The sequence below is a fragment of the Streptosporangium sp. NPDC023963 genome, assembly GCF_040639135.1.
Lineage (GTDB): Bacteria > Actinomycetota > Actinomycetes > Streptosporangiales > Streptosporangiaceae > Streptosporangium.
The window spans coordinates 171,992-229,382 of sequence record NZ_JBEZZK010000006.1 but is presented as its reverse complement, the minus strand read 5'-3'; the positions used below and the strand labels follow the sequence as shown (position 1 = coordinate 229,382).

Sequence of the window (57,391 nt, the reverse complement as noted above, 5' to 3'; positions counted from 1 at the left end):
CTCGTCGAAGACCGAACCGTCGAAGGTCAGCCGGTAGATGTGGTCCTCGTCGGAGGAGTCGCCGACCTCGGCGACCACGATCTCCACCTCGAACGGCTTCAGCGACTCGGTGAAGATCTGGCCGAGGTTCTGCGCGTAGAGGTTGGCCAGACCTCGGGCGGTGACGTCGTCGCGGGCGTAGGTGTAGCCGTTGATGTCGGCGTATCGGATGCCGCCGAGGCGCAGGGCCTCGAACTCGTTGTAGCGGCCGACCGCGGCGAACCCGATCTTGTCGTAGATCTCGCTGATCTTGTGCAGGGCACGGGACGGGTTGGGCGCGACGAACAGGATGCCGTCCTCGTACTGCAGGACGACGACGCTACGGCCCCGCGCGATCCCCTTGCGCGCGTAGTCCGCCTTGTCCCGCATCTGCTGCTCGGGCGAGACATATCCAAAAGGCATGGACACCTGGGGTGATCCTCTCGTGTTAGCGCAGCGGGGCGGCGGGGCCGTCGGGGCGGTCGGCCCGGGATTCGACCACGACCCGGACGAGCTCTCCGACCTCCTCGTCGGGAAGCCTGTGGTATCCGTCGGCGGTGATCACCGCGACGACGGGCCAGATCCTGCGGATCACGTCCGGGCCGCCGGTCGCCGAGTCGTCGTCGGCCGCGTCGTAGAGGGCCTGGATCAGCGTCAGCACGGTGTCCTCGGGTGAGGCGCCCTCGCGGTAGAGCTTCTTCAGAGAGCCCCGCGCGAAGATCGAGCCGGATCCGATCGCGTGGTGGTGACGCTGCTCGTAGGGGCCGCCGCCCACGTCGTAGCTGAAGATGCGGCCACCGTCGACGTCGGGGTCGTAGGCGGCGAAGATCGGGACGACCACGAGCCCCTGCATCGCCATGGGCAGGTTGCCGCGGATCATCGTGGCGAGCCTGTTGGCCTTGCCCGCCACCGAGAGCGTGCGGCCCTCGCGCTTCTCGTAGTGTTCGAGCTCCACCCGGTAGAGGCGGGCCATCTCGATGCCGGTGCTCGCCGCCCCGGCGATGCCCATGCCCGAGTGGTCGTCGGTGCGGAACACCTTTTCCATGTCACGCTGGGAGATGATGTTGCCGGAGGTCGCCCGGCGGTCTCCCGCGATCACCACGCCACCGGCGCACATGGCCGCCACGATCGTGGTGGCGTGCGGGATCTGATCGCCCACCGGGGTTGCCAAGGTCTCGTTACGGCCAGGCAGCAAGTCCGGCGAATGGGACCTGACGAACTCGGTGAACGAGGAGCTCCCGGTGTCGGTAAAGATGTGATTCACCATGCCGGCGGGCAGGTCCCTGTGAGATCCCACGCGACTCCCTCCAAAGGTGCAGTCCTTTAAGGCCCGACCTTACTCATCTTGCCGTGCTGCTTGCACTTCCCTGTATCAGCTCAGCGCGAACCCCCCTCGGCGGGCTTTTGAATCTTTGGGGTGATCGGTCCCGGTCGCCGGAACCGCCGTGGATCCCGCCGGACGCGACGAGGACGAGGGTGGCGAAGGCGGCGGCCCGCCCGGGTCGCGGAAGGCACGGGGCCGGGTCCTGCCGGAGGTCAGGGGGCGGCGGGCCCGGGGGAAGGGCGGGCGGGCGCCCGAGGGGGCCTGAGCGGCCGCCGAGAGGCGCGGGGGCGTCCTTGCGGAAGGCGCGGGGGGTGCTCACTGAGGACACGGGACGGTGCCCGAGAAAGGCGCGGGGCGGTGCCCGCGGAAGGCACGGGACGGTGCTCGTGGAAGGACTTCGCGGGGAGCCGGTGCTCGCGGTCCTTCCTCGCGGGCTCTCGCCGCGGAGGTGGCGGGGTCGGCGGGAAAGGACCGGCCCGCCGGGCCGGGCGCGATCGCGACCGGATTCGGCCTGCGCCTTCCCGCTTCGTACTCCGGACGGTTCTCGTTCCCTCCGGGAACCGTTCCCGGAGGGTCCCCCTGTCGGCTCAGCGTGTTCGTGGCGTTCGCGGGCGGAGCACCGGGAAAGGCGCTCCCGGCGGGAGACGGCCGCGCGTCACCCGCCCGCCTGGCCCGGCGGGCGCCGGGCCGGGCCCGCGGTCAGGAGGGGTCTGCCGGCTCCTCGCCGGATCCGCCCTCACCCCTGACCTGGGTTCGGCCGGGCGGACCTACTGTCCGCCCTTCTGCACGTAACTCCTCACAAACTCCTCGGCGTTCTCCTCAAGGACCTCGTCGATCTCGTCGAGGATCGCGTCGACGTCATCGGAGAGCTTCTCCTGACGCTCCTGGACGTCGGAGGTTTCCGCCGCGGCGGTCTCCTCGACCTCCTTGTCGGTACGGCCGGTCTGCTTCTGGCCGCCGGTGTCCTTGCTTGCCATGTGTGGCACCTCCACCTGGGGGACGGATCTGATTCATATCTTCCCCGAACCGGGCGACATTGCGCGCGGATCGTCCCGCGATCTTTACGGGAGCCCGAACGGGCCGTGCCGAGGTCCTGTCCGACAGGGAACCTTCCCCGAGGTCCCGAGGCGAATCCGGGCGCCTTTCATCCGGTGGCGGCTCCATCCTCATCGGGTGGCGGCTCCATCCGGGAGGGGCGCTCCCATCTCACCGTCGTCGACGGCGGCGATGACGGTGTCGATCAGGCCGGGGAAGCGGGCGTCGAGGTCCTCGCGCCGCAGGGTGTGGGTGATGATGCGCCCTTCGCGCCGCGCCCACAGGATGCCGCCCTCCCTGAGCACCCGCCAGTGACGGCTGGCCGTCGAGGCGTTGACGTCGGGCAGGGTGGTGGAACAGGTCAGCTCCTCCCCCTCGGCGAGGCGCCCGACGATCCGCAGGCGCAGGGGGTGGGCGAGAGCCTCCAGGACGGCGTCCAGGCGCAGGTCTTCGCGGGCGGGGTGAACGAACACCTTCATGTCTCAATCGTACGCGTCCATGCAAAGTGACGAAGCGTTGTGAGCAGCCTCACAACCGATCGGTTTGCCTTCCCTCCCGCCGAACTGTTTTATAGTTCACGTACTAGCAAACAGTTCGAAGAGGAGAACGACATGAGCACCTACATGGTCATAACCGTCACGCCGGACGACGAGGAGAAGATGGCCCGGTACGAGAAGGAGACCCTGTCCGTCGTGGCACGCTTCGGCGGCCGGCCGATCAGGCGCGACACCGCCCCGATCGCCCTGGAGAGCGACCACGAGCCCGCGATCGCGGTCATCCTGGAGTTCCCCGACAAGCAGAGCGTGCTGAACTTCTACAACTCCGCCGAGTACAGGCCGCTCAAGGAGTTCCGGCACACCTTCGCCCGCGCCAGCGCCGTCCTCATCGACGCCACCTGACCCCCGCTCGGCGCGCCCCGCCCGGCACGGCCCGCCGAACCCGCCGAGCAGGAAGCCCTCCCGCGGACGTCGAAGTGAATCCATCCGCCCTTGACTGGATAGCTCCCCTATCCAATAATTGGCTAGCTTCACTATCCAACGAGAGGTCCCCCCATGTCGCCGTCGTCGCTGAACACAGCGGGAATACTCCTCATCACCGTGCCCGCCGTGGCCTTCGGCGGGGTCTCCCTGCTCGCGCAGATCATGCGCGGCATCCCCGGATACCTGGACAATCCGGTGCGGCGCGGCCTGTGGCGGGCCGGGCACGCGCACGCGGGCGTCCTGGTGCTCTTCGCGCTCGTCGCGCTGCTCTACATCGATCAGGCCGACCTGTCCGGCGGCCTGAAGGACCTGTCCCGGGTCCTGATCGTGGCGGCGCCGATCCTGATGCCGCTGGGCTTCTTCCTGTCCGTGGTGCGCCCCTCCGACACGAAGCCGAACAGGCTGATCTGGCTGGTCCCGGCGGGCGGGGTATCACTGGGCGCCGGCACGCTGCTGCTCGGCATCGGCCTCGTGTGAGCCTTCGCGTGACCCGCGCGGTCTCGCACGAGCCCCGTGACCCCGTACGCCCCCGTGTGAGCATCGTCACCCAGGAATCCGGGCGCATCCGACACTCCTGGAGAGATAAGGAACGTTCCAGGTAGGCCTTCGGGGCTGGAAACTGCGATCATTGGGGGGTGAGCACCATCATCGCGCGCAGGTACAAGCTCGTCTCACGCGTCGGCCAGGGGGCGACCGGCGTCGTCTGGCGAGCTTATGACCTGCTTCTGGAGCGAGAGGTGGCCCTCAAGGAGATACTCCTGCCACCGGGGGCCGCCGCGGCCGAGCAGCGGCGGCGGGTGGTCAGGGAGGCGCGCATGGCGGCGCGGCTGAGCCACCGGGGCATCGTGACGGTGCACAACCTCACCGAGGAGGCCGAGCGCCTCTGGATCGTCATGGAGTTCCTGGAGGCGCTGACGCTGCACGACACGCTCGTGCAGGCGGGCCCGCTCCCGGTGGACCTGGTGGCGGCGATGGGATGCCGCCTGCTGGAGGCGTTGCGGCACGCGCACGACGGCGGGGTGATCCACCGCGACATCAAGCCCGCCAACATCATGCTGACCGGCGACCGGGTGGTGCTGGCCGACTTCGGCTTCGCCGCGCCGGAGGGCGCGGCGACGACCTCGACGCGGGGCACTCCGGCGTTCATCGCGCCGGAGGCGCTGCAGGGCAGGGGCGGCACCCGCGAGGCGGACATGTGGTCCTTCGGCGCGACGCTGTACATGGCGGTGGAGGGCAGGACCCCGTTCCGTACGGTGAACTCGATGGCGGCGCTGGTGGCGGCGCTGCGCGAGCCGCCACGCGCGCCGAAGCGGGCGGGTGCCCTGGAGCCGGTGCTGCGGGGATTGCTGCGCAAGGATCCGCGGGCGCGGCTGAGCGCCGAGCGGACGTCGAAGATGCTGGAGGACGTGCGCTGCTTCAGCGCGGCCTGAGAACGTCCGTGAGCGTTTCCGAAACACCTTCGCCGACCTCCGGGCCATTTTCCTGATTCCCCAATCAGGATTTACGGGCATGGAACAAAATCCCATAACGCCCATGCGTCTGAATCGTTACCGAGAATCACCATAGGTAATCACATAGTGCACTCTTCCAAGTGAAAACATGAATCAGCTGAGGGGCCCGGCTTCTATGTGCAGCAGGTGATTCATGGGAACAGATGCGGGAAAGGCACGCTTACTAGGTGATCGTTATCACTTGGCCTCGCCGATCGGGCAGGACGGCGTGGGCACGGTGTGGCGAGCCCACGATTCCCTGCTGAGGCGGAACGTGGCGATCAAGGAGATCCAGCCCCGGTTCGGCGAGGACGGGGCGGACATGCGCGAGGCGCGACGACGGGCGCTGCGCGAGGCGCGTTCGGCCGGGAGGCTGAACCACCCGGCGGTGATCTCCGTGCACGACCTGATCGAGGAGGACGGGCGGCTCTGGATCGTCATGGAGCTGCTGGAGGCCCTCACGCTCAAGGAGACCGTACGGCACCTGGGCCACCTGCCGATCCACTGGGTGGCGTGGATCGGCTTCCAGCTGCTGGGCGGGCTGCGCCACGCGCACGGGGCGGGCGTCCTGCACCGGGACATCAACCCGCGCAACATCCTGCTGACCGGCGACCGGGTGGTGCTGGCCGACTTCGGCATCGCGGCGCTGCACGGCGACCCGGACACTTCCACGACCGTGCCGGTCGTCCACGTTCCCACCTTCGTCGCGCCGGAGCGGCTGCGGGGCGGGCCACCGACCCCGGCGGGCGATCTGTGGTCGCTCGGGGCGAGCCTGTACTTCGCGGTGGAGGGCCGGCCGCCGCGTCCCCTGTCCCGTACGCCGGCGCCGCGCGAACCGGGGGGCGGCGGGCATCCGGGGCCGGTGGCGCGGGCGGGAATGCTGTGGCCCGTCCTGGAGGGGCTGCTCCGGCGCGACCCGGCGGCCCGCATCAGCATGGGGCAGGCGGGCCGCATGCTGTCGGCGATCCTCCATGCGGAGAGGGTGACCCTGGCCCCGCCGCGCCTGCCCGCGGCCCGGCTGCCGCCGGACGCCTTCACCTGAGATCTCGCGGGACCTCGCGGGATCTCGGCCGGACATTCGGGATGGGAAACGTCCGTCTTCCTCCTTTCTCCCGTCACGCGGGCCCGCCTCCCGCGCGGCCGGGATGCCCCGCGACGGCCGGGCCGGACGCGTTTTCCGACCGGGCACAAATGATCAGAACGGATGGAGCGCGAGAAACCGCGAAAAGGCCAGCCGTCGGCATCCCCGGCTTTCAACACATCCCAAGTCTTCGCCAATCATCACAAATTAGCTCGATCTAACCTCGGGTCGTTTCCGACCGCTTCGGACCGGCCCGGACCGGCCTCGATCAGCCCGGGGCGATCCGGGGCGGGGAGAGGTCAGACGACCGGGACGCGACGGCAGGCCTCGACGAACCTGGAAGCCAGCCGGGGACTGCCGGCCCAGTGCAGGTGCAGGTAGGAGGCGGTGATCCGGCCGTCGGCGAACCCGTCGGCGCCGCCACGCCAGCGGAACAGCGGCCGGTCGGGGGCGGGCTCGACCGCGGTGCGATGGAACTCGTGGCCCCGGTAGCGCTCCCCGTCCCTGGTGAGCGGCGAGTCGCGGACGGCCACCGCGTCCCGGTAGCCGAGGGTGAGGGTGCCGGTCATCCTGGCCTCGATGTCGAGGACCCCGCACATCGGCCTGCCGTCCAGCTTCCTGGCGAGGTACAGCAGGCCCGCGCACTCGGCCGAGATCGGCCCGTCGAACGCGGCGACCTGGTCGCGCAACGGCTCGTTGGCCGACAGCTCGGCCGCGTAGACCTCGGGGAACCCACCCCCGATGACGATCCCGCGAGCCCCCTCGGGGAGGGTCTCGTCGACGAGCGGGTCGAAGGGGACGACCTCGGCGCCCGCCGCCGCCAGCAGCTCCACCTGCTCGGTGTAGCCGAAGGTGAAGGCCTGCCCCCCGGCGACCGCGATCCTCGTGACGGGAGCGGCGGGCGGCCCCGGGCTCCACGGGACGGCCGGCAGCGGCGGCGCGGTACGGGCCAGCCGCAGGAGTTCCTCCAGGTCACAGGAGGCGGCGACCAGGTCCGCGACGGCGTCCATCGCCCTGACGGCCTGGGTGCGGCGCTCGGCCGCGGGAACCAGGCCCAGGTGCCTGGAGGGGGTGGCGACGGCGTCGCTGCGGCGGATCGCGCCGAGCACCGGGACACCGCTCTCGGCGAGCGCCTCGCGGCAGATGGCCTCGTGCCGTTCGGAGCCGATCCGGTTGAGGATCACCCCGCCGAGCCTGATCCGGGTGTCGTAGGAGGCGAACCCGTGCACCAGCGCCGCCACGGAACGGCTCTGCTTGGCGGCGTCCACGACCAGGACCACCGGGGCGCCGAGCAGCCTGGCGACGTGCGCGGTGGAGGCGAACTCGGTGGAGCCCGCACCGTCGTACAGGCCCATCACCCCCTCCACGACCGCGATGTCCGCCCCGGCGGCCCCATGCAGGAACAGCGGGGCGACGAGTTCCTCCCCCACCAGCCAGGGGTCGAGGTTGCGGCCGGGGCGGCCGGTGGCCATGGCGTGGTAGCTGGGGTCGATGTAGTCGGGCCCCACCTTGTGCGGGGAGACCGCCATGCCCCGGCGGGCGAGGGCGGCCATCAGACCGGTCGCCACGGTCGTCTTGCCCGCCCCGGAGGCGGGGGCCGCGATGACCAGCCGGGCTACCATTCGATGCCCTTCTGGCCCTTCTGCCCGGCGTCCATGGGGTGCTTGATCTTGCCCATCTCGGTGACCAGGTCGGCGGCGTCGAGCAGCCGGGGATCGGCGTCGCGGCCGGTGACGACGACGTGCTGGCCGCCCGGGCGCCCGCGCAGGGTCTCGACCACCTCGTCGACGTCGATCCAGCCCCACTTCATCGGGTACGTGAACTCGTCGAGCACGTACAGGCGGAACGTCTCGGCGGCGAGGTCGCGTTTGATCTGCTCCCAGCCCTCGCGGGCGTCGGCGGCGTGGTCCTCCTCGCTGCCGGGGCGCTGGATCCAGGACCAGCCCTCGCCCATCTTGTGCCAGGAGACCGGCCCGCCCTCACCGGAGTCGCCGAGCACCCGCAGCGCCCGCTCCTCGCCGATGCGCCACTTGGCGGACTTCACGAACTGGAAGACCCCGATCGGCCAGCCCTGGTTCCAGGCGCGCAGGGCCAGGCCGAAGGCGGCGGTGGACTTGCCCTTGCCCGGTCCCGTGTGGACGATCAGCAGCGGCCGGGTGCGGCGCTGCCTGGTGGTCAGGCCGTCCTCGGGCACGCTGGCGGGTTTGCCCTGCGGCATCGTCGCCCTCCTTTCACTGTCATACAGCTCACTGCCATACGGCTCACCGCCATACGGCTCACCGCCATGCGGTACGACGTCTTCACCGGCCGTTCACCCTCACACGGTGCGGCGCCCTCACCGTTCCGCCGTCCTCGCCGGTTCTTCGCGGTCACGCGGCGCCGCGCCGCTCACGGACCATCCCGGCCAGGTCGGTGAGGTCGTCGAGGCGTACGGTCTCCGCGCCCATCCGCGCCGCCAGCGAGGCGGCGAGGCCGAGGCGCACGTGGCCGCCCTCGCAGTCGACCACCACCCCCGCCACCCCGGCCAGCAGTCCCGCCGCGCGGTGGGACTCCTCGACGGTGCCCGAGGTGGCCCGCCCGTCGGTGACCAGGACCACCAGCGGGCGCCTGGACGGGTCGCGCAGCCGCTCGACCCGCAGCACCTCGGCGGCCCGCAGCAGACCGGCGGCCAGCGGGGTCCGCCCCCCGGTGGGGAGCTCGCGCAGCCGGGCAGCGCCGGCCTCGACGGAGGAGGTCGGCGGCAGGACCAGGTCGGCGCGGGCGCCTCGGAAGGTGACGAGCCCGACCTTGTCGCGGCGCTGGTAGGCGTCGAGGAGCAGGCCGAGCACCGCTGTCTTGACCGCCCGCATGCGCTGCCTGGCGGCCATCGAACCGCTCGCGTCCACCACGAACAGCACCAGGTTGCCCTCGCGGCCCTCGCGGACCGCCTCCCTGAGGTCGCCGCGCCGCAGCAGCAGTCCCGGCCCGCTCCTGCCCCGCGCGACCTGGTGCGGGGCCGCGGCGCCGACGGTGGCCCGCAGGTGGAGGGAGCCGGTGTGGCCCTCGGGGATCCGGGCCCCCGTGGTACGGCCCAGGGGCGTCCTGGCGCGTGACCGGCGCCCCGGGGCTCCGGCGCCGACACCGGGGACGGTGAACAACCTGGTCCTGCCCCCGGGCTCGGCGTCGAAGGTCTGCTCTCGGGCCGGTGCTCCTCCGGCCGTCTCCGGCGGTTCGCCGGGATCCGCGGTGGAGGCGGCGGGCTCCCGCTTCCCGTGGCCGGGACCGTCCGGGACGTCCGGAGCCGCGGGCCGGGAGGCCTCCCTGCCGTCGCGGCCGCCGGGAGCGCCCGGGTCGCCCGCCTCCTCCGGGATGGCGTCCCCGGCCTCGGGGCCGCCGTCGGGCGCGGGCCCGTCCGGATCGGTGCCCCCGGGGCCGCCGCCGGGGCCGCCGGAGTCGTCCGGGTCCTCGGGGTCGCCGGGGTCGTCGGGGATCTGGTCCAGGAGCTCCTGGAGCTTGGACTCGTCCAGGCCCGGCGCGTCGAAGGGGTCGCGGCGGCGGCGGTGCGGGAGCGCGAGCCTGGCCGCCTCCCGTACGTCGTCGGCGGTGACGGAGGTGCGGCCCTGCCAGGCCGCGTGCGCGATCGCCGCACCGGCGGTGACCAGGTCGGCCCGGAGCCCGTCCACCTCGAACCCCGCGCAGACGGTGGCGATCCTGAGCAGTGCCGCGTCCGGCAGGACGACCTGGGGAACCCTGGCACGGGCCTCGGCGATGCGCGCGGCCAGTGCCCGCTCCTCGCCCGCCCAGGCGGCGGCGAAGGCGTCGGGGTCGGCCTCGAAGGCCAGGCGGCGCCGGACCACGTCCACCCGCTGGGACGGTTCCCGCGAGGCCCGGACCTCCACGGTCAGCCCGAAGCGGTCGAGCAGCTGCGGGCGCAGCTCCCCCTCCTCGGGGTTCATCGTCCCGACCAGCAGGAACCGGGCGGCGTGCCGTACCGACACCCCCTCGCGCTCGACGTAGCAGGTGCCGAGGGCTGCGGCGTCGAGCAGCAGGTCCACCAGGTGGTCGTGCAGGAGGTTGACCTCGTCGACGTACAGGACGCCCCGGTGGGCGCTCGCCAGGAGGCCGGGTTCGAAGGATTTCACGCCCTCGGTGAGGGCTCGCTCGATGTCGAGGGAGCCGACGAGGCGGTCCTCGGAGGCGCCGACGGGCAGCTCGACCAGGCGGGCGGGCCGCACGGCGCCGTCCCGCGCTCCGCCGGACCGCGCGACGCCGGACTGAACGGTGGCGGGCTGAACGGTGGCGGGCCGAAGGGTGGCGGGCGGGGTGGGCCGGTCGCCCGGTTCGGTACGGCCCTCGTGCGGCCCGTCCGGGCAGCCGGGGTCGGGGGCGTCGGGGTCGCAGGAGAAGCGGCAGCCGGTCACCACCTCGACGGGCGGCAGGAGCGCGGCCAGCGCCCGTACGACCGTGGACTTGGCGGTGCCCTTCTCCCCCCTGACCAGCACTCCCCCGACGCGGGGGGAGACCGCGTTGAGGATCAGCGCGAGTTTCAGGTCCTCCAGCCCCACGATCGCGGTGAAGGGATAGCGGGAGTCACGCACCTTCGGGATCTCCTGTCCGTCTCGTCGAATCAAAGGGTCGCCGGGCGCTCGAACCGTCACGGGAAGTAGCTGAGCCGCCAGCGCCCGCCGCGCCCGGTGAGCGTCACGCGGGCCAGCGGCGCGACGTCGACGCGCCAGAAGGCCTGGGCGGGGGCGCCGAGGGCGTGGACGACCGCGGCGCGGATGACCGCCGGGTGGGTGACCGCGACGGCCCTGCCGGGGGCGCGGACGGCGAGCCAGCCGGACACCCTGGCCAGGAGCGCGGTGACCGGCTCCCCGCCGTGCGGCGCCGCGCCGGGGTCGCCGAGCCAGGAGGCGAGCGCCTCGGGTTCCGCGGCCTCGACCTCGCCGAGCGTCATCCCGCTCCAGCGGCCGTAGTCGCAGTCGGCCAGCAGCGGGTCGTGCTCGGCCCGCAGGCCGAGCGCCGCCGCCGTCTGGACGCAGCGCAGCTCGGCGGGGCAGGCCGCGGGACCCGGGCCGAGGTCCCGCGCCATCCCCTCGGCCCGGCGCAGGCCGGGTTCGTCGAGTGGTTCGTCACCCGGGAACGCGGCCCGTACCGTCGCCGAGGTGGAGGCGTGGCAGACCAGGAGCAGGCGGGTGACCCCCGAGGGGGTCGTCACACCGGGCCGCGCCCGCGGGCGGCGAAGGCGAACAGCGCGCCGACGCCGGCCCAGAAGACCACCTGGGTCCCCATGGAGGCGACCCGGAAGTCCCACAGGAGGTCGGCGGGGAAGCCCCGGGGCACCTCCGAGATCTCCGGCAGGAGGATCCAGGCCGCGACGACGGGGACCAGGAAGGTGGCGCCCGCCGACAGCCAGCGCACCCACGGTTCGCTCCGCGAGGCGTAGCGGTAGGCGGCGACGGCGGCGGCGACCGCGAGGATCCCGATGACCACCGCGACCAGGTAGAGCACGGTGCGCTGGTTGATGGTCTCCGGATCACCGACGGCCGGTGGGTTGGCGGGATATTTCACGAAAGGGATGAGGACGACGGCGGTGAACGCCGCGGCGGCGAGGGTGACCGCGAGCACCGGCTCCGAACGGGGGCCCGCCCGGCCGCGTACGGCCGCGTAGACGAGGGAGAACAGGCCCCCGACCGCCAGGCCGTACAGGCCGAGGGCGAGGAAGAGCCCGAAGCGCTGCCCGTCCCTGCTGACCAGCGCCTCCTCCTCGTCGTGGGAGTGGGCGGCGGTCCCGGTGTCGTCGTGTGACCCGGCCGGGGCGGCGGCCGCGGCCGCCTCCTCCAGCGCGATGGCCTGGTCGATGCGAGGTTCGCCGACGGTGTAGGCGAAGACGGCCGCGAGCAGCCCTGCGAGCAGTCCGACGACGAGGCCCCGGACGATGAGTTTGGTGATCACCTGTGGCTCAGTGGCACGGCACGCCGAGCAGGTGACGCCCGTCGTGCATGAGTTCGTGCAGGTAGTTCCCCGCCTGTGAGATCGCTCCCTGGTCGAAGGTGACCAGGTAGGCGAGGAGCAGCAGCACCGGTACGGCGAGCAGCCAGCGGGTGAGCGAGGGCCATGGGATGGGCTGGGTGTGCGGTGCCGAGATCTGGCTCACGGCTACCTCCTCCGGGATTGACGCGTCCCTTTTCGTAGGTCGGTGGCGGCCGAGTGTGACCTGGCTTCCGGCTCCTGGGAGCCGGTTACAGTGGCGCGACCGCACCGGAGTTTCACCGGATTTCCCTCGCACCGCCACAAAACACCCGGAACGTATCCCGGTTCTCTGTCCCCCGTCAATCCGGGTGTCCGGTTTGACGGGCTCCGGCCCTCACGGGGTCCGGGCATGACGAGGGGGGAGGTGGCCCGGCCGGACCGCCTCCCCCCTCGCGGGAGTCACTGCTCGCCGGTCAGCGCCGTCACCAGCTCCGCGGCGGTACGGCAGCGGTCGAACAGCTCGCCCACGTGTGCCTTGGTGCCGCGCAGCGGCTCAAGGGTGGGGACGCGCTGCAGCGACTCGCGGCCGGGGATGTCGAAGATGACCGAGTCCCAGGAGGCCGCGGCCACCGACTCGCTGTACTGGCTCAGGCAGCGGCCGCGGAAGTAGGCTCGGGTGTCGTTGGGCGGCACCTCGATGGCCCGCTGGACCTCTTCCTCGGTGACCAGCCGCTGCATGCGGCCCCGGGCGACCAGCCGGTTGTAGAGCCCCCGGTCGGGACGGATGTCGGAGTACTGGAGGTCGACGAGCTGCAGGCGCGGGTGCGACCAGGGCAGGCCGTCACGGGTGCGGTAGCCCTCCAGGAGCTCCAGCTTGGCCACCCAGTCGAGCTCCCCGGACAGCTGCATCGGGTCCTCCGCCAGGCGGGTGAGGACCGACTCCCAGCGCTCGAGGATGTCCTTGGTGGGCTCGTCCAGGCCGTTGGCGCTGCGCTCCTCGGCGTACTTGCGGGCGAGCTCCAGATACTCCATCTGCAGCTGCACCGCCGTCAGCTTGCGACCGTCGCGCATGGAGATCTCGTACTTGAGCGTGGGGTCGTGCGAGACCGCGCGCAGGGCCTGGACGGGGTTGTCCACGGCCAGGTCGCGGGTGAAGTAGTTGTCCTCGATCATGGCCAGGACGAGCGCGGTCGACCCCAGCTTCAGGTAGGTCGAGATCTCCGACATGTTGGCGTCGCCGATGATGACGTGCAGGCGGCGGTATTTCTCCGGGTCGGCGTGCGGCTCGTCCCGGGTGTTGATGATCGGCCGCTTGAGCGTCGTCTCCAGGCCCACCTCGACCTCGAAGAAGTCGGCCCGCTGGCTGATCTGGAAACCCTCGCCCCGGGAGTCCTGGCCGATGCCGACCTTGCCCGCGCCGGTGACGACCTGCCGGGAAACGAAGAACGGCGTCAGGTGCCTGACGATGTCGGCGAACGAGGTGGCCCGGCGCATGAGGTAGTTCTCGTGACAGCCGTAGGAGGCGCCCTTGTTGTCGGTGTTGTTCTTGTAGAGCTGGATCGGGGCGTTGGCCGGCATCGCCGAGGCGCGGACCGCCGCGTCGTGCATCACCCGCTCGCCAGCCTTGTCCCAGATCACCGCCGCCCGGGGATTGGTGCACTCGGGCGTGGAGTATTCGGGGTGGGCGTGGTCGACGTACAGCCGGGCCCCGTTCGTGAGGATCACATTCGCCAGGCCGAGGTCCTCGTCGGTCAGCTGGCTCTGGTCGGCCACTTCCCGCGCGAGGTCGAACCCCCGTGCGTCCCGCAGCGGGTTCTCCTCCTCGAAGTCCCATCGCGCGCGCCGAGCCCTCGCGGCCGAGGCCGCCAGATAGGCGTTCACGACCTGAGAGGAGGTCACCATCGCGTTGGCCCCCGGCTGTCCGGGCACGGAGATGCCGTACTCGGTCTCGATGCCCATCACCCGCCGTACCGTCATGCGCACCCTCTGTTCGTCAGGGACTGATTCTCTCCGTGGTATCTATTCCCGACCCTAGACCCTTCACTATGCCCGGTGGTCGGACAGTTATGGCACCGAAGCCTTTTCGCCCGTTGCGAGGGGGATCGAGGAGAGCGCGGGGAGCTGTGACGGGGACGGGGATGCGGCCCTTCTCCGCCTCCTGGACTTGACGAACTCCTGAAGCGGACGCTCGGCCAACCGGTACACCAGGTAGGAGAACGCCATCGCGGCCAGCACGGTGACCAGCGCGGTCAGCGGGGGCGGCAGCGTGTCCCGCAGGGCGGGAACGATCAGGACCGCGGCCGGGGTGTGGAACAGGTAGAGCGGGTAGGTGAGCGCGCCCAGGACGACCAGGCCGCGCCAGCGCAGCCACCCCAGCCAGCCGAGCGCCACCATCGCCATGAGCACGTAGAAGCCGATCACGGTGGCGGCCACGGCCCACTCGGGCACGGGCATCGCGGCGTAGCCGACGTTCTCGATCCGCCCGGCCACCCGGTCGATCGCCGCGTTCACGGCCAGGCCGCCGCTGATCCCGGCGAAACACCACAGGACGAGCCTGGGGCCGAACTTCGTCATCAGGAAGAACGCCATGCCGCCGACGAAGTACGCCGCGTACTTGGGCATGACCACCAGGTCGACCCAGGCCTCGTCGCTCCCGGTGAAGAACCCGGCCGCCAGCAGCCAGACGCCCATGAAGGCCAGGCAGCGGTTGAGCGTCACCCCGGCGATCACCAGGATCGAGATCAGCACGTAGAAGCGGAGCTCCACCCACAGCGACCAGTAGACGCCGTTGGCGTCGTAGACGCCGAAGGCCCGCTGGAGCATCGTGAGGTTGATCCCGTACTCGCCGAGGCCGAGCTTGGGGTCCAGGGCCGTGGCGGCGGTCAGCCCGTAGACGGCGGCGGTGACGGCCACGCTGACCCAGTAGGCGGGAAACAGCCGCACCAGCCGGGAGAGGGCGAACGCCCCCAGGCCCCGCCCCCAGATGCTCATCAGGATCACGAAGCCGCTGATCATGAAGAACAGCTCGACGCCGAGGATGCCGAGCCCGGAGACGGTGGAGATCGCCGGGAACAGCTCGGCCGGGCGGTCGCCCCACACCGAGGCGAAGGCGATGAAGTAGTGGAAGGCGAGCACCGCGATGGCGGCGAGGAAGCGCAGGAGGTCGAGCTCGGCGAGGCGGCCGCCTCCCCGAGGCGCCTCGCGGGACCCCGCGCCGTTCACCGGGCGGCCGGGCCGGAATGTTCACGCACGCCACTTGGACGGCGTCTCGATCATTCGGGTTCCCTGTGACGGCCGTTATTTCCGTTCACTCCCGGGACGGGCGTGAACGGAAATACGGACCTTTAACTACAAAAATGGATAAAACCGGACAAGATTTATCACCTGCCGAACGCTCGCACCGTCGACGAGGGTTTCGGGAAGACGCCGGCGGCGCGGTCCCCGGGAGGGGAGCCGCGCCGCCGGTCACACGTGGTTACAGGTACTGACCGGTGTTGGCCACCGTGTCGATGGAGCGCCCGGCCTCGGTGCCCTGCTTGCCCGTCACGAGGGTACGGATGTAGACGATCCGCTCGCCCTTCTTGCCGGAGATGCGGGCCCAGTCGTCGGGGTTGGTGGTGTTGGGCAGGTCCTCGTTCTCGGAGAACTCGTCCACGCAGGCCGCCAGCAGGTGCTGGATCCGCAGGCCCTTCTGCCCGGTCTCCAGGAACTGCTTGATCGCCATCTTCTTGCCGCGGTCGACGATGTTCTGGATCATCGCGCCGGAGTTGAAGTCCTTGAAGTACAGGACCTCCTTGTCGCCGTTGGCGTAGGTCACCTCGAGGAAGCGGTTCTCCTCGCTCTCGGTGTACATCCGCTCGACGACCCGCTGGATCATGCCGGAGATGGTCTCCTGCCGGTTGGCGCCGTGCTCGGAGAGGTCCTCGGCGTGCAGCGGGAGCTCGGGGATGAGGTACTTGGAGAAGATGTCCTTGGCCGCCTCGGCGTCCGGCCGCTCGATCTTGATCTTGACGTCCAGGCGGCCGGGCCGCAGGATCGCCGGGTCGATCATGTCCTCGCGGTTGGAGGCGCCGATCACGATGACGTTCTCCAGGCCCTCGACGCCGTCGATCTCCGACAGGAGCTGGGGAACGATGGTGTTCTCGACGTCGGAGGAGACGCCCGAGCCTCGGGTCCGGAAGATCGAGTCCATCTCGTCGAAGAACACGATCACCGGGGTGCCCTCGGAGGCCTTCTCGCGAGCCCGCTGGAAGACCAGGCGGATGTGCCGCTCGGTCTCGCCGACGTACTTGTTGAGAAGCTCGGGACCCTTGATGTTGAGGAAGAAGCTCTTGCCGGACTGGCCGGTCTTCTCCGCGACCTGCTTGGCCAGGGAGTTGGCGACGGCCTTGGCGATGAGCGTCTTGCCGCAGCCGGGCGGCCCGTAGAGCAGGACGCCCTTGGGCGGGCGGAGCTTGTGCTCGCGGAAGAGGTCGGCGTGCAGGTACGGGAGCTCGATGGCGTCCCGGATCTGCTCGATCTGCCGCATGAGCCCGCCGATCTCCTCGTAGGAGATGTCGGGCACCTCCTCCAGGACGAGCTCCTCGACCTCGGACTTGGGGATGCGCTCGTAGACGTAGCCCGAGCGGGGTTCGAGCAGCAGGGAGTCGCCCGCCCGGATCGGCTGGTCCATCAGCGACTCGGCGAGCTTCACCACCCGCTCCTCGTCGGCGTGCGAGATCACCAGCGCGCGCTGGCCGTCCTCGAGGAGCTCCTTGAGCATCACGATCTCGCCCAGGTCCTCGAAGCCGAGGGCCTCGACCACGTTGAGCGCCTCGTTGAGCATGACCTCCTGGCCACGCTTCAGCGACTCGACGTCCACCGCGGGACTCACGTTCACCCTGAGTTTGCGGCCACCGGTGAAGACCTCCACCGTGCCGTCTTCCCTGGTTTCGAGGAACACACCGAACCCGGACGGCGGTTGCGCCAGCCGGTCTACCTCCTCCTTCAAGGCGACGATCTGGTCCCTGGCCTCCTTGAGGGTGGCCACCAGACGCTCGTTCTGGCCGGTTACGGCCGCGAGGTTCGCCTGCACGTCATGGAGACGCTCTTCGAGAATCCTGGCCTGCCGGGGAGACTCCGTCAGCTTCCGACGCAACGCGGTGATCTCCTCCTGCAGGAAGGAGACCTGTGTTGTGAGGTCGGCGACCTCCCGTTCGCGCTGCGCGGCACGAGCCTCAGCGTCGTCGCGAGCTGCCACGGCGTCACCTCCTTCCCAGTCGAGACCGACTACTCAAAACCCTACCCATCTAAGGGCTGTCCCTTACCTGGCTGAGCAGTGTTCATATGACTACATTAAGTGCGTGATGATTAATCCTTTTTGGCGCTTTTAGTCCTAGAAGTATAAGAACACGAAGGTCTGCTTCCGTGTCACGCTCTCACGGACCGTCGTGGCCGAATCGTCATCATGTGGCGGAAGACGTGGAAGTCGTGGACTCCTCGCCATTGGCCCCCTTCGCCGGACGTCTACGTCGAGGTGGTGGCGTCACCCCGTCGGCCATGCGACGGGCCGTGACCAGGAACCCGGTGTGGCCGACCATCCTGTGGTCGGGCCGCACGGCGAGCCCCTCGACATGCCAGTCACGAACCAGGGTCTCCCACGCATGGGGCTCGGTGAAACTCCCGTGCTCCCGCAGAGTTTCGACCGTACGCGAGAGCTGGGTTGTGGTCGCGACATAACAGCAGATCACCCCGCCTGGGGTGAGAGCCCGGGCCGCGGCGTCCACGCATTCCCAGGGGGCGAGCATGTCCAGGATGATCCTGTCGACGTCGCTCTCGTCGAGATCCTCGACGAAGTCGCCGACCACCAGGCGCCACTGCTTCATCGGGCCGCCGTAGAACTTCTCCACGTTCTTGGTGGCGATCTCGGCGAAGTCCTGGCGCCGCTCGTACGAGGTGAGGGTGCCCTCGGAGCCGATGGCGCGCAGCAGGAAGCACGTGAGCGCGCCGGAGCCGACGCCCGCCTCCACCACCTTGGCGCCGGGGAAGATGTCGGCCATGGCCACGATCTGGGCCGAGTCCTTGGGGTAGATCACCGCCGCGCCGCGCGGCATGGACAGCGTGTAGTCCTGGAGGAGGTGCCTGAACGCCAGGTACTGGGTGCCGCCGGACGAACGGACCACCGACCCCTCGGGCTGGCCGATCAGCTCACTGTGCGGGATTCCGCCCTTGTGCGTGTGGAACACGCCGTCTTCCTTCAGCGTCACCGTGTGGCGCTTGTTCTTGGGGTCGGTGAGCTGCACCTGATCCCCGGCCTGAAACGGCCCATGCCTGCGAAAACCCATGCCCGCAAGGTTATCGGCGCGCGGCGGTGCCCTCGGACGGCCGGGGACGCCCCCGCCCCGGTCGCCCGGAGGAGGCGGGGAAAGCGAGGGAAGGCCGGGGGAGGCCGGGGGAGGCGGAGCGGAGTCCCGCGGTACGAGGACGGGGACGGGGACGGCGGAGGGGATGCGGAGGGAGGGCGGGGAGCGGACGGGCGGAGGTGGTTCACAAAGCGCCACAAATGCCGTAAAACGATTCGCCCCCCAGGACGGCACCTGGTAGCTGTTGTGGTGTGTTTCCCCATGATCTGATTCCGGCGGGCCCCGTCGTCCTGAGGTCGCTCGCCCCCTCCGACGCCGAGGCGATCGTCCGCGCCTGCGCCGACCCGGAGATCGTCCGGTTCATCCCCCCCATCCCCGTGCCGTACACCCGGGACGACGCGCTCCGGTACCTGGAGCAGAGCCGGCAGGAGTGGCAGGCCGGAGGGGCCCCGTTCGCGATCGCGGACGCGGGGACGGACGAGTGGCTGGGCAACATCGGCCTCATGGCCCGCCCCCGTGGCACCACCGAGATCGGCTATCTGGTCGCGCCGTGGGCGCGGGGCCGCGGGGTGGCCACGGCCGCCACCGCCGCGCTGACCCGCTGGGGGCTCGAGCACGGCGCGAAGCGCGTCGAACTGCTCGCCAACGTGGAGAACCTGGCCAGCCAGCGGGTCGCCCTGGCCGCCGGTTTCCACCGCGAGGGCGTGCGGCGCGGGGCCGAGGAGCAGCGGGACGGCACCCGCCACGACCTGGTGGCCTTCGCGCGCCTGCCCGGCGACTCCGGCGAGCGCGTGACGCCCCTCCTGCCGGAGTTCCCCGGCGGCTCGCTGACCGACGGGGTCGTCCGGCTCAGGCGGCTCACCCTCGCCGACACCGCCGACTACCTGGCGATGCGGAACCTGCCCGACATCATGAGGTACAGCGTCCCGCCCGAGCCCTGCACCTTCGAGGAGGCCGAGGAGCGGTGCCGCACCGCGGGCGCGAACTGGCTGGCCGGTACGGGGGCCGAGATCGCGATCCTGGACGCCGCGACCGGCGCGTTCGCCGGGGACATCCAGCTCAGCGGGGTGATCCCCCCGCTGGGGCAGGCCATGACGGGCTACAGCGTGCTGCCGGGGTTCCGCGGCAGGGGCTTCGCCGCCAGGGCGGTGGACCTGCTGGTCGGCTGGGCCTTCGAGCACACCCCCCTGGCCCGGATCATCGCGGGCACCTCGCCCGGCAACATCGCCTCGCAGCGCGTGCTGGAGCGGGCAGGCTTCACCCGGGAGGCCCTGCTGCGCGGGCTGCTGCCCGGCCCCGGCGGCACGCGCCTGGACGACCTGCAGTGGTGCCGCCTGCGGAGCGAGGCCCGGCGCTAGCCGTACACCGCCGTCCCGGCCCGGCGTCCCCCGACGCCGGGCCGGGTCTCAGTCGGCGCCGAAGCGGGCCCTGAGCTTGGCGTAGGCGGCGTCGGTGCCCTGCAGTGCCCGGTCGATGTCGGCGTCGGTGTGGGCGGCCGACAGGAACCAGTTATGCCAGGGGTGGAGGTAGACCCCCTCCTCCAGGCAGGCCGCGGCCCAGAACATGCCCTTGTCCAGCGTCGCGTCGCCCTCGAAGGAGAGCCACGGGATCTGGACCGGCCCCGTCTGGTTGACCGTGAAGCCGTGGGAGGCGGCCTGGGCGGCCAGCCCCTCGCGCAGGCGGGTGCCCGCGCGCTCCATCAGCGCGATGCCGTCGACGGCGCGCAGCGTCTCGATCGTGGCCTTGGCCGCGGCCATCGGGGCGGCGTTGAACCAGAAGGAGCCGGTGGAGTAGAGCGTCTGGGCGGGCCCGCGCAGGGAGTCCACCCCGGTGACGGCGGCGATCGGGTGGCCGTTGGCCATGGCCTTGCTGAAGGCGTACAGGTCGGGGCGCACGCCCAGGGGCTCCCAGGAGCCGCCCAGGTCGATCCGCCAGCCCCCGCGCACGTCGTCGATCACCAGCGCGGCGCCGATCCGGTCGGCCAGGGCCCGCACCCCCCGGGCGAACTCCGCGGCGACGAGCTCCTGGTCCTCGAACGAGTCGTGCTTGAACGGCGTCACGATGATCGCGGCGACGTCGCCCTCCGCCTGAGCCGCGGCGGCCTCGGCGCTGGCGAGGTCGTTGTAGGTGAACTCGACCAGGTCCGCGCGCTCGTTGGGGGTGGTTCCCGCCGTGCTGGGCGTGCACCACGGGTCGGCCCCGTGGTAGGCGCCGTGCGCCATGAGGACCTTGGTCCTGCCGGTGGCGGCGCGGGCGACCATCAGCGCCTGGGTGGTGGCGTCGGTGCCGTTCTTGGAGAACATCACCCAGTCGGCCTGCGGGACGGTCTCCACCAGCAGCTCGGCGAGCTCCACGTAGACGGGACCGGGGCCGTTGAGGCAGTCGCCCGCGGCGAGCTGGGCCGCGACGGCGCTCTCGACGGCGGGGTGGCGGTGGCCGAGCACCATGGGCCCCCAGGAGCACATGAGATCGACGTACTCGCGGCCGTCGGCGTCACGCTGGCGGCATCCCTCGCCCCCGACGAAGAACTGCGGGTAGGCGGGACCGTGCAGGGCCGCGTTGAGATGGCCGTACATGCCGCCGGGGACGACCTTGGCGGCCCGCTCCCTGAGTTCGGCGTCGATGGACATGCGTCGTCCTTTCACGTCTGAAGCCACGTCTGAAGTCACGTCTGGGTTCACGTCTGGATGCGTTCGGGCGGTTCGCTACCGCTCCCGCCGCCCTTTCGCGACCCGGAGGTCGCGGGCGGCGGGGTCGCGGCGGGGTCACTTCTCGTCCCGGAGCTCCCGCGCCCCGTCCAGGCCCGCGTCCGAGCCGAGGCCCCCGGCGACGCGGGCGGCCAGCGCGGTGCCGAGCCTGGCGGCGCCGGCCACGTCGCGGCCGTCGACCAGACCGGCGATGAAACCGGCGCAGTAGGCGTCGCCGCACCCGGTGGTGTCGACCACCGGCACGTCGAGGGCGGGCACGCGGGTGAGGCCCTCCGCGCCGGCGATCAGGCTCCCGTCCGCGCCGAGCGTGACCAGGACGGCCGAGGGGCCCTCCGGCAGCAGGGCCAGCAGGGCCATCGCGGCCTCCTCCACGTCGCCCCCCTCGCCCGCGCCGCTCATCAGCAGCGCCTGCTCCTCGTTGGGCAGGAGGTAGTCGACGTGCGGCAGGAAGGTGCGCACCCCCTGCATGAGGTCGGGCATGTTGGACAGCAGGTCCATGGTCACGGTCGTGCCCGCCGCCCGGGCCTCGTCCAGCAGCGCGTAGAACGCGGGGTCGTACAGGCCCCAGGTGACGTCCATGCCGCCCAGGTGCACGACCCGCGCGCCGAGGACGGCCTCGCGGGCCACGTCGGCGGTGGACAGGCCCAGGTTGGCTCCGGGGACGTGGAAGGACGGGCGGCCGCCGTCGGGACGGATCGGCAGGATCGAGGCCGCGGTCTGCTCCCCCGGTTTGCGGACGATCCCGGTCACCTCGACCCCGCGCCGCTTCATCATCATGAGGAGCAGGTCTCCGAGCTCGTCGTCGCCGATCGCCCCCACCGAGGACACCGGGACACCGAGCGCGGCCAGGTCGACGGCGGTCGCGGCGGCGGCGCCGGCGGCGGTGACCCGGATCTGTTCCAGCAGGTGGGTGTCCTGCCCGGCGGGGATCGACTCCACCGGTCTGGCGAGCACGTCCACGATGTGCACGCCGAGGGAGACGACGGTCATGGTGAGTCCTCCTCGTGTCTTCAGCGGATAATAGACGGGCGCCCGACTAAAATGTCAACGAATCCATGCGAAAGGGGCGAGGTGCCGAAGATCGTCAATCACCGTGAGCGCCGCGAGGAGGTCGTCGAGGCCGCGCGGCGCATCATCCTGCGCGAAGGGATCGAGGCCGCCACGACCAGGGCCATCGCCAGGGAGGCCGGTTACTCCAACGGCGTGCTGACCCACTACTTCGCCGACAAGGACGACATCATGCTGTCGGCGCTGCGGTCCTCACACCGGCGCATCGTGGAACGCCTGCGCGGCAAGCTGGCCGGTCTCACCGGGCTGGTCGCGCTGCGCGAGCTCCTCCTCGACAACCTCCCGCTGGACGACGAGCGCGCCGGGGAGAGCGGGCTGGAGATCGGCTTCTGGAGCCGCAGCATGACCAGCCCGGCGATGCTGGAGGCGCAGCGCGCCGAGGCCGAGGAACTGCGCTATCTGGTACGCAGCCTGCTCGGCGCGGCGGCCGGCGGCGGGGAGATCGCCACCGCCGACGATCTCGACGACGTCACCGAGCGGCTGCTCGCCCTCGTCGACGGGCTGAGCGCGCACCACCTGCTCTATCCGGACAGGCTCGGCGCCGCGCGCCTGGAACGGATGCTCGACGCCGAGCTGGACCGCCTGCGCCCGGACGGCGGGCGGGCCGGGCCCGGCTCTCAGGCCGGCGGCGCGTAGGGACCGCCTGCGCCCCGCCGCAGGGCAGGCCCGGCCGCGCCCTCAGGCCAGCAGCGCGTGGAGCCGGTCGGCCACCCCCCTGGCGGTGGGCCGCTTGGCCACGTCGCCGAGGCAGTCCTGGACCAGGTCCGACAGCTCGGGCTCCAGGCCCGGGTCGATCGACGGCGGCGTGCTGTTCAGCCTGCGCAGGGTCAGCAGCGGGTCGTGGGTGGGCAGCTCCCCGTAGAGCCCGTTGCCGCTCACCGCCCAGTGCAGCGTCGCGCCCAGCGACCACACGTCCCCCGCGGGGCTGGGAGTCTCTCCCTGCAGCAGCGTGGGATCGGTGAACTGCGCCGATCCGATGTCCCCCATCCCGGTCACCGTCGCACCCGGCGTCAGCACCTGCGACAGGCCCAGGTCCGAGAGCTTGCCGCCGTCGTCGGTGAGCAGCACGTTGCCGGGACGGATGTCGCGGTGGACGATCCCCTCCTCGTGCAGCGCCTGCGCCGCGTGGGAGACGCAGGCGATCGAGCGCAGCACCCGCTCGCGCGAGGGGCGCTCCGCGGGACGCGCCAGCGAGCCCCCCGGCAGGTACTCCATCGAGTAGTAGAACACCCCGCCCTGCTGTCCGGCGTCGTAGAGCCGCACCAGATAGGGCGAGCGCACCGCGGCGAACGCCTTCAGCTCCCTCGTGGCGCGCCGGAACGCGTCGTTCCCGGTGCCGCCCACCACCTTCACCGCGACCAGGTCCGCCTCGACGGGCAACCGTTCCGGCCGCTTCGCCACGTAGAACTCGCCGTGGTTGCCCGCCCCCAGTGACCGGACGAACTCGTAGTCGGCGATGCCTTCCACCAACGGTCTCCCTCCATGCCCGCGCAACGTTCGCGACGACATTCCCCACACGGTAACGTCGCCCTCGACATTCTCGGGGCTTTTCTTTGCTTACGGAAAGCGTGCCGTCACGTGCTCCATATGGACCTGCTCCTGCTCGACCTCGTCATCGTCCTCGCGGCGGCCCGGCTGTTCGGAGCGCTGGCCAGGCGACTCGGCCAGCCGCCGGTCATCGGCGAGATCGTGGCGGGCATCCTGCTCGGCCCCACCCTGCTGGGCCCTCTGATCGGCGACGAGCTGTTCGGCCCCGAGATGCGGCCCCCGCTGCAGGCTCTGGCCAACGTCGGCCTCGTGCTGTTCATGTTCGTCGTCGGCCTGGAGCTGGACCAGAAGCTGGTCAGGGGCAAGGGCCGGATCGCGGTGACCGTGGCGCTCGGCTCGACGGTGGTGCCGTTCGTCCTGGGGTGCGTGCTCGCGCTGGCCATCGCGGGCGAGCACGTGGGCGGCGACAGGACCCTGCCGTTCGTGCTGTTCATGGGCGCGGCGATGGCCGCCACCGCGTTCCCGGTGCTGGCCAGGATCCTCACCGACCGGGGCATGCAGCGCATCACGCTCGGCGGCCTCGCCCTGGCCTCGGCCGCCGTCATCGACGTGCTCGCCTGGACCGTCCTGGCCGTGGTGGTGGGCATCGCCGGGGCGGGAGAGGCCGAGGGGCAGTGGAAGGTCCTGCTCGCCCTGCCGTACGCGCTGGTGATGTTCCTGGTGGTCAAGCCGCTGCTGGCCCGCCTGGTGCCCGCGTACGAGAGGGCGGGGCGGCTCACGCCCGGACTGCTCTCGCTGGTGCTCATCGGCCTGATCGGGTCGGCCTGGGCCACCGAGTGGATGCACGTCCACTTCATCTTCGGGGCGTTCGTGTTCGGCACGGTGATGCCCCGCGAGGGGGCCGAGCGGCTCAACCACGAGATCCTGGAGCGGCTGGAGCAGCTCGCCGTGCTGCTGCTGTTGCCGATGTTCTTCGTGGTGGCGGGCCTCAACGTCAACCTTCGCGAGCTCGACCTGTCCAGCCTCGGCACCCTCGCCGCCATCCTCGCCGTCGCGATCGGCGGCAAGGTGCTCGGCTCCTACGCCGCCGCCCGGACGCAGCGGCTGCCCGCCCGGCAGTCCTGGACGCTGGCCGCCCTGCTCAACACGCGAGGGCTCACCGAGATCGTCATCCTCACCGTCGGCCTGCAGAAGGGCGTGCTCGACGACGAGCTGTACTCGCTGATGGTGGTCATGGCCCTGGTCACGACCGCGATGACCGGCCCGCTGGTGCGCAGGCTCTATCCCGACCGGCGGGTGGCCCGCGACGTCGCCGACGCCGAGCGCGCCGCCCTCGGGGTGACCGCCGCCCACCGGGTGCTGGTGATCGTGCCGGAGCCTCCCGCCGAGCAGGCCCCGCTGGTCGGCCTGGCCACCACCCTGGCCCTGTCGAGATCTCCCTCCGAGGTGGTCCTGGGGCACCTGCGCCCCTACCCGGCGGGGCGCCTGGAGGTCGGCAGCGGCCTCTCCTCGGAGCTGGCCGAGCTGGCCGAGACCCTCCAGGAGCTGGAGACCCTGGCCGCCACGGCCCGCGAGCGCGGCCCGGACAGCAGGGTGGTGAGCCGGTTCAGCGCGGACGTGGCGGGCGAGCTGCCGGGACTGGCCTCCGGCGCCCGCCCCGACCTGCTGGTGCTGCCCGCCGGTGTCCCCGGCCACGCCGGGGTGCGCGACGGCGCCACCTGCCGCGTGGTGACCGTGGCCGGGCCCGGACCCGGCTCGCCGTCCGAGTCCTCGTCGTCCCCGTCGTCCCTGTCGTCCCCGTCGTCCCCGTCGTCCCCGTTCGGGCAGGCCGGGCCCGGCTCCGTGCCCGGCTCCGTGTCCGGCTCCGTGCCGGGGCCGGTGGCGGTGCACCACGGCCCGGGAGGCGACGCGGCCGCCCACGTGGCGCTCACCCTCGCGACGCTGCAGGGGCGTCCCCTGGTCCTCACCGGGGGAAACCGGGCCTCGGCACTGGCCCAGCGGCTGGTCAGGCTCGGGGTGGAGGCCACCTCCGGCCCGGTCCCGGAAGGCGCGCTGGTCGTGGCCGCCGACACCGCGAACGCCCCCGAGGGCGCCCACCTGCTGGTCCGCGCCGAGCAGGACGCCGACCCGGTCGACTGGGCCGAGGCCGTCTCCGCCCTGCGCGCCCCGGCCGCCCCGACCGCCCCGGCCGCACCGGTCACACGGCCCTGACCGCCCGACCGTCCCGCCCCCCTGCCCCGGGAAACCTGCCCCGGGAACACCGGGAACTGCCCTGGGAAACCTGCCCCGGGAACACCGGGAACTGCCCTGGGAAACCTGCCCCGGGAACACCGGGAAAGCCCGGAAGCCCGAGAACACCGGAAGCCCGGGAGCACCGGGAAACAGCACCTCGGGAACGGCGGCTCCCTCGAAACCCGGAGAACACGTCGGGCGGCACGGCCGTGGCCGTGCCGCCCGGAAGGCGAGAGTCGTTCTCAGAGAGGTGTTCTCAAGAGAGGTGTTCTCAGGGGCAGATGTTCCCAGCGTCCTCAGCGGTTGCGGTGCGACTCGTAGCGCATGGTGCGTGAGACGCCGATCCGCACGGTGGTGCCGGGCAGGATCGCGACCGGCTCGTTCGGCGGGATGTCGTAGAAGTTGGGGTCGCCGGGCGGCTGGATCTGGGTGCCGTTGACCGACCCCAGGTCGACCAGGTTGACGTCCCAGCCGTCCAGCGCCACCCGCAGGTGACGCCGGGAGACCGAGCCGTCGGGGCTGGTGACCTTGGCCGGGCGTACCGAGCCGTCGGCCACCTCGGGAGCCCGCTCGGGGTCGCGGCCCACCAGGTAGTCGGTGTCGAGCCGCAGCGTCATGCCGTCGTCCAGGAGCAGCACCCCCAGCGGCGGGCGCGGCCCCTTGTACGGGACCAGGGTGCGCTGGACCAGCGCGATGCCGCAGACCGCGCAGTAGGGCACGCGAGGGTCGTTGAAGTGGTCGTTCTTGCAGTCGACCCCGTAGACCAGCGGCCGCGCCTCGGGCTCGGCCGCGGGGCCGGAAGGCTCGTTCCCCGGCTGCGACCCCCCGGGCGTCAGCAGCTCGTACTCGAACGGCTGGTCGCGCACGTCGATGGGGTCCCCGCCCATCCCGCTCGCCATCGCCGTGTCGATGTCCTCGTGGTGGACGACCGACGGAGCGGGCCCGGTCGAGGGACCGCCGGAATGGCCACCCGGGTGGCCGGGAGAGGAGAGCGGGCCCTGCGGGGACGCCGCGGGCATCGGCTCGGAGTGCCACCCCTGCGGCTGCGGCTCGCGCCGCGGCTCCACCGGCGGGGCGACCGGGGGGTAGGGCTCGGCCGGGCCCATCGGGTAGGGCGCGGGCGGGGCGGCCTCCGGGGGCGCCGACCACTCGGGGGGCGTCGACCGCTCGGGCGGCGCGGGCATCGGGGTGGGCGCGGGGACCGCGGGCTCCATCCGGGGCGCGGCCTGCTGGACGTTCTGCTGGGCGTGCTGCCCCTGGGGCGCGGCGGACTCCGTCCGCGGCACGGCCCGCGGGGCGGCGCCCGCCTCGGTCGGGTCACACCGGACCCCGCCCGCGACGATCACCCCGGCGTCCAGCCGGGACAGCGGGTGCGCGTCCCCGGCGTCGGGCAGGCGTAGCTCCACCTGGGTCACCGGGCCGGGGACCAACCGGTCGGACCAGGTGAGCGCGTCACGGCCGGCGAGCTGGATCTCACCGTTCGCGCCGGTCACCGACGCGAACGCCGGGCCGCTGACCAGGACGGCCACTCCCCCGCTGACGGGACCGGCGACGGCGCACGCCACCGGCTCGCCCATCATGACGGCGAGGATCTGGGCGACCCGGCGGGCCAGCGCCCGGCCGTCGCCGCCGGAGGCCGCGGTCTCCCGCAGCGCTCCCAGCAGATCCTCGACGACGGCCTCGGCCGCGTCGCACACCAGCAGCAGGCCACCCTCGTGGGCCACCAGCCCGTTGCCCGGAAGCGGACGCACCACCCCGAAGCCCTGGTCGGTCACAGAACTCTCCCTCCCCGGAAACGCCACCGGATGAACGGCACCCTCATGGGGCCGTTCGTCACCAACCAGATGCATACCCAGACGACGGTGAAGTGCGTCCAGAAGGCGGCAGGCGGGACCGGATCGATGAAATCGACTGCACCGGACCGTAGCAAAAAGTACAGCACAAGACCTTCGGGCACGAGTGTCAGCAGGCCGAAGAGGGTCGGCCAGTCCTTCTCCCATCTGAACTGCATCAGGAAGTGGTATATCAGCTCCCAGACGACCCCCAGCACGGCCACCGCCGCGATGACGAGGAGGCCGTTGACGTAGCGGCCGGAGAGCGACCCGGAAACGGGAAGCAGCGGAACGATCAGCAGGGTGATGACCACGCCGACGGTGGCGAGCATGAACAGGCGCGTCTGAATACGGCCCAGCAGGGTCGGAACCACGGGAGATACTCCTTACACCGACGAGTTGCGGGCCCATTTGAACCACTGCGAGGTCGATCGCAGAGGTCCCATCTTCTTGACGAATCCTCGCCGTGCCAGGTCGTCGGCTATCTCCTGGGCCGCGATCTGCAGGCCGAGGAAGGTGTCGACGCCGGGGAAGTAGCCGCCGAGCGTGGCCGACCCCGAGGCGTAGAGGGCGCCGTCGCCGCTGGCGGTCCCCTTCACCTCGAAGTGGCGCTCCACGTCCAGCCTGCCCACCGGATTGCGGCCCGCCCCGCCGTACTGGAGCAGGTCCGCGAAGATCCGGTGCTCGGCGATGTCGGCCTCGAGGCCCGTGCAGTCGATGATGTAGTCGGACACCGGCTCCCTGACGATGCCGTCGCCGCTGCGCACGTAGCTGACGAGCCGCCCGTCGCGGCTCTGCTCCACGCGGTCGACGGTGCCCTGCACGGCGTGGTAGTAGCCCCCGCTGCGGCCCGCCCGCATCTGCTCCTGCCAGCGCCGCCTGAAGGGGGTGTTGGTGCCGCCCATCTCCTTGTACTTCTTCGCCCGCTCGGGCCCCTCCAGCTTGCGCATCTCCGCCTTGAGCTGGCCGCCCCACACCGACTTGGGGTAGTTGAAGCCCTGGTAGGCCCAGCCGTCCCCGCCCTTGCGGCGCGACCAGACGTGGGGGCCGTGCGAGCCGCTGACGAACGTGCGGAAGATGTGGATGATCTGCGTCTGCAGGTTGTACTTCTCCCGGTCGTCGAACAGCCGCTGGAGCACCCGGGAGGCGACGATGCCGCCGCCGCGGATGACCACGGTGCCCGGCCGGGTCTTCAGGAACTCGTACACCTGCTCGTGCGGCTCGTAGGCGTTGACGACGTGCTGGTAGTCACCGTGCTTGGTGCGGAACTCCTGCAGGTCGGGCAGGAACTTCAGGCCCGGGTAGCCGACCGCGACGTGCACGAAGCGCGAGCGGAAGATGATGCGCTTGGTCGGCGCCGCGCCGTCGGGCGGGGTGACCACGGTGAAGTAGCCGCCGCCCGCCCTGCGGCGGATCATCCGCACCTGGCCCTTGACCAGCATGTCCCAGTAGTCGATGCGCTTGGCCTCGCGCTCGAGGTTCTCGAAGACGGTGCCGGCGCGCGGGGTCCAGTAGTCGTTCAGGAGCGGCTCGGTGAGGATCTGCCACAGGTACGACGGTTTCCTCTCCTTCCACGCCTCTTCCAGGGCGTAGGAGGGGAATCCCCACAGGTTGTCCGGGCGGGAGGAGGAGTCGGAGCGGATCCGCTCCCCCCGGGGGATCTGCGAGCACCTGGTGAGGAACTCGTAGGTCTGCCACGGGTGGTCGATGTTGGACACCACCCGCATCTGCGAGGTGGGAACGCCGTAGATCCTCAGGTAGTCGAGCGTCACGAAGGACCCCATGCCGCCGCCGACCGTGAGGAAGGGGATGTCGTACATGGGGATGCCCGCGGCCGCGACCATCTGGTCGGTCCATTCGGGGGCGCCGAGAAGATCCGGCGTCAGATCGCCGGCCGGAGCCGGTGTTCGGGGGGGTGCCAATTGACGTCCCTTAAGCTACTTGGCCGGCCGGTTCGCCGGCCAAAACCCTGGTCCTGGTATGTGCCGAAAACGAGGGGACGAACACACCTGATCCTCTCCTGCCGTCCCCGTCATCGGCGAGTATCCAGTGAGACGCATGTGAACCACCTGCGGTTCGCTTAAACCCCGCTGAACACGCGGTTCACGTCCGAGGTCGCGAGCACGCCGAAGATCTCGCCGCCGCGCTCCACCAGGAGATACTCCCCCGCCGGGGACTCGCGCATGGCGTCGATCAGCGGCTCCCCCTCCAGGTCGGCGGCGAGCACCAGCGACGGCTCCAGGCTGCGCGCCAGCGAACCCGCCGTCACCCAGGGGCGGCGGCTCTCGGGGGTGGCCTCCACCGCGACCTCGTTGACGATGCCCGTGGGGTGGCCCTCGTGGTCGACCACCACCATCGCCCCCGCCCGCGCCTCCGCGGCCCGGCGCAGGGCCTCGGCCAGCGGCACGTCGCCGGTCACCGCGATGGCCCGCCTGGCCAGGGCGCGGGCGTTGACCTCGGGGATGCGGGCCCGCACGCGGGCGCCGCGCAGCGCCTGGGTGGCGCCGAACCAGATGAAGGCGGCCAGCAGCATCAACCAGATGAGCATGGTCGTCTCCGGCTCCTGCCCGGCCACCAGCGTCAGCCCGACGGGCAGCACGATCAGGGCGACGGCCAGCACCCGGCCCGCCCAGGCCGCCGCGATCGTGCCGGAGACCGGCTTGCGGGTGATCTTCCAGACGCCCGCCCGCAGCATGCGCCCGCCGTCGAGCGGCAGTCCCGGCAGCAGGTTGAAGACCCCGACCATCAGGTTGGCGAGCCAGAGCTGGAAGACCAGGACGCCGACGATCGTGCCGGGGTCGATGACGTAGGAGGCGGCGAAGCCGAGCGCAGCCAGCCCGAGCGAGAGCAGCGGCCCGGCGAAGGCGACCATGAACTCCCTGCCGGGGGTCTCCGGCTCGCGTTCGATCTCCGAGACGCCGCCGAGCAGGTAGAGCGTGATGCGCCGTACCGGCAGGCCGTACATCCTGGCCACCACGCAGTGCGCCAGCTCGTGCAAAAGCACCGAGACGTACAGCAGCACCGCGAAGACGAACGCGACGACGTACGTGAGCGGGGTGTTCAGGTCGGGCAGCCGGTAGGCCACCACGCTCTGGAACGAGTAGGTGATGAAGGCCGCCACGATGAACCAGGTCGGCGAGACGTAGATCGGAATGCCGAACGGGCGGCCCATCCGCAGCCCCGGACTGTCCTGGCGTGGGCTGTCGCTGCTCACCGCTGGCTCACCATTCCTCGTTCCCTCTACCCTCAGGCCTCGATGGTACGCGCCATCGGGCCTCCGGCAGACGCCGCGAGGCCGCCCCGGGTCCAAACTGTCGTCACCGTGACCTACAGTGCGGTCATGTCACTGACCGAGCCCACGATCGTCGGAGCCCTGTCGCCGTCGCGCGCGGGTGACTTCATGACGTGCCCGCTGCTCTACCGCTTCCGGGTGATCGACCGGCTTCCCGAGCCGCCATCGCCCGCCGCGGTGCGCGGCACCATGGTCCACTCGGTGCTGGAGCGCCTGTACGACCTGCCCGCCCCGGAGCGCACGGTCTCCGCGGCCCAGGACCTGCTGGAGCCGCAGTGGCGCAGGCTCCAGGAGGAGGATCCGTCGTACGCGGGGATGTTCACCGGCGACGACGACCGCGCCGAGTGGCTGGCCCAGGCCCGCGCCATGCTGGAGCGTTACTTCACCCTTGAGGACCCCACCTGCCTGGAGCCCGCCGAGCGGGAGCTCTACGTGGAGGCGGTGCTCGGCAGCGGCCTGATGCTGCGGGGCTACATCGACCGGCTGGACGTGGCGCCCACCGGCGAGGTCCGCGTGGTCGACTACAAGACCGGCAGCGCCCCGGGGCCCGCCTTCGAGGCCAAGGCGCTGTTCCAGATGAAGTTCTACGCGCTGGTCCTGTGGCGGTTGCGCGGCTCGGTGCCCCGCATGCTCCAGCTGATGTACCTCGGGGGCGGCGGCGAGGTCCTGCGCTACATCCCCGACGAGGCCGACCTGCTGGCCACCGAGCGCAAGGTCCAGGCCCTGTGGCAGGCCATCGAGCGGGCCCTGGAGACGGGCGAGTGGCGCTCCAGGCCCAGCAGGCTGTGCGGCTGGTGCAGCTACAAGGACCTGTGCCCGGAGTTCGGCGGCACTCCCCCGCCCGTTCCCGAGCGGCAGCCCGGCGACACCGTCCGCAGCAACCGGCGCCCCGCCAGGACCTCGAGGGCGGCCACGGACGAGCTCTGACACGCCCTCCGGGACGGATGCTCTTCGGGAAGGATGCTCTTCGAAACGGATGCCGGAGCGACGCGGACGCGTCCGGTGGCGGCCGCGGCGCCGGCGCGGCCTCGCGGCGCGCTCCCCGGCCCGTCTCCGGCGTGGCCCTCACGGAAAGCCCCCGGCCCCGTCCAGGGCGTGTCCCCGCGCGCTTCCCGCGCGTTCCCCGGGGCGGATCCTTCGCGGGGATGAGGGCGATATCCACCTCTGGCAGGGTGGCGCCGCAGGGAGGGCGCCTAAATTGATTGTGTGCGCAACACCATCGGCAGCCTTCGGACGTGGTTCCACGGGCATCCGCTGATTCCCGACGCGATCTTCGGTGGAGCGCTGGCCGCCGCCTCGGTTCCCTTCGCCCACGCGGCTCACGTCTTCGGCGACCCAGACCGCCTCAGGACGCCCGACGCGATGGGCCTCGGCCTGATCGTGGCGGGCTGCCTGTCGGTGGCGCTGCGCCGCCACCGGCCGTTCCTGGTGCTCTTCCTGGTCTGTGTGGCCGAGGTCGCGCTGGCCGCCACGGGACGCAACCCCTCCCTGCTCTGGCTCGTCACCCTGGTGCTGGTCTACACGATCGCCGCCGGGCGCGGCCTGGCGCTCAGCGTGTGCGCCCCGGCGCTGGCCCTCACCGGTCACGTCCTGTCGTCGGCGGCGGGCGGCGGGCTCGGCGGGTGGAGCGGTCACCTGCTGATGGCCGTGTTCACCGCCTCCCTGTGGATCGCCGGCCGGAGCGTGCGGTTGCGCCGGGCCTACCAGGCGGAACTGCGCGACCGGGCACGGCGCATGGAACGCGCCCGGGAGGCCGACACCCGGGCGGCCAGGGCCGAGGAGCGTTCCCGCATCGCCCGTGAGCTGCACGACGTGGTCGCCCACCACGTGAGCGTGATGACCGTGCAGGCCGCCGCGGCGCGGCGGGTGCTGGCCAGCAACCCCGACGGGGCGAGAGAGGCCCTGTCGGCGATCGAGAAGCTCGGCCGGACCGCGATGTCGGAGATGCGCAGCATGGTGGGCGTGCTCAGGACCGACGGGACACCCGCCGAGCGCAACCCGCAGCCGGGGGTGCGTGAGATCCCGGCCCTGGTCGACCAGATGCGCGAGGCGGGGTTGCGGACGCAGCTGTGGATCGAGGACGGGCGGGGCACTCCGGGCGCGACAGGAGCGTCAGGAACGGGGGAAACCGAGGAAACGGGGAGAAAACTGCCCCCCGGTGTCGACCTGGCCGCGTACAGGCTGGTCCAGGAGGCCCTGACCAACAGCCTGCGGCACGCGGGGCCGCAGGCGCGGGCCTGGGTGACGGTACGGCACGAGCCGGGCGAGCTGGCCGTCCAGGTCGAGGACGACGGCCTCGGCCCTGCGGCGCGCGACGCGGACGAGGAGGTGACCGGGCACGGATTGGCGGGCATCCGGGAACGCGTCGCCCTCTATGGTGGACTTCTGAGGATCGGCCCGCGCGACGGGGGCGGATTCGAGGTCAATGCCCGGTTCCCCCTCAAGGACACGTGATGACGATCAGAGTGCTGCTGGTGGACGACCAGCCGCTGCTGCGCACGGGCTTCCGCCTGATCCTGGAGGCCGAGCCCGATCTCACGGTGGTCGGCGAGGCGGGGGACGGCAAGGCCGCGCAGGACCAGTCGCGGGCGCTGCTGCCCGACGTGGTGCTGATGGACATCCGGATGCCGGGGGTGGACGGCATCGAGGCGACCCGCAGGATCGTGCGTGAGGCCACCGCGGGCGCGCACGTGCCGCGGGTGCTGGTGCTGACGACCTTCGACCTCGACGAGTACATCGTGGAGGCGCTGCGCGCCGGGGCGAGCGGGTTCCTGCTGAAGGACGTGCCGCCCGAGGAGCTGGTGCAGGCGATCCGGGTGGTGGCGGCGGGCGACGCCATCGTCGCGCCGAGCGTCACCAGGCGGCTGCTGGACAAGTTCGGCGCGCACCTGCCCTCGGCGCACCAGCAGTCGACCCCCGCGCGCCTGGACCGGCTGACCGAGCGCGAGCTGGAGGTGCTCCGGCTGATCGCCAAGGGCATGTCCAACGCGGAGATCGCCGCCCAGCTGGTGGTGAGCGAGACGACGGTCAAGACCCACGTCGGCAACGTGCTCACCAAGCTGGGCCTGCGCGACCGCGTCCAGGCCGTCGTCCTCGCGTACGAGACCGGCCTGATCACGCCGGGCGCGCTTCCCTGACCTCCTGGATTTGACCCCCTGGACGTGACCCCCGCGCGCGCCCGCCCGCACGGGCGCTCCGTACGGGCGGGGTGCGGCGAGTGGTCAGCCGGAGACGGGCTGCGGGGAGGCCTGCCCGGCAGGGGCGTTCTCCGGGAAGTGGCAGGCGACCTGGTGACCCGGGGCCAGCGTCGCCAGCGGCGGCTCCACCGTCTTGCAGATCTCCTGGGCCTTCCAGCACCGGGTGTGGAACCGGCAGGCGGGCGGCGGGTTGAGCGGGCTGGGCACGTCGCCCTGGAGGCGGATGCGCTCGCGGTCCCTGCGCCGGGCCGGGTCGGGGACGGGCACCGCGGACATCAGCGCGGTGGTGTACGGGTGCATGGGCGACTCGTACAGGTCCTTGCGGTCGGCCAGCTCGACGATCTTGCCGAGATACATGACCGCGACCCGGTCGCTGATGTGCCGGATGACCGACAGGTCGTGCGCGACGATGACGTAGGTCAGGTCGAGCTCGTTCTGCAGGTCCTCCAGGAGGTTGACCACCTGGGCCTGGATCGACACGTCCAGCGCGGAGACCGGCTCGTCGGCGATGATGAGCTTGGGCTTGAGGGCGAGCGTGCGGGCGATGCCGATGCGCTGGCGCTGGCCGCCGGAGAACTCGTGCGGGTAGCGGTTGTAGTGCTCGGGGTTGAGCCCGACCAGCTCCAGGATCTCCTGGACCGCCTTCTTGGTGCCCTGCTCGGTCTGGATCCCCTGGATGCGGTACGGGGCGCCGACGATGGCGCCGACCGTGTGCCGGGGGTTGAGCGACGAGTAGGGGTCCTGGAAGATCATCTGCACGTCGCGGCGGAGCGGGCGGATCTTGGCCTGGGACATGTGGGTGATGTCGTGGCCCTCAAAGACGATCTTGCCGCCGGTGGGCTCCAGCAGGCGGGTGATCAGCCGTCCCGTGGTGCTCTTGCCGCAGCCGGACTCGCCCACCAGGCCGAGCGTCTCGCCCTTGCGGACGTCGAAGCTGACCCCGTCGACCGCCTTGACCGCGCCGACCTGCCTGCGCAGCAGTCCCTTGGTCACCGGGAAGTGCTTCTGCAGGCCCTGCACGGACAGCAGCGCGTCGGAGGGGGACCTTTCGGCCGCGCCGCCCTTGTCGTCAACGACGTTGACCGAGGTCACGCGTCCTCCCTAACCCGAGGCGTGCTGTGCTGACCGGCTCGCTGGCTCACGTGCTCTCCATCATCGGCTTGATCTCGTTCTCCCAGATGGACCGCCGTTCCGCGCGGGGCATGTGGCAGCGGACCAGGTGGCCGCCGTCGGTCTCCAGCAGCTGCGGCACCTCCGAGGTGGCCTTGCCCTCGGTACGGCCGGCGAAGGCGCAGCGGGGGTTGAAGGCGCAGCCGGACGGCACGTTGATCAGGGAGGGCGGGGAGCCCTTGATCGGGAGCAGCCGCTCGGTGGGCTCGCGGTCCAGGCGGGGCATCGATCCCAGCAAACCCCACGTGTAGGGGTGCTCGGGCCGGTAGAAGGTGTCCTCGGCCGTGCCGTACTCGACGCACTTGCCGCCGTACATCACCAGGATGTCGTCCGACAGCTCGGCGACCACGCCGAGGTCGTGGGTGATGACGATCAGCGCGGAGTTGAACTCGCTCTGCAGGTCGCGCATCAGGTCGAGGATCTGCGCCTGGACGGTCACGTCGAGGGCCGTGGTGGGCTCGTCGGCGATGAGGAGCTCGGGGTCGCAGGAGAGCGCCATGGCGATCATCGCGCGCTGGCGCATGCCGCCGGAGAAGTGGTGGGGGTAGTCGTCGACCCGCTTGTCGGGCTGCGGGATCCCCACCCGGCCGAGCATGTCGATCGCGTGCTTGCGGGCGACGGCCTTGCTGACCTTGTGGTGGATCCGGTACGCCTCGATGATCTGGGCGCCCACGCTGTAGTACGGGTGCATGGCGGACAGCGGATCCTGGAAGATCATCGCCATCTTCTTGCCGCGCAGGGTCCGCACGTGGTCGGGGCTCGCGCCGACGAGTTCCTCGCCGTCCAGCCAGATCTCACCGGAGATCTTGGCCCGGCCGCCCTTGTGCAGGCCCAGGATGCCGAGGCTGGTCACGCTCTTGCCCGAACCCGACTCGCCCACGATGCCCAGGGTCTTGCCCCGCTCGAGCTTGAACGACAGGCCGTCGACGGACTTGACCAGGCCGTCCTCGGTCGGGAAGTGGATGCGCAGGTCACGCAGTTCCAGGAAGGACTCCGGTGCGGGAGTCGTCATGAGAGCCTCACCCTCGGGTCGACCACCGCGTACAGGACGTCCACGATGAGATTGGCCACGACGATGAAGATCGCCGCGAACAGGGTCACGCCCAGGACGACGGGCAGGTCGTTGCTCCGGATCGCGTCGATGACCAGCTTTCCGATGCCGGGGATGGAGAAGGTGCTCTCGGTGAGCACCGCGCCGCCCAGCAGCAGGCCGAGGTCCAGGCCGAAGATGGTGAGGATCGGGGTCAGCGTGGCCCGCAGCGCGTGCTTGGTCACGACCGTCCGCTCCTTGAGGCCCTTGGCGCGGGCCGTGCGGATGTAGTCCTCGCCCATGGTCTCCAGCATGCCCGCCCGGGTGAGCCGGGCGTACAGGGCGGCGTACAGGAACGCCAGGGTGATCCACGGTAGGACAAGCGCCTGGAACCACATGACCGGATTCTCGGTGAACGCCGTGTAGCTGCCGCCGCCGGGGAAGATCCCCAGCGTGTACGCGAACAGCGACAGTGACACCAGGCCGGTGAAGTAGATGGGGAGCGACACTCCGGCCAGGGCGATCGTCATGGCCGTCCGGTCCATGGCGGTGCCGCGTTTCAGCGCGGAGATGACGCCCACGCTGACGCCGACGACGACCCAGGTGACCGCGGCGCCCAGGGCGAGGGAGATCGTCGCGGGGAGCCGGTCGAGCAGCGTCGGCCAGACCGGCTGGTTGTTGTTGAAGGAGAAGCCAAAGCACGGTGCCGGGCACTCGGCCTTGCGCGGGCCGAGCGAGTAGTCCTGACCGGCGACGATGCCCTGCGCGAACCGGCCGTACTGCACCAGGAGCGGATCGTCCAGATGCAGTCGCTTGACTGCGCCCTGGATCGCCTCAGGGGTGGCGTCTCGCCCGACGTAACGCGACGCCATGCCCTCGGGGGTCTGCCCCAGGGCACGCGGGATGAGAAAGAAGATCGCGAAGGTGGCCATGCTGACAATGGCGAGCATCAGCACGGCGGCGATCACGCGGCGGACGATGAAAGCGACCACGATCGTTCGGCCGGTGGTGCCCGGGAGGGTCGCTCCCGGGCACCGTCAGGCCTTCACCTGCCTTTGGCTAACTAGGGAAGGGCTACTGCTGGACGCCGAGCCACGTGTAGTCGTACATGCCGTAGGCCGGGTGCACGTACACGTTGGTCAGGGTCGACGGGCGGAAGATCAGGGTCTTCTCGTAGACGAAGGACATGAAGGCGGCAGACTCCATGACCTTCTGGTCGACCTGCGCCCAGATCTCGTTGCGGGCCGCGGCGTCGGTGGTCTGGATGCCCTTGTCCAGCAGCTCGTTCACCGACTTGTCGTTGAGCTCCATCATGTTGTAGTTGCCGGAGTCCTTGATGAAGCGACCGTCGACGATCTGCGACAGGAACCCGAAGCCGGACGGCCAGTCGGAACCCCAACCGGCGATCATGATGCCCAGCTTGTTGGCGTGCACGAACTCCGGCTTGCCGGCGTACTGCGCGCTCCAGTCACCCGAGGGGTACTTCTTGATGGTGGCCTTGATGCCGACCCGGTCGAGGGAGGCCTGGAGGGCCTCGGCGACCTGGACTTCCTTGGTGCGGTCACCGCGGACCGCGATGTTGGTCTCGAAGCCGTTCGGCTGGCCGCAGGCCGCCAGGTGCTCCTTGGCCTTGGCCAGGTCACCCTTGTGGTCGGCGCCGTTGGGGTAGAGGTCGAACTGCTTGTAGCCGACCGTGGTCGGGGTCATCGCGGTGGTGCCGATCTCGCCGCCGAGCGGGCCGCCCCAGGGAGCCTGGGTGGCGGTCTTGTCGGTGGCGTACTGCACGGCCTTGCGGCACTCGATGTTGTCGAACGGCTTCACCGCGGTCGACATCATCGCGTAGCGGTTGAACGGCGTGAAGGGGTTGTCCGTGGACTCCTTCAGCTTGGCGTCCGCGACGATCTGGGCGCGGGCCGCCGGCTGCACGCCGGTGCCGCCGAGGTCGACGTGGACCTGGCCGCTCATGAGGCGCTTGTCGATGTCCTCGGCGTTCTGCTTCAGCTGGACCTCGATGCGGTCGGGCAGCTGCTTGCGGGTGGTGTCGGTGGCCGGGTCCCAGTTCTCGTTCTTGACGAGGTTGAACTGCTTGCCGATCTCGTAGCTCTCGATCTTGTAGGGACCGGTCGAGGCGACGGTCTTCTCGTAGTCGAGGCCGGTGTCCTTGGCCTGCGGCACCGGGGCCGACTGCGGGTTGGCGACGAGGAAGTCGAACTCCGCGAACGGCGCCTTCAGCTTGAAGACGACGGTGTAGTCGTCGGGGGTCTCGATACCCTTGAAGTCGTCGAGGTTCTTGTCCTTGTAGGGACCCTTGTAGTCACCGGCGTCGAGGTACTGGGCGAAGTACTTCGGACCGTCGGTGAGCTCGGAGGTGAAGTTGCTGCGGGCGATGGCGTACTTGACGTCCGCGGCCTTGACCTCGGTGCCGTCGTCGTACTTGATGCCCTTCTTGATCTTGTACGTCCAGGAGAGGCCGTCCTCGGCCATCTCGCCGGGGCCCTCGGCCAGGTCCGGGACCAGCTTCAGGCCGGCGTCCCCGGGGGCGGGGGCGTAGGTCATCAGCGGGCGGGCGTACAGCCGGGTGAAGTTCCAGTTGAACGCGTAGTACGTGTTGCCCGGGTCCATCGAGTCGGGCTCGTCGGAGTAGGCGAACTTGAGCGTGCCGCCCTTGGCGTCGGAGGCGTTGACGACCTTGGTGTAGCCGTCGTTGTGCTTGGCCGCGGAGGCCGCGGCGCCGGTCCCCTGACTTCCCGAGGACGTGTTGCCACCGCCACCGGCTGTTCCGCCACAGGCGGCCAGTCCCATGGTCAGCGCGGTACCCAGCGCACCGAGCGCCAGTACGTTGATCTTCCTCATCGTGGTGGTATACCCCTTGTCATGAGTGACGGTGATATAGAGGACGGTCGCTTGTTCGCTACCGGGCTCGCGGGTCGAGGGCGTCCCGGAGCCCGTCGCCCAGCAGGTTGAACGCCATGACGGTGATGAAGATCGCCAGGCCCGGGACGATCATGAAGAGCGGGGCGGTCTGGTAGTAGTCGACCGCCCTGGTGAGCATGCCGCCCCAGGAGGCCTGGGGCTCGTTCACACCTACACCGAGAAAGGACAGAGCCGCCTCGAACAGGATGTTCGTGGGGATGAGCAGGGTGGCGTAGACGAGGATCGGCGCCACGAGGTTCGGGAACACCTCGCGGAAGATGATGTAGCGGTTGCCCGCGCCCAGGGAGCGGGCCGCGTCGACGAACTCGCGCTCGCGCAGCGACAGGGTCTGGCCGCGCACGATGCGCGCGATGTAGGGCCAGTTGAAGAAGCCGATGATGAACACGATCACCGCGATCCGCAGGCCGTTGCCCTGCAGCCCGAGCGCCTGGTCGGGGACGGCGCCGACGATGGCGATCGCGAACAGCAGCAGGGGGAAGGCGAGGAAGACGTCCATCGCCCGGCTGATGAGGGTGTCGACCCAGCCGCCGAAGAAGCCCGCGAGCACACCCAGCAGCGAGCCGAGCACCACCGAGAGCAGCGTGGCCAGGAAGGCGACCAGCAGCGAGATCTGGGCGCCGGAGAGGATCCGGGCGAAGATGTCACGGCCGTTGACCGGCTCCAGCCCGAACGGGTGCTCAAGGCTGATCCCGCCCCAGGCGCCCAGCGGGGCGCTCGTCATGGGGTCGATGAGGTCGTTGTTGGGAATGTTCGGAGAGTCCCCGAACAGCGCGATGATCCCGCCGAACGGACGCTCCGCGAAGATCGCGATCAGCGTCAGGAAGACCACGACGAAAGCACCGATGATCGCTGCCTTGTCGCGCTTCAGGCGCAGCCAAGCGATCTGGCCGAGAGAGCGGCCTTCGATGGCTTTTCCGCCCACCCCTTCGAGAACGGCCTCCGGCTGGGCCTCCATGGCCGTGCCGGGGACATCGAGCGGTGCGGTCATACAGTGGCCCCCTGGATCCCAGACGACGTCGTCCGTCAACGCGTCCCCCGGGTCGGGGTAGCGCGCCGTAAGTCTACGGGCCGTTATTAGTGGTCCCGTGCGCAGAATCTATGGGCTGAACTGCGCTGACCAGTCCCCTGAGGCGCTATGTGGCTCAACTGTGATTCACGTGAAATTCATTTGTTTTGATCTTGAAGGCAATGTCTGGAAGCCGTTCCGCTTATGTCTCGGATTCGTGACATGGAAACGGGGCGATGACGTAGCGTCACCCGATTCCCCGGCGCTTCAGGATGTCCTCGATATCGGAGAAGTCGTCGTCGGCCGCCGGCTTCGCCGCGGGCTTGGACCCGGCGGCCCTGGAGACGGGCGAGGGCGCGGGCGTGCGCTTGGGCAGCGGCTGCGTGACGGCGGTCGCCCCGGGCGCGCCCTGCGCCCCCGGCGTCACGGCCCTGTGCTGCCCCGAGGCGGCCGCAGCGCTCGCGACGGGCGCGGGAGAGGCCCCGGACGCCGAGGACGCCGAGGACCCCGAGGACGCAGCGGCCCTGAGGCGGCGGCCGCGCAGGAAGCCGGAGATCAGGAAGAGCAGCGCGGAGAGCCCGGCCACCCCCACCCCGGCCCACACCATGGGATTGAACGCCAGGCCGGTGACGAACCCGACGATCGCCGTGCCGATCTGCCACAGGGTCGGCAGCGCGCCGGTCAGGTAGGCGGCGACGGGCAGCAGCGACCAGGCCGCGGCACGCAACCCCGTCGCGGCCCCCCGGCGCCGCATCAGCAGGAAACTCAGCACCAGCCCCACGCCGGTGACCCCGGCGCAGAGCGGCAACCACGCGATCTGTGTGAACGACATAGCGGACCGCCCCTCGTATCGGCTTACCCGATCTCCATCCTGGCACGTGGAACCGGGACGGGCCCTCCTTCCTGAGGAGGGATCACCCCTTAGGGGATACGGGGCGGTTCGCGAGAAAGATCAGGGACGATCCCCGACCTCGGACGGCTCGCCGGAGGACAGCGAACGCAGGATCGCCACGTCGACCTCCAGCAGAGAGCCGACGACGAGGCGGCCGGGCGCGGCGGGGATCGGCAGCACGCTCGGCACCGCCACCACCCGGCAGCCCGCGGCGGTGGCCGACGTCACCCCATTCGGGGAGTCCTCCAGGGCGACGCAGCGGGCCGGATCGACGTCCAGCAGCCGGGCGGCCGTCAGGTAGGGCTCGGGATCGGGCTTGGTCCTCATGACGTCGTCACCGGTGATCACGCGGTCGAAGTTGTCCCTGCCGATGCTCTTCAGGCACGCCTCGGCGATCGGCCGGACCGACGAGGTGACCAGGGCCGTGGCCAGGCCCTGCCCGCGCACCTCCGCCAGCAGCTCGGCGGCGCCGGGCATCATCTCCACCCCGCCCGCGAGCCTGGCGGTCATGCCCTCCAGCATCCAGGCCTCCACCTCGGCGGGACTGGCGCCCCCGCCGGAGATCCTGAGCATGTATGCCACGGTGGCCGGCATGGAGCCGCCCACCAGATTCTCCTGGTGGGCCTCCCCCCATTCTCCGCCGAGCCGTTCCATCACCTCGGTCTCGACCTGAAACCAGATCTTCTCGCTGTCGACGAGAAGCCCGTCCATGTCGAAGAGAACCGCTTCCATTCCCGGTGAACCCCCTGCCGATCACATGCCGATCACACGCCGGTCATACGTTGAAGTAATTGGCCTCAGGGTGATGGACGATCAGCGCGGACGTCGACTGCTCGGGGTGGAGCTGGAACTCCTCCGACAGCTCGACGCCGATCCTGGCCGGATCGAGCAGCTCCATCAGTTGCACCTGATCCTCCAGGTTGGGGCAGGCCGGGTAACCGAAGGAGTAGCGGCAGCCGGCGACGTTGACCTTGAGCATGTCCTCCAGGGACTCGTCGCCGCCGATGCCGAGCTCGGAGCGCACGCGCGCGTGCCAGTACTCGGCCAGGGCCTCGGTCAGCTGCACCGACAGGCCGTGCAGCTCCAGGTAGTCGCGGTAGGCGTCCTTGGCGAACAGCTCGGCCGCGGCCTCGGAGACCCGGTTGCCCATCGTCGCGACCTGGAAGGCGACGACGTCGACCTCGCCGGAGTCCTTGGAGCGGAAGAAGTCGGACAGGCACAGGTGCCGGTCGCGCCGCTGGCGCGGGAAGGTGAAGCGGGTGCGCTCGTTGCCGCCCTCGTCCAGGATGATCAGCGAGTCGCCGTCGCTGACGCACGGGAAGTAGCCGTAGACGACCGCCGCCTCCAGCAGCCCGTCGGTCTGCATCCGCTCCAGCCACATCCGCAGCCGCGGGCGGCCCTCGGTCTCGACCAGTTCCTCGTACGAGGGCCCGTCGCCGCCACGCGCGGCCTTGAGGCCCCACTGGCCCATGAACGTCGCCCGCTCGTCCAGGAACGCGGCGTACTCGGCGAGCGGCACGCCCTTGATGACGCGCTCGCCGAGGAAGGGCGCCGTCGGCACCGGGTTGCCGGCGGCCACGTCGGAGCGGGCGGGCAGATCCTCCACCGGGGTCCTGACCAGCGTGGCGCCGCCCTTGACCCGGCGCTCGCGCAGCGGCGGCAGGCTCGCGCCCTTCTCCCCGCGCTTGACCGCCATGAAGGCGTCCATCAGGCGCAGTCCCTCGAAGGCGTCGCGGGCGTAGCGGACCTGGCCCTGGAAGAGCTCCGCGAGGTCCTGCTCGACGTAGGCGCGGGTCAGCGCCGCCCCGCCGAGCAGCACGGGGAACTTCTCGGAGATGCCCCGGGAGTTCATCTCCTCCAGGTTCTCCTTCATGATGACCGTGGACTTCACCAGCAGCCCGGACATGCCGATGACGTCGGCCTTCTTCTCCTCGGCGGCCTCCAGGATGACCGACACCGGCTGCTTGATGCCGAGGTTGACGACCTCGTAGCCGTTGTTGGAGAGGATGATGTCGACCAGGTTCTTGCCGATGTCGTGCACGTCGCCCTTGACGGTGGCGAGCACGATGCGGCCCTTGATCTCGCCCTCGACCCGCTCCATGTGCGGCTCCAGGTAGGCGACCGAGGTCTTCATCACCTCGGCCGACTGGAGCACGAACGGCAGCTGCATCTGGCCGGAGCCGAACAGCTCGCCGACGGTCTTCATCCCGTCCAGCAGCACGTCGTTGACGATCTCCAGGGCGGGGCGCCGGGCGAGGCCCTCGTCGAGGTCGGCCTCCAGGCCCTTGCGCTCGCCGTCGACGATGCGGCGCTTGAGCCGCTCCCACAGCGGCAGCGCGGCGAGCTCCTCGGCCTTGCTCTCCTTGAGCGCGGCGGCGTCGACGCCCTCGAACAGCTCCATGAACCGCTGCAGCGGGTCGTAGCCCTCCCTGCGCCGGTCGTAGACCATGTCCAGGGCGACCTCGCGCTGCTCCTCGGGGATGCGCGCCATCGGCAGGATCTTGGAGGCGTGCACGATCGCCGCGTCGAGGCCGGCGTTGACGCACTCGTTGAGGAAGACCGAGTTGAGCACGATGCGGGCGGCGGGGTTGAGGCCGAACGACACGTTCGACAGGCCCAGGACCGTCTGCACCCCGGGGTGGAGCCGCTTGATCTCCTTGATCGCCTCGATCGTCTCCAGCGCGTCGCGCCGGGTCTCCTCCTGGCCGGTGGCGATGGGGAAGGTGAGCATGTCGACGAGGATGTCCTCGATGTTCATGCCCCAGTCGCCCGTCAGGTCCTCGATGAGGCGGACCGCGATCTGGACCTTCCGGCCGGCGGTGCGGGCCTGGCCCTCCTCGTCGATGGTGAGGGCGACCACGGCGGCGCCGTACTCGCGGACCAGGGTCATGTTCCGGTGGAAGCGCGTCTCGGGGCCGTCGCCCTCCTCGTAGTTGACCGAGTTGACGACCGCGCGCCCACCGAGCATCTGCAGCCCGGCCTCGAGGACGGCGGGCTCGGTGGAGTCGAGGACGACCGGCAGCGTGGAGGCGGTGGCGAAGCGGAAGGCCAGCTCCCTCATGTCGGCCACGCCGTCGCGGCCCACGTAGTCGACGCAGAGGTCGAGCATGTGCGCGCCGTCGCGGGCCTGCCCCCGCGCGATCTCCACGCACTCCTCCCAGTCCTGGGCGAGCATCGCCTCGCGGAAGATCTTGGAGCCGACGGCGTTGGTGCGCTCGCCGATGGCCATGTACGAGATGTCCTGGCGGAAGGGGACGCTCTGGTAGAGGGAGGAGGCGCCGGCCTCGGGGCGGGGGCGGCGCGGGGCCGTCTCCCGCCCGCGGACCCGCTCGACGACCTGGCGCAGGTGCTCGGGGGTGGTGCCGCAGCAGCCGCCGACCAGGGAGAGCCCGTAGTCGCGGGTGAAGTTCTCGTGCGCCGAGGCAAGCTCCTCGGGGCTCAGCGGGTAGTAGGCGCCGTCGGAGGTCAGCACGGGCAGCCCGGCGTTGGGCATGCACGACAGGCGGACCCGGGCGTGGCGGGCCAGGTAGCGCAGGTGCTCGCTCATCTCGGCGGGGCCGGTCGCGCAGTTGAGGCCGATCACGTCGACGCCGAGCGGCTCGATCGCGGTCAGTGCCGCGCCGATCTCCGAGCCCAGCAGCATCGCGCCGTTGGTCTCGATGGTCACCTGGGCGATCACCGGCACGTCACGGCCGGAGTCGGCGATGGCCCGGCGGGCGCCGATCACCGCCGCCTTGACCTGGAGCAGGTCCTGGGAGGTCTCGATGATCAGCGCGTCGGCGCCGCCGCCGACCAGGCCGGCGGCGTTGTCGTAGTAGGCGTCGCGCAGCTCGGCGTACGGCTTGTGCCCGAGGGTGGGGAGCTTGGTGCCGGGACCGATGGAGCCGAGCACGAAGCGCGGGCGGTCGGGGGTGGACCAGGCGTCGGCGGCCTCGCGCGCGACGCGGGCACCGGCCTCGGAGTACTCGAAGACGCGCTCGGGGATGTCGTATTCGCCGAGAGCTGAAAGGTTGGCCCCGAAGGTGTTGGTCTCGACGCAGTCGACCCCCACCTCGAAGTAGGCCTCGTGCACGGCGCGGACGATGTCGGGACGGGTGACGTTGAGCACTTCGTTGCAGCCCTCATGGTCCTGGAAGTCATCCATGGTGACGTCGTGGGCCTGAAGCATCGTCCCCATGGCCCCGTCGGCGACCATCACGCGCTCGGCCAGGACTTCACGGAAAGACGGCGTGCTTGTCATGGGACAAGAGTACTGGGAGGCGTCCGGGCACCCCCGGTGCTCGGCGGCGACCTCGGCGGCGATTGGATCTTTTGCCCACCTGACCCGGCGATCACCCCTGTCACCGCCCCTGTCGCCGCACCGGAACACCGCCGGAGCACCATCGCAGCACCGCAGCACCGCCGGAGCACCACCGCAGCACCGCAGCACCGCCGGAGCACCACCGCGGCACCGCAGGAACATCACCGCGGCACCGCAGGTGGCCGGTCGCGCCGTCCTCATAGGTACCGGCGACCCCCCGGCCCACCTGCGGGCGCGGGGACGGCCTCCCGTGGCCTCCCGTGGCCTCCCGCGGCCGCCGGGCCGGAGGCTCACCGGCCCGGCGGGGCGGCCGCGAGACCCGGTGCCGCACGGCGTGTGGCGGCGCGGGCCGCGACGTCCCGATCGCCCGCACCATGTCGGGAAGGTGACGTGAAGGCCCCCTCACCGCATAGGCTTAGCCGGATAGGACGAGAGGTGAGAAGGAGGGGGCGCGTGATCGAGATCGAAGGCCTGCCCGAGCTCGTCGACCCGGTGATGATCGCCGCGTTCGAGGGGTGGAACGACGCGGGTGAGGCCTCGAGCGGAGTGATCGCGCACCTCGAGGAGGAGTGGAAGGCGACCCCGCTGGTCTCCCTGGACCCGGAGGAATACTACGACTTCCAGGTGACCCGCCCGATCGTCGAGATGGGCGAGGGGCTGACGCGGTCCATCACCTGGCCGACCACCAAGCTGTCGGTGGCCAGGCCCCCGGGCGTCGACCGCGACGTGGTGCTGCTGCGCGGCATCGAGCCCAACATGCGCTGGCGCGCGTTCTGCGAGGAGATCGTGCTGGTCTGCCGCGAGCTGGGGGTCGAGCTGGCGGTCCTGCTCGGCGCGCTGCTCAACGACTCGCCGCACACCCGCCCGGTGCCGATCGTCGGGTCGGCGACCGACGAGGGCCTGGCCAGGGCGATCAACCTGGAGCTGAGCCGCTACGAGGGGCCGACCGGCATCGTCGGCGTCCTGCAGCACTCCCTGGGCGCCGCCGGGCTGCACGCCGTGTCGCTGTGGGCCTCGGTGCCGCACTACGTGGCCCAGCCGCCCAACCCGAAGGCCACCATGGCGCTGCTCAGCCGGATGGAGGACCTGCTCGACATCCCGATGCCGCTGGGCGAGCTGGCCGAGGAGTCCCGGGCCTGGGAGCACGGCGTCGACGAGCTGGCCTCCCAGGACAGCGAGGTCGCCGAGTACGTCAAGGAGCTCGAGGAGCGCAAGGACGCCGCGGAGCTGCCCGAGGCGAGCGGCGACGCCATCGCCGCCGAGTTCGAGCGCTATCTGCGCCGGCGCGACCGTGACTCCGACGGCTGAACTCACGGCGTACGGTTACCACCGGACGCTCTTTTTCGCCTAGGTTGAAACCAGGTCGAGCCCGGGGCCGGGCCCGGGTCGACAGGCACTGATCGGGCACGCCCCGCCCCTCCGGGTGCGCGCCGAGCGGAAAACCGGACGTCGGCGACTCCACGGCCAGGAAGCACCCAGGAAGCACACGGCCCGTGGACACCGGCGGACGACGCATCACCGTTACGACCATCTGTCCATGTGACTGCGCACGTTAGGGCGACCATGGCGACTCCCTATATCGACCCGTACCAGATCGACCCGTATCAGCAGACCGTCGACCCGCACCGGAACGCGCAGGAGGCGCGGCGCCGCGTCCTCGAGCTGGCCGCGTTCATGAAGCGCGAGGAGGCCGACGACGCCGCGCACCCGCGCTCGCGGGGCACCGCGTCCGGACACGCCGTCGACATGTTCCTGGCCCTGCTGCAGGACCGGCTCCCGGTCTGGCGGCGCGTCCTCGACGACCTGATGTACCTGGTCGGCAAGGGCCGGGTGAGCGAGAACCTGCTGCCCATCGCGCGAGCGGGCATCGACTACTACTGCGAGGTCCAGGCGGCGGCGCTGCCCGCCTTCACCTCCCCCTCGGTCACCGTCCGCTTCCGCGAGGCGATGCGCGACAGCGACATCGGTCCGATGTCGGAGATCGTGCCGCTCACCGCGTACCTGGCGGCCGAGCAGCGGGCGGGGCGTGTCTCCCCCGGGGTCGTCCCGGTCGCCAGCGCCCGGCTGCTGCTCGCCGGGTGCTTCCGCCACGCCTACTACGAGACGCTTCTCGGCGCCGACGACTTCCTGCCCTCGCGGGACGAGGTCGCCGAGGAGATCGTCCGGGAGCTGAGGCTGGAGCCCCGGCCGGCCTGATCACCCCCGCGATCACCGGTGCCGGGCGGGCCACGCCGGGGTCCGGGCGCTCGAGGGCCCTGCGACCCGGTCGAGTCCGGCCGCCACCGGCTCCGGACGGGCCGGGCCGCCGGCCGTGGCCGCCGACGCCAGGCGGGCCTGGTCGAACCGTGCCCACACCAGCGCGGCCAGGTCCGCGTCCACCCCCAGGGGGGCGGAGACCAGGTCGGCGCCGGACGCCTCCAGGCGGTCCTGGAAGAAACCGGGGGCCAGGAGATAGGAGGCCAGCGCGATCCGCGGCGCGGGTCCCGAGCGCAGCCGCTCCAGGGCCTCGGCGACCGACGGGGTGCCCGTCGCGGCGAAGGCCGCGGTGACCGGGCGGGAGAGCCTGACCGACAGCAGCCGGGCCGCCGCCCGCACGTCGGCCAGCGCGGCCGGATCGGACGAGCCCGCCGCTCCCAGGACCACCGAGTCTGCGCCCCTCAGCCCCGCGGCGGAGAGCCGCCTGGCCAGGACGGCGGTGAGCAGCGGGTGCGGTCCCAGCGGGGCCGCCAGCACGGCGTCCGGCCTGGCCGCGGCGACCACGGAGGGCAGGTCGATGTGGACGTGGTAGCCGCCCGCCAGCAGCAGCGGGACCACCACGACGGGACCGGGCAGGCCGGGCAGCACGTCGGCCAGCAGCGGCGAGCTGATCTCCAGGAACGCCTGCTCGACCCGCGTCCCCCGGCGGCCCCTGCGCACCAGGTCCCGCAGTCCGGCCAGGGTCTCCTCGCCCCTCGCGCTGCGCGTCCCGTGCCCGGCCAGGACCAGCGTCGTCACAGGCCTTCGCCCCGGTCGCAGGCCAGGCGGTAGCCGCGTTTGACGACCGTCTCGACGATCCCCGCGGGACCGAGGGCACGGCGCAGGCGGGTGATGGCCATCTCGACCGCGTGCTCGGCCGAGTCACGCGAGGGGCCGCCGGGGAGCACGGTCCGCAGGTCGGAGCGGGCCACCACGTGTCCCGGCTTGTCGGCCAGGCGCTTGAGGACCGCCATCGGCGCCGGCGGCAGCGGCTTCAGCTCGCCTTCCACCGCGACGGCGTGGCCGCGGATCTCCAGCCGGTGGCCGCCCGCGACCAGGCGGGTGACGCTGTGCTCGGGCAGGTGCCTGGCGAGGGTACGGGCCAGCGTGCCCAGGCGGGAGCGCTCGGGCTGCACGGTGGGCACCCCGCGCGCCTCCAGCGGCGCGGCGGTGACCGGTCCCACGCAGGCGGCGACGACCGGCCCGGCGAAGGCCGAGACCAGCGCGTCCTCCAGGCCGTCCGCGCGGGCGGAGTTGAGCATGGCCAGCACGGCCGGGGCGCTGGTGAAGGCGACCGCGTCCACGCCGCCGGAGATCGCCTGGCTGACCAGGCGCCGCAGCGGCGACACGTCGCGGTAGGGCAGCCACCGGTAGACCGGCACCTCGATGACCTCCGCGCCCGCCTCGCGCAGCGCGGCCACGAAACCGGTCAGCGGTTCCCCGTGCAGCTGCACGGCGATGCGGCGCCCGCGCAGGTCCTGGGCGAGCAGGTGCTGCTTGACCTCCTCGCACGACTCCGTGGGCGGGGTCCAGTGGTCGGTCAGGCCCGCAGCCCTGACCGCGCCGCGCGCCTTGGGCCCGCGGGTCAGCAGCCGGGCGGCGGTCAGGTGCTCGGCGAGGTCGCCGGAGAGCCCCCAGCCCTCGGCCGCCGCCATCCAGCCGCGGAAACCGACGCCGGTGGTGACCACCACGTCGTCGATCGGGGCGGTCAGGCTGGCGCGGGTCGCGGCCAGCAGGTCGGCGTCCTCGGCCAGGGGCACCAGCCGGATCGCCGGGGCGCGCACCACCCTGGCGCCCCTGCGTTCCAGCAGCGCGCAGAACTCCTCGCGCCGCCGGGTGGCGGTGACCCCGATCGTGAACCCGGCCAGCGCGTCGGGCGCGGTCTCGGGAGAGCCGACGGGACCGTCCGGAACGGCGATGCTCATCTGTCGTTCACCACTCCTCGCTCGATGTTTCCTCGGTATCCGGGGTGTCCGGCCGCCCGCGGCCCCACCCCGTGCCCACCCGTGCTCAACCGGGGCCCACCTCCACCGTTCCGCCGGCGACGCGGATCGGGTAGGTCGGCACGGCCACCGCGGGATCGTCCAGGCACACTCCCGTCGCGAGGGAGAACACCTGCTTGTGCATCGGGGAGGCCACCACCGGCTCGCCCGCCCTGGTGCCCACGATCCCCCGGGACATGACGTGGGCACCGCTGAACGGGTCGCGGTTGCCGATCGCGAACAGGGAGCCGTCGAAGGCGCGGAACAGCGCGATCTGCCTGCCGCCGACGAGCGCGCACGCTCCGCGCTCGGGCAGCAGGTCGGCGTAGGAACAGACCGCCGTCCAGGCGATCGTCTCCAGGTCTTCTCCCAGCTCCAGGTCTTCTCTCAGCGCGGTCATCGGTGAAGGCCTCCTCTCTTCGGGTCCTCGGGTCCTCGGGTCCTCGGGTTCTCGGTGTGCGACGGCGGCGATCCGGCACGGCCGGCGCGGGACACGGATCAGGCCGGATCAGGAGCGGACCACCTCCAGCGGGATCAGGACCGGTTTCACCTGGTCGCGCTCGGGCTCGAAGGCGATCGACGGGTCCGGGGTCCCGGGGGCGTTGACGAAGGAGACGAAGCGCCGCAGCTTCTCCGGGTCCTCGATCGCGGCGCGCCACTCGTCGGTGTAACCGGCCACGTGCCGCTCCATCTGGGCCTCCAGGTCGGCGCAGATCCCCAGGGAGTCGTCCAGCACGACCTCCTTGACGTAGGCCAGGCCCTGGGCCTCCAGCCAGGCGGAGGTGCGCTGCAGGCGGTCGGCGGTGCGGACGTAGAACATCAGGAACCGGTCGATGACGCGGACCAGCTCCTCGGTGCTCAGGTCGGAGGCGAACAGATCGGCGTGGCGCGGGGTGAAGCCTCCGTTGCCTCCCACGTAGAGGTTCCAGCCCTGCTCGGTGGCGATGACGCCGAAGTCCTTGCCGCGGGCCTCGGCGCACTCGCGGGCGCAGCCGGAGACGGCCGACTTCAGCTTGTGCGGCGAGCGCAGGCCCCGGTAGCGCAGCTCCAGCGCGATGGCCAGGCCGACGGCGTCCTGCACCCCGTACCGGCACCAGGTCGAGCCCACGCAGGACTTCACCGTGCGCAGCGCCTTGCCGTACGCCTGGCCGGACTCGAAGCCCGCGTCCACCAGCCGCTTCCAGATCAGCGGGAGCTGCTCCACCCGGGCCCCGAACAGGTCGATCCGCTGCCCGCCGGTGATCTTGGTGTAGAGGCCGAAGTCACGGGCCACCTCGCCGATCACGATGAGCTTGTCCGGGGTGATCTCCCCGCCGGGGATGCGCGGCACCACCGAGTAGGTGCCGTTGCGCTGGATGTTGGCCAGGAAGTGGTCGTTGGTGTCCTGCAAGGCGGCCTGCTCGCCGTCGAGGATGTGGCCGTTGCCGAGCGAGGCGAGGATCGAGGCGACGACGGGCTTGCACACGTCGCAGCCGCGCCCGGTGCCGTGCTCGGCGATGATCTGCGAGAACGTGGTGAGGCCGCGCACCCGGACGATGTCGAACAGCTCGGCCCTGCTCTGCGCGAAGTGCTCGCACAGGGCCTTGGAGACCTCGACGCCCGAGGAGACGAGGATCTGCTTGAGCGTCGGGACGCAGCTGCCGCAGGTGGTGCCCGCGCGGGTGCACGCCTTGATGCCGGGGACGTCGGTGAGGCCGTGCTCGGCGATGGCCGCGCACACCTGGCCCTTGGTGACGTTGTTGCAGGAGCAGACCTGCGCGTCGTCGGGGAGATCCGTGCTCGCCGGCCCGCCGGTGAACAACAGCTCGCTCGGCGAACCCGGCAGGTCACGGCCGACGAAGGGCTTGAGGGTGTTGTACGGGGTGGCGTCGCCGACGCAGATCCCGCCGAGCAGGGTGCGGGCGTCGTCGCTGACGAACAGCTTCTGGTAGACCCCGCCCACCGGGTCCATGAAGGTCACGTCCAGCGCGCCCTCCATCGCGCCGAACTGGGCGACCTCCACGCCGAGCAGCTTGAGCTTGGTCGACAGGTCCGCACGGGTGAAGACCGCCTCGCCTCCGAGGATGCGGTCGGCGGCGACCTCGGCCATCGTGAAGCACGGCCCCACCAGCCCGTAGACCATGCCCTCGTGCAGGGCGCACTCGCCGATCGCGTAGATCGCCGGGTCACTGGTGCGCATCCCGTCGTCCACGGCGATCCCGCCGCGCCCGCCGACCTCGAGACCGGCCTGCCTGGCCAGCTCGTCGCGGGGCCGCACGCCCGCGGAGAAGACCACGATCTGCGCCTCGACGGTCTCGCCGTCCGGTTTGACCAGGCCCGCCACCCGCCCGTCCGGGCCCGCGACGATCTCCTTGGCCCCCGCCTCGGTGTGCACGCTCAGGCCGAGCGCCTCCACGTGGCCGCGCAGGACGGCGCCGCCGCCCTCGTCGACCTGCCGGGGCATGAGCCAGCCGCCCATCTCCACGACGTGCGTCGCCAGGCCCAGGCCGCGCAGCGCGTCGGCGGCCTCCAGCCCCAGCAGCCCGCCGCCGATCACGACGCCGCTCGTGGCGCCCGAGGCGGCCGCCCTGATCGCGTCGAGGTCGTCGATCGTGCGGTAGACGAAGCAGCCGTCCAGCTCCCTGCCCGGCACCGGCGGCACGAACGGGCTGGAGCCGGTGGCCAGCACCAGCACGTCGTACGGCTCGCGGTGGCCGTCGGCGGTGACGGCCTCGCGCGCCCGCCTGTCGATCTCCACGACCCTGGACGACAGGCGCAGCACGACCCCGTCCGGCGTCGGATAGGTGAGGTCCTCGACGCTCCTGCCCGTCAGGTAGGAGGTGAGCGCCACCCGGTCGTACGCCGGCCGGGGCTCCTCCCCCAGTACCGTGATCCTTCCCGCGAAGCCCTTGGCGACCAGCGCCTCGACCAACCGGTGCGATGTCGGTCCGTGTCCTACCACGACGAGCCGTGACATGGGGTGTGTTTCCCTTCTCGTCCGATCCGCCCCAGCCTTCACAGGTGTCTGGGGGGGAAGTGAGACCGGCATGGATCCGATGGTGCTTTCAGGCGGTTTCACCCTGGGGTCTCCCCTGTTACCGATGTGCTACAAGCCGCTAACCGCGTTCACATTCACGATGAGGCGGGTGTGAGTTGTCCGTCGGCCGGGCCGGTTCCGGATGTGAGCCGAACGGGCGCCAGGTACGCCGGGGTCACACGCGCGCCGCCGCCAGGCTCGGCACGGATCCCGCGGTCCGCAGGTAACAGGCCCAGGTGATGGCCGCGCACACCAGGTAGAAGGCGGCGAAGGAGGCCAGGGCGGCGCCCGCTCCCCCGGTCGCGGCGATGGAGCTGCCGAATCCACGGTTGATGAAGAACCCGCCGAAGGCGCCGATCGCGGAGATGATCCCGATCGCGGCGGAGGCGTCCCGCTTCCCGACAGCCACGGCGGCCTCGTGGGCGTCCGTACCGGGGGCGACGCCCGCCACGGCCTTCGCCCGGAAGATCGCCGGGATCATCCGGTAGGTGGAGCCGTTGCCGATGCCGGTGGTGGCGACCAGGAGCATGTAGGCGCAGAAGAACAGCGCGAAGGCGTGCTGGGACAGGCCCTGCCAGACCAGCGCCGCCGCGCCCGCCATCGCGGCGAAGTTGACGAGCGTCACCCGCGCCCCGCCGAGCCGGTCCGACAGCCACCCCCCGACCGGGCGGATCAGCGAGCCGAGCAGCGGGCCGATGAAGGCGAGCGCCACCAGGGAGGCATGCTCGGGGAACTGGCTCTTGATGAGCAGCGGGAACGCGGTGGCGTAGCCGATGAAGGAGCCGAAGGTGCCGATGTACAGGACCGACATGATCCAGGTCTGGGCCCGGCCGGCGACCTTCAGCTGGTCGGCGGGACTGGCCTTGGCGGAGGTCAGGTTGTCCATGAAGAAGTAGGCGCCGATCGCGGCGGCCAGGATGAACGGGATCCAGAACAGCCCGGCGGCGGCCAGGCCGAACGCCCCGATCACCAGGGGCATGACGAGCTGGACGGAGCTGACCCCGATGTTGCCGCCCGCCGCGTTGAGCCCGAGCGCCGACCCCTGCCTGTCCTGGGGGTAGAAGTAGGTGATGTTGGCCATGCTGGAGGCGAAGTTGCCGCCGCCCAGGCCCGCCGTGGCCGCGATGACCAGGAACACCCAGTAGGGGGTGGCCGGGTTTCCGACCGCGATGGCCAGCAGCACCGCGGGCACGAGCAGGAGCAGGGCGCTGACCACGGTGAAGTTCCGGCCGCCGAATCTGGCCGGGGCGAAGGTGTACGGGATGCGCAGCGCCGAGCCGATCAGGTTGGGCAGGGCGACGATCCAGAAGAGCTGGTCGGTGGAGAACTCGTAGGAGCCGAGTTGCACGGTCACGATGCTCCACACGGTCCACAGCGTGAATCCGAGGTGCTCGGCGAAGATGGAGAAGATCAGGTTCCTGCGGGCCACCTTCCTGCCGTGCCCCTGCCAGAAGTCGGGGTCGTCGGGCCGCCAGTCGCTGATCCAGGGCTTGGCCATCTTTCCTCCTGCGGTTTCGGGCTGCTTCGATCCCGAAATCTAAGAGGACGGCATTACGCACATTTACTATCTGTGATGGTGCGCCGGTTACGTGTGACTAACCATGGAAATACGCAATGCACACGTCGCACAGCGGCAACATTCCGGAAACACGAGAGGTGAGGTGGTAACGGTTGAGTCAGCGCGACAATGGGAATCGTCTTCGGTGCCCATTCGTTCGCTTCGGGGAGTGCGCGTGGCCGTCCAGCCGATCCGTCTGTTCACCGATCCCGTGCTTCGCACGGTGTCCGAGCCGGTAACCACCTTCGACCGCGCGCTGCGCGTCCTGGTCAAATCGCTCCAGGCCACGATGCGGGCCGGGAGGGGCCGCGCGGGACTGGCCGCGCCGCAGATCGGCGTCCCCTTGAGGGTCGTCGTCTACGAGCTGGACGGCAGGTCCGGCCACCTGGTCAACCCGCGTCTGGAGCTGTCCGAGCGGAAGATCGTGGCCGACGAGGCCTGCCTGTCCGCGCCCGGCCGCTGGTGGCCGCTGGAACGCTCCTACATGGTCACCGCCCGTGGTCGCGACATGTTCGGCAAGCCCGCCACCGTCCGTGCCCTGGGCATGCTCGCCCGCGTCCTGCAGCACGAGGCCGACCACCTCGACGGCACCCTCTTCGTCGACCACCTCCCCGAGGAGGATCGCGAGCGATTCCTCGCCTCGATTTCGTGACTTGCGCACCGTGGCGGCATCGGATACCATCGTCTGGTTGCAGTCGTAGTTCTCAGCTTAGCCTTATCATCTCAAGTGCTTATGAGAAGTCCGCCGACAGCGGACGTTACACAGTTTCTCCGGATGGTTTCCGCGGGTGCATGGTAGGGTCCGCAACGCAGCCCCGTGCCGCCGACCTGGTGGTTCGGTGAGGCTCCCAATGAGGAGAAGTAGTTTTGTCTGAGGGCACCGTTAAGTGGTTCAACGCCGAAAAGGGCTTCGGATTCATCGCACCGGATGACGGCACCGCCGATGTCTTCGTGCACTACTCGGCTATCAACTCCGGCGGCTACCGCAGCCTGGAGGAGAACCAGCGTGTCAGCTTCGTCACCACGCAGGGCCAGAAGGGCCCGCAGGCCGACCAGGTTCAGGTCATCTGACCTGGTTTGACCTCAAAGGCTTCAGGCTGAGCCCGCACCGCGCAAGCGGTGCGGGCTCCGTCGTTTCTCAGGGCCGTTTGTCGTTTCTCAGGGCCGTTTCCCGGCCCCTCCGGTGCCGCCCCCGGAACCGGGCGCCGCCGCGCTCCAGAGGCTCAGGGAGCGGCACCGCCCGGATCCCGGGACCCTAGAGCGCGACCCCCAGCAGCGCGTCCACGGTCTCCCTGACGAGGACCGGCGCGTCCGGGTCGCTGCCCCCCTCGGACAGGGCTCGCTCGGCCCAGTCGTCGACGACCGCGAGGGCACCGGGGGCGTCCAGGTCGTCCGCCATCCGGGCGCGCACCCTTTCGAGCACGACACCGGCGTCGGGGCCGGTCTGCAGCCCCGCCGCCGAACGCCAGCGCGCCAGCCGTACCTCCGCCGAGCCCAGCTGCTCGGAGGTCCACTCCCAGTCGGAGCGGTAGTGGTGCGCCAGCAGGGCGAGCCGGATGGCCATCGGGTCGGTCTCCTTGCGCAGGCGGGAGACGAAGACCAGGTTGCCCTTCGACTTGGACATCTTCTCGCCGTCCAGGGCGACCATGCCCGCGTGCACGTAGGCCCTCGCGAAGGGCCACTCCCCGCACGCCACGTGGCCCTCGTGGGCGCCGCACTCGTGGTGGGGGAAGATCAGGTCGGAGCCCCCGCCCGCGACGTCGAAACCGCTGGACAGGTTCGCCAGGGCGATCGCGGTGCACTCGATGTGCCAGCCGGGCCGGCCCTGGCCGAACGGCGAGGGCCAGGACGGCTCCCCCGGGCGCTCCGCGCGCCAGAGCAGCCAGTCGAGCGGATGCTTCTTACCCGGCCGGTCCGGATCTCCCCCGCGCTCGCCGAACAGGGCGAGCATGCGCTCCTCCGAGTAACCGGAGACGGCCCCGAACTTGGGGGCCGCGGCCACGTCGAAGTAGACGTCGCCGTCGAGGACGTAGGTGGCGCCCTTGTCGCGCAGCGACACGATCAGGTCGGCGACCTGGTCGATCACCTCGGTCACGGCGACGTAGTCACGCGGCGGCAGGATGCGCAGCGCCTCCATGTCGGTCCGGAACAGCTCGATCTCACGCTCGGCCAGGTCGCGCCAGTCGACGCCGGTCTGCCCGGCACGTTCCAGCAGGGGGTCGTCGACGTCCGTGGCGTTCTGGGTGAAGTGCACCTCGTGACCGGCGTCACGCCAGGCCCGGTTGACCAGGTCGAAGGCGAGGTAGGTGTTGGCGTGGCCCAGATGGGTGGCGTCGTAGGGCGTGATGCCGCAGACGTACATCCGCGCCGTACGGCCCGGGCTGGTGGGGCCGACCTCTCGCGCGGCGGTGTCGAACAGCCGCAGCGGGGCACCGGCACCGGGAAGCCGAGGAACCTTCGGCTCAGACCACGATCTCATAAAATGAAGCCTATCCAGCGGTTAGACCACCCCGGTCGGCTCGGGATGGTGGATGTACGGGCACTCACCTCAACTCCGGGAACCGACCGGATCATTCCGGGCGGACCTCCCGGAAGGCGCCCGGATCACGGGGGTCGGCGGTGAAGTCGTAGCGGACGCCGCCGGGCGACAGGGCCAGCAGGGTGACGGAACCCGAGGCGAAGGTCCGCCCGTCGGGCAGCTCGTGATGGACGATCATCGTCCGGGGGTCCTCGGAGGGAATCCCCGCCCCGGTGGCGAGCTCCCGCCACTCCTGCCAGGGGCCGTCGAGCTCCGTGGGACGGCCCGCCTTGGCGAACAGGGGGCGGAAGAACGCCACCCGCTCGTTCTCCGCACCGCGCTCCCAGCCACTGTTGACGATCATGTGGGTTCCCGGGGGAAGGTCGTCCCGCTCCAGGGTGATCCCGTCCCAGTGCCACAGGCGGGCTCCGGCGGGATCGGCCCGTAGCAGGTGGAAGGGGTCGTAGTGCCCAAGATCGCCCTTCACGGGGCCGCCTCCGGCCGCCGCCAGGAGCGGCAGGTCGCCCCGCGAGCGGCGGCCCTCCTCGGGGGCGAGCACGCCGAGCCCGTTGAGGAGGGCTCCGACCCGCCTGGCCTCGGGATCGACGGCGAGCCAGGTGCCGCCCGCCTGAAGGTCACGCCCGCCGATCAGGCCGGGCCCGCTCTCCGGCCAGTGCGCGGCCGGCGGAACCCAGGGTCGGCCGACGAACTC

General features: G+C 71.0%; 50 protein-coding genes and 1 riboswitch (2 of these 51 cut by a window edge). Of the genes, 14 read left to right on the top strand and 36 right to left on the bottom strand.

Annotated features, from left to right (window positions below; translation table 11 throughout):
* The 4 genes from prcA to AB0F88_RS20810 form a co-directional block, all read right to left on the bottom strand.
* Positions 1–441: the 5' portion of a proteasome subunit alpha gene (prcA, locus tag AB0F88_RS20825; protein ID WP_362686135.1), read on the bottom strand. It extends 363 nt beyond the left edge of the window; 441 of the gene's 804 nt are visible here — the first part of the coding sequence; it begins with the start codon at positions 439–441; its stop codon lies off the left edge, out of view.
* 25 nt (positions 442–466) lie between these two features.
* Positions 467–1,285 carry a proteasome subunit beta gene (gene prcB / locus AB0F88_RS20820; protein ID WP_362686730.1) on the bottom strand — a complete coding sequence of 273 codons (819 nt, stop codon included), beginning with the start codon at positions 1,283–1,285 and terminating at the stop codon, positions 467–469.
* Positions 1,286–2,109: 824 nt separating this feature from the next.
* Positions 2,110–2,319 carry a ubiquitin-like protein Pup gene (locus tag AB0F88_RS20815; RefSeq protein ID WP_362686132.1) on the bottom strand — a complete coding sequence of 70 codons (210 nt, stop codon included), beginning with the start codon at positions 2,317–2,319 and terminating at the stop codon, positions 2,110–2,112.
* A 189-nt stretch (positions 2,320–2,508) separates the two neighbouring features.
* A complete protein-coding gene (locus tag AB0F88_RS20810; RefSeq protein WP_362686129.1) occupies positions 2,509–2,856 on the bottom strand; it encodes a helix-turn-helix domain-containing protein in 348 nt (115 codons plus the stop codon).
* 132 nt (positions 2,857–2,988) lie between these two features.
* On the opposite strand from AB0F88_RS20810, the gene AB0F88_RS20805 reads away from it, so the two are divergent.
* From AB0F88_RS20805 to AB0F88_RS20790, 4 genes are all read left to right on the top strand, one after another.
* On the top strand, positions 2,989–3,276 hold the full coding sequence (locus AB0F88_RS20805) for a DUF1330 domain-containing protein (protein ID WP_362686126.1): 288 nt from the start codon (positions 2,989–2,991) through the stop codon (positions 3,274–3,276).
* Positions 3,277–3,429: 153 nt separating this feature from the next.
* Positions 3,430–3,834 carry a hypothetical protein gene (locus tag AB0F88_RS20800; RefSeq protein ID WP_362686123.1) on the top strand — a complete coding sequence of 135 codons (405 nt, stop codon included), beginning with the start codon at positions 3,430–3,432 and terminating at the stop codon, positions 3,832–3,834.
* A gap of 158 nt (positions 3,835–3,992) precedes the next feature.
* A complete protein-coding gene (locus AB0F88_RS20795) occupies positions 3,993–4,787 on the top strand; it encodes a serine/threonine-protein kinase (RefSeq protein ID WP_344743373.1) in 795 nt (264 codons plus the stop codon).
* 262 nt (positions 4,788–5,049) lie between these two features.
* Complete coding sequence (locus AB0F88_RS20790) at positions 5,050–5,889, top strand: serine/threonine-protein kinase (protein ID WP_362686120.1); 840 nt, start codon at positions 5,050–5,052, stop codon at positions 5,887–5,889.
* 338 nt (positions 5,890–6,227) lie between these two features.
* Here the strand turns inward: AB0F88_RS20790 and AB0F88_RS20785 are convergent, their stop codons facing one another.
* The 10 genes from AB0F88_RS20785 to AB0F88_RS20740 form a co-directional block, all read right to left on the bottom strand.
* Positions 6,228–7,550 (bottom strand): cobyrinate a,c-diamide synthase, encoded by a 1,323-nt coding sequence (locus AB0F88_RS20785; protein WP_362686117.1) that lies wholly within the window; start codon positions 7,548–7,550, stop codon positions 6,228–6,230.
* Positions 7,544–8,146: a cob(I)yrinic acid a,c-diamide adenosyltransferase gene (gene cobO, locus AB0F88_RS20780; protein WP_362686114.1), complete on the bottom strand. Its 603-nt coding sequence runs from the start codon at positions 8,144–8,146 to the stop codon at positions 7,544–7,546. Before cobO ends, AB0F88_RS20785 begins: the two co-directional genes overlap by 7 nt.
* A 151-nt stretch (positions 8,147–8,297) precedes the next feature.
* The gene (locus tag AB0F88_RS20775; RefSeq protein WP_362686111.1) at positions 8,298–10,505 is read right to left on the bottom strand and encodes a magnesium chelatase subunit D family protein; all 2,208 of its coding nucleotides are present in this window, start codon (positions 10,503–10,505) and stop codon (positions 8,298–8,300) included.
* A 56-nt stretch (positions 10,506–10,561) separates the two neighbouring features.
* Positions 10,562–11,125, bottom strand: a complete 564-nt coding sequence (locus AB0F88_RS20770) for a histidine phosphatase family protein (protein ID WP_362686107.1) — start codon at positions 11,123–11,125, stop codon at positions 10,562–10,564.
* The gene (locus AB0F88_RS20765) at positions 11,122–11,862 is read right to left on the bottom strand and encodes a CbtA family protein (RefSeq protein ID WP_362686104.1); all 741 of its coding nucleotides are present in this window, start codon (positions 11,860–11,862) and stop codon (positions 11,122–11,124) included. The genes AB0F88_RS20770 and AB0F88_RS20765 overlap by 4 nt, the downstream gene beginning before the upstream one ends.
* 7 nt (positions 11,863–11,869) lie before the next feature.
* On the bottom strand, positions 11,870–12,064 hold the full coding sequence (locus AB0F88_RS20760) for a CbtB domain-containing protein (protein ID WP_362686101.1): 195 nt from the start codon (positions 12,062–12,064) through the stop codon (positions 11,870–11,872).
* 34 nt (positions 12,065–12,098) lie between these two features.
* A riboswitch (cobalamin riboswitch) is annotated at positions 12,099–12,228 on the bottom strand.
* A 111-nt stretch (positions 12,229–12,339) separates the two neighbouring features.
* Positions 12,340–13,857, bottom strand: a complete 1,518-nt coding sequence (gene dop / locus AB0F88_RS20755) for a depupylase/deamidase Dop (RefSeq protein WP_362686098.1) — start codon at positions 13,855–13,857, stop codon at positions 12,340–12,342.
* An 87-nt stretch (positions 13,858–13,944) separates the two neighbouring features.
* A complete protein-coding gene (locus AB0F88_RS20750) occupies positions 13,945–15,102 on the bottom strand; it encodes an acyltransferase (protein WP_362686096.1) in 1,158 nt (385 codons plus the stop codon).
* Positions 15,103–15,355: 253 nt separating this feature from the next.
* Complete coding sequence (gene arc, locus AB0F88_RS20745) at positions 15,356–17,119, bottom strand: proteasome ATPase (protein WP_362686093.1); 1,764 nt, start codon at positions 17,117–17,119, stop codon at positions 15,356–15,358.
* A gap of 205 nt (positions 17,120–17,324) precedes the next feature.
* A complete protein-coding gene (locus AB0F88_RS20740) occupies positions 17,325–18,203 on the bottom strand; it encodes a tRNA (adenine-N1)-methyltransferase (RefSeq protein WP_362686090.1) in 879 nt (292 codons plus the stop codon).
* A 269-nt stretch (positions 18,204–18,472) separates the two neighbouring features.
* On the opposite strand from AB0F88_RS20740, the gene AB0F88_RS20735 reads away from it, so the two are divergent.
* Entirely contained in the window at positions 18,473–19,579 is a 1,107-nt protein-coding gene (locus AB0F88_RS20735) for a GNAT family N-acetyltransferase (protein WP_362686087.1), read from the top strand.
* 48 nt (positions 19,580–19,627) lie between these two features.
* On the opposite strand, the gene AB0F88_RS20730 is transcribed toward AB0F88_RS20735, so the two are convergent.
* On the bottom strand, positions 19,628–20,851 hold the full coding sequence (locus tag AB0F88_RS20730; RefSeq protein WP_362686084.1) for an aminotransferase class III-fold pyridoxal phosphate-dependent enzyme: 1,224 nt from the start codon (positions 20,849–20,851) through the stop codon (positions 19,628–19,630).
* Between the two features lie 135 nt (positions 20,852–20,986).
* Positions 20,987–21,919 (bottom strand): sugar kinase, encoded by a 933-nt coding sequence (locus tag AB0F88_RS20725; protein ID WP_362686081.1) that lies wholly within the window; start codon positions 21,917–21,919, stop codon positions 20,987–20,989.
* An 81-nt stretch (positions 21,920–22,000) separates the two neighbouring features.
* On the opposite strand from AB0F88_RS20725, the gene AB0F88_RS20720 reads away from it, so the two are divergent.
* A complete protein-coding gene (locus AB0F88_RS20720; RefSeq protein ID WP_362686078.1) occupies positions 22,001–22,633 on the top strand; it encodes a TetR family transcriptional regulator C-terminal domain-containing protein in 633 nt (210 codons plus the stop codon).
* Positions 22,634–22,675: 42 nt separating this feature from the next.
* Here the strand turns inward: AB0F88_RS20720 and AB0F88_RS20715 are convergent, their stop codons facing one another.
* The gene (locus AB0F88_RS20715; protein ID WP_362686075.1) at positions 22,676–23,464 is read right to left on the bottom strand and encodes a serine/threonine-protein kinase; all 789 of its coding nucleotides are present in this window, start codon (positions 23,462–23,464) and stop codon (positions 22,676–22,678) included.
* A gap of 120 nt (positions 23,465–23,584) precedes the next feature.
* On the opposite strand from AB0F88_RS20715, the gene AB0F88_RS20710 reads away from it, so the two are divergent.
* Positions 23,585–25,696, top strand: coding sequence for a cation:proton antiporter (locus AB0F88_RS20710; RefSeq protein WP_362686072.1), 2,112 nt, complete (start codon positions 23,585–23,587; stop codon positions 25,694–25,696).
* Between the two features lie 317 nt (positions 25,697–26,013).
* Here AB0F88_RS20710 and AB0F88_RS20705 read toward each other — a convergent pair whose 3' ends face one another.
* From AB0F88_RS20705 to AB0F88_RS20690, 4 genes are all read right to left on the bottom strand, one after another.
* On the bottom strand, positions 26,014–27,492 hold the full coding sequence (locus AB0F88_RS20705) for an FHA domain-containing protein (protein ID WP_362686069.1): 1,479 nt from the start codon (positions 27,490–27,492) through the stop codon (positions 26,014–26,016).
* Entirely contained in the window at positions 27,489–27,923 is a 435-nt protein-coding gene (locus tag AB0F88_RS20700) for a hypothetical protein (protein ID WP_362686066.1), read from the bottom strand. Before AB0F88_RS20700 ends, AB0F88_RS20705 begins: the two co-directional genes overlap by 4 nt.
* A 12-nt stretch (positions 27,924–27,935) precedes the next feature.
* A complete protein-coding gene (locus tag AB0F88_RS20695; RefSeq protein WP_362686063.1) occupies positions 27,936–29,471 on the bottom strand; it encodes a hypothetical protein in 1,536 nt (511 codons plus the stop codon).
* Positions 29,472–29,629: 158 nt separating this feature from the next.
* Positions 29,630–30,721, bottom strand: a complete 1,092-nt coding sequence (locus tag AB0F88_RS20690; protein WP_362686727.1) for a site-2 protease family protein — start codon at positions 30,719–30,721, stop codon at positions 29,630–29,632.
* Between the two features lie 168 nt (positions 30,722–30,889).
* Here AB0F88_RS20690 and AB0F88_RS20685 point away from each other — a divergent pair, with 168 nt between their 5' ends.
* The 3 genes from AB0F88_RS20685 to AB0F88_RS20675 all read left to right on the top strand — a co-directional run bounded on the left by AB0F88_RS20685 (position 30,890) and on the right by AB0F88_RS20675 (position 33,978).
* Positions 30,890–31,768, top strand: coding sequence for a RecB family exonuclease (locus AB0F88_RS20685; protein WP_362686060.1), 879 nt, complete (start codon positions 30,890–30,892; stop codon positions 31,766–31,768).
* 279 nt (positions 31,769–32,047) lie between these two features.
* Positions 32,048–33,295 (top strand): sensor histidine kinase, encoded by a 1,248-nt coding sequence (locus tag AB0F88_RS20680; protein WP_362686057.1) that lies wholly within the window; start codon positions 32,048–32,050, stop codon positions 33,293–33,295.
* Positions 33,295–33,978, top strand: a complete 684-nt coding sequence (locus tag AB0F88_RS20675) for a response regulator transcription factor (protein ID WP_350967820.1) — start codon at positions 33,295–33,297, stop codon at positions 33,976–33,978. Before AB0F88_RS20680 ends, AB0F88_RS20675 begins: the two co-directional genes overlap by 1 nt.
* 84 nt (positions 33,979–34,062) lie before the next feature.
* On the opposite strand, the gene AB0F88_RS20670 is transcribed toward AB0F88_RS20675, so the two are convergent.
* The 8 genes from AB0F88_RS20670 to metH all read right to left on the bottom strand — a co-directional run bounded on the left by AB0F88_RS20670 (position 34,063) and on the right by metH (position 45,310).
* On the bottom strand, positions 34,063–35,130 hold the full coding sequence (locus AB0F88_RS20670; RefSeq protein ID WP_362686053.1) for a dipeptide ABC transporter ATP-binding protein: 1,068 nt from the start codon (positions 35,128–35,130) through the stop codon (positions 34,063–34,065).
* A 46-nt stretch (positions 35,131–35,176) separates the two neighbouring features.
* Positions 35,177–36,220: an ABC transporter ATP-binding protein gene (locus tag AB0F88_RS20665; protein WP_362686050.1), complete on the bottom strand. Its 1,044-nt coding sequence runs from the start codon at positions 36,218–36,220 to the stop codon at positions 35,177–35,179.
* Positions 36,217–37,230 (bottom strand): ABC transporter permease, encoded by a 1,014-nt coding sequence (locus AB0F88_RS20660; protein WP_362686047.1) that lies wholly within the window; start codon positions 37,228–37,230, stop codon positions 36,217–36,219. Before AB0F88_RS20660 ends, AB0F88_RS20665 begins: the two co-directional genes overlap by 4 nt.
* An 82-nt stretch (positions 37,231–37,312) precedes the next feature.
* Positions 37,313–39,091 carry an ABC transporter substrate-binding protein gene (locus AB0F88_RS20655; protein WP_362686044.1) on the bottom strand — a complete coding sequence of 593 codons (1,779 nt, stop codon included), beginning with the start codon at positions 39,089–39,091 and terminating at the stop codon, positions 37,313–37,315.
* A gap of 58 nt (positions 39,092–39,149) precedes the next feature.
* Positions 39,150–40,160 carry an ABC transporter permease gene (locus AB0F88_RS20650; protein WP_362686041.1) on the bottom strand — a complete coding sequence of 337 codons (1,011 nt, stop codon included), beginning with the start codon at positions 40,158–40,160 and terminating at the stop codon, positions 39,150–39,152.
* Positions 40,161–40,425: 265 nt separating this feature from the next.
* Positions 40,426–41,010, bottom strand: coding sequence for a cellulose synthase (locus AB0F88_RS20645; RefSeq protein WP_362686038.1), 585 nt, complete (start codon positions 41,008–41,010; stop codon positions 40,426–40,428).
* A gap of 120 nt (positions 41,011–41,130) precedes the next feature.
* On the bottom strand, positions 41,131–41,802 hold the full coding sequence (locus AB0F88_RS20640) for an HAD family phosphatase (protein WP_362686035.1): 672 nt from the start codon (positions 41,800–41,802) through the stop codon (positions 41,131–41,133).
* A 43-nt stretch (positions 41,803–41,845) separates the two neighbouring features.
* Positions 41,846–45,310, bottom strand: coding sequence for a methionine synthase (gene metH / locus AB0F88_RS20635; RefSeq protein WP_362686032.1), 3,465 nt, complete (start codon positions 45,308–45,310; stop codon positions 41,846–41,848).
* Between the two features lie 513 nt (positions 45,311–45,823).
* On the opposite strand from metH, the gene AB0F88_RS20630 reads away from it, so the two are divergent.
* Together AB0F88_RS20630 and AB0F88_RS20625 are read left to right on the top strand one after the other, a co-directional pair.
* Positions 45,824–46,678: a PAC2 family protein gene (locus AB0F88_RS20630; RefSeq protein WP_350967829.1), complete on the top strand. Its 855-nt coding sequence runs from the start codon at positions 45,824–45,826 to the stop codon at positions 46,676–46,678.
* 255 nt (positions 46,679–46,933) lie between these two features.
* Entirely contained in the window at positions 46,934–47,566 is a 633-nt protein-coding gene (locus AB0F88_RS20625) for a hypothetical protein (RefSeq protein ID WP_362686029.1), read from the top strand.
* Positions 47,567–47,578: 12 nt separating this feature from the next.
* On the opposite strand, the gene AB0F88_RS20620 is transcribed toward AB0F88_RS20625, so the two are convergent.
* The 5 genes from AB0F88_RS20620 to AB0F88_RS20600 form a co-directional block, all read right to left on the bottom strand.
* Positions 47,579–48,364: a sirohydrochlorin chelatase gene (locus AB0F88_RS20620; RefSeq protein ID WP_362686026.1), complete on the bottom strand. Its 786-nt coding sequence runs from the start codon at positions 48,362–48,364 to the stop codon at positions 47,579–47,581.
* Entirely contained in the window at positions 48,361–49,530 is a 1,170-nt protein-coding gene (locus AB0F88_RS20615) for a uroporphyrinogen-III synthase (RefSeq protein ID WP_362686023.1), read from the bottom strand. Before AB0F88_RS20615 ends, AB0F88_RS20620 begins: the two co-directional genes overlap by 4 nt.
* An 85-nt stretch (positions 49,531–49,615) precedes the next feature.
* A complete protein-coding gene (nirD, locus tag AB0F88_RS20610; protein ID WP_362686020.1) occupies positions 49,616–49,987 on the bottom strand; it encodes a nitrite reductase small subunit NirD in 372 nt (123 codons plus the stop codon).
* Between the two features lie 108 nt (positions 49,988–50,095).
* On the bottom strand, positions 50,096–52,543 hold the full coding sequence (nirB, locus tag AB0F88_RS20605; RefSeq protein WP_362686017.1) for a nitrite reductase large subunit NirB: 2,448 nt from the start codon (positions 52,541–52,543) through the stop codon (positions 50,096–50,098).
* A gap of 235 nt (positions 52,544–52,778) precedes the next feature.
* The gene (locus AB0F88_RS20600; protein WP_362686014.1) at positions 52,779–54,101 is read right to left on the bottom strand and encodes an MFS transporter; all 1,323 of its coding nucleotides are present in this window, start codon (positions 54,099–54,101) and stop codon (positions 52,779–52,781) included.
* Between the two features lie 235 nt (positions 54,102–54,336).
* On the opposite strand from AB0F88_RS20600, the gene def reads away from it, so the two are divergent.
* Together def and AB0F88_RS20590 are read left to right on the top strand one after the other, a co-directional pair.
* A complete protein-coding gene (gene def, locus AB0F88_RS20595; RefSeq protein ID WP_362686011.1) occupies positions 54,337–54,813 on the top strand; it encodes a peptide deformylase in 477 nt (158 codons plus the stop codon).
* 215 nt (positions 54,814–55,028) lie between these two features.
* Positions 55,029–55,232, top strand: coding sequence for a cold-shock protein (locus tag AB0F88_RS20590; protein ID WP_344903117.1), 204 nt, complete (start codon positions 55,029–55,031; stop codon positions 55,230–55,232).
* Positions 55,233–55,416: 184 nt separating this feature from the next.
* Here the strand turns inward: AB0F88_RS20590 and mshC are convergent, their stop codons facing one another.
* Positions 55,417–56,640, bottom strand: a complete 1,224-nt coding sequence (mshC, locus tag AB0F88_RS20585; protein WP_362686008.1) for a cysteine--1-D-myo-inosityl 2-amino-2-deoxy-alpha-D-glucopyranoside ligase — start codon at positions 56,638–56,640, stop codon at positions 55,417–55,419.
* Between the two features lie 91 nt (positions 56,641–56,731).
* On the bottom strand, positions 56,732–57,391 hold the 3' portion of the coding sequence (locus tag AB0F88_RS20580) for an NRDE family protein (protein WP_362686005.1). It continues 69 nt past the right edge of the window; the window shows 660 of its 729 coding nt (coding positions 70–729); the start codon falls outside the window, past its right edge — the gene reads right to left on this strand; its stop codon occupies positions 56,732–56,734.

Coding starts and splice junctions, on each gene's coding strand:
- prcB (WP_362686730.1), bottom strand. CDS start 1,285: ATGGTGAATCACATCTTTACCGACACCGGGAGCTCCTCGTTCACCGAG.
- AB0F88_RS20815 (WP_362686132.1), bottom strand. CDS start 2,319: ATGGCAAGCAAGGACACCGGCGGCCAGAAGCAGACCGGCCGTACCGAC.
- AB0F88_RS20810 (WP_362686129.1), bottom strand. CDS start 2,856: ATGAAGGTGTTCGTTCACCCCGCCCGCGAAGACCTGCGCCTGGACGCC.
- AB0F88_RS20805 (WP_362686126.1), top strand. CDS start 2,989: ATGAGCACCTACATGGTCATAACCGTCACGCCGGACGACGAGGAGAAG.
- AB0F88_RS20800 (WP_362686123.1), top strand. CDS start 3,430: ATGTCGCCGTCGTCGCTGAACACAGCGGGAATACTCCTCATCACCGTG.
- AB0F88_RS20785 (WP_362686117.1), bottom strand. CDS start 7,550: ATGGTAGCCCGGCTGGTCATCGCGGCCCCCGCCTCCGGGGCGGGCAAG.
- cobO (WP_362686114.1), bottom strand. CDS start 8,146: ATGCCGCAGGGCAAACCCGCCAGCGTGCCCGAGGACGGCCTGACCACC.
- dop (WP_362686098.1), bottom strand. CDS start 13,857: ATGACGGTACGGCGGGTGATGGGCATCGAGACCGAGTACGGCATCTCC.
- AB0F88_RS20740 (WP_362686090.1), bottom strand. CDS start 18,203: ATGGGTTTTCGCAGGCATGGGCCGTTTCAGGCCGGGGATCAGGTGCAG.
- AB0F88_RS20730 (WP_362686084.1), bottom strand. CDS start 20,851: ATGTCCATCGACGCCGAACTCAGGGAGCGGGCCGCCAAGGTCGTCCCC.
- AB0F88_RS20725 (WP_362686081.1), bottom strand. CDS start 21,919: ATGACCGTCGTCTCCCTCGGCGTGCACATCGTGGACGTGCTCGCCAGA.
- AB0F88_RS20710 (WP_362686072.1), top strand. CDS start 23,585: ATGGACCTGCTCCTGCTCGACCTCGTCATCGTCCTCGCGGCGGCCCGG.
- AB0F88_RS20690 (WP_362686727.1), bottom strand. CDS start 30,721: ATGGGCCGCCCGTTCGGCATTCCGATCTACGTCTCGCCGACCTGGTTC.
- AB0F88_RS20685 (WP_362686060.1), top strand. CDS start 30,890: ATGTCACTGACCGAGCCCACGATCGTCGGAGCCCTGTCGCCGTCGCGC.
- AB0F88_RS20675 (WP_350967820.1), top strand. CDS start 33,295: ATGACGATCAGAGTGCTGCTGGTGGACGACCAGCCGCTGCTGCGCACG.
- AB0F88_RS20665 (WP_362686050.1), bottom strand. CDS start 36,220: ATGACGACTCCCGCACCGGAGTCCTTCCTGGAACTGCGTGACCTGCGC.
- AB0F88_RS20655 (WP_362686044.1), bottom strand. CDS start 39,091: ATGAGGAAGATCAACGTACTGGCGCTCGGTGCGCTGGGTACCGCGCTG.
- AB0F88_RS20650 (WP_362686041.1), bottom strand. CDS start 40,160: ATGACCGCACCGCTCGATGTCCCCGGCACGGCCATGGAGGCCCAGCCG.
- AB0F88_RS20645 (WP_362686038.1), bottom strand. CDS start 41,010: ATGTCGTTCACACAGATCGCGTGGTTGCCGCTCTGCGCCGGGGTCACC.
- AB0F88_RS20640 (WP_362686035.1), bottom strand. CDS start 41,802: ATGGAAGCGGTTCTCTTCGACATGGACGGGCTTCTCGTCGACAGCGAG.
- metH (WP_362686032.1), bottom strand. CDS start 45,310: ATGACAAGCACGCCGTCTTTCCGTGAAGTCCTGGCCGAGCGCGTGATG.
- AB0F88_RS20625 (WP_362686029.1), top strand. CDS start 46,934: ATGGCGACTCCCTATATCGACCCGTACCAGATCGACCCGTATCAGCAG.
- AB0F88_RS20615 (WP_362686023.1), bottom strand. CDS start 49,530: ATGAGCATCGCCGTTCCGGACGGTCCCGTCGGCTCTCCCGAGACCGCG.
- nirD (WP_362686020.1), bottom strand. CDS start 49,987: ATGACCGCGCTGAGAGAAGACCTGGAGCTGGGAGAAGACCTGGAGACG.
- nirB (WP_362686017.1), bottom strand. CDS start 52,543: ATGTCACGGCTCGTCGTGGTAGGACACGGACCGACATCGCACCGGTTG.
- AB0F88_RS20600 (WP_362686014.1), bottom strand. CDS start 54,101: ATGGCCAAGCCCTGGATCAGCGACTGGCGGCCCGACGACCCCGACTTC.
- mshC (WP_362686008.1), bottom strand. CDS start 56,640: ATGAGATCGTGGTCTGAGCCGAAGGTTCCTCGGCTTCCCGGTGCCGGT.